Genomic DNA, 57,671 nt, shown 5'->3' on the forward strand with positions numbered 1-57,671 from the left:
ACTGGATGAATTTTCCCATCTATCTAAAAGGAGGTGAAGAGGTGAATCTTGATTTGCTGGATACGCAGGCGAAACTGAACGGCAAGAACACGAGAGAAAACAAGGCGTTGTATCTATGGGCAGATTATGCAGCCAATATCCGATTGAAATCCGTGTTTTTTAATCAGACAATGAGTACTTATGAGGATTTCTTTCCTGAATTCGAGGCTTATTTGAAGGGGTTGGATGTCGTGAAAAGCAAGTTGAAAAGCGGAAACAAGGAATTCGACCGACAATTGGCAGAACTGGTGGATTACGCCACGGACTATTATGCCGTGATTTTTCTCCATACGCCGCGGACGAAACATCCGGAAAAATCGATGCGACCGGAATATTACCGACATATCCTATCCGTAGAAAAATATACGAATGACCATGTCCTGCAATTCCCGGACGGGGCACGGATATTCGGGACATATGCCCAGTTTGCCTATTATGAAAATCGGGAAACGGCAGGAGAAACTCCGTATGCGGATATTTGTCTTTCCTATTTGCGTAATAATCGCCTGAAAGGAGAGTATGTCATACGTAATGTGTTTGCTCATTATAAATCTTATGACCAGTATTTGGACGGCATGCAAAAGTATGGGCAGTATTTTGTAACCCCTTCCTTGAAAGCGAGAGCGGAAGAGGTGGGAACCAAGTTGTATGATACGAAAGCTGGCGGAAAGGCAGCTGATTTTACTTATTCCGATACGAAGGGTAAGATGGTGTCGCTGTCGGATTTCAAGGGCAAAGTGGTGTTGGTGGATGTGTGGGCGACGTGGTGCGGCCCTTGCCGTGACGAGATTCCTCATCTGAAAAAGCTGGAGGAGGAGATGCATGGAACGGATGTGGTATTCCTGGGCGTGTCGGTGGACGAAGAGAAAAACCATCAGAAATGGCTGGATTTCATTGAAAAGGAAGGATTGAAAGGAGTGCAGTTGTTTACCAACGGTGGGAGCAAGATAACTAAGGATTATAAGATTAACGGAATTCCCCGGTTTATGGTGTTCGACAAACAGGGACGTATCGTGTCAGTGGATGCGCCTCGCCCCTCTTCGCCAGAATTGAAGAAAATGCTGGAGGCAGAACTCAACAAATAATTCTCTCCTGATTCTATTCGCAAACCAAGGGCTGTCCGCCGATCCGCAACCGGGCAGCCCTACTATTATCTGACCACCAGTACTTTTCTACCTATTCTCAAAAGACAAGATAAGTGCATCGATATGTATCTCTACTACACGATTATCGGCCTTAAAGACCAGTTTAACGCTACACAGCAGGAAGACCTTTTGGCCCTGATGAACAGCGAGGCGACCATGAGCTTACATGCAGGCTGTTTTTATCCGTTCCAGTCCATCTTCCAGAACACGACGGGGACATCCGATATTCATCCGGCGGAATCCCCTGCCTTCTTCACCGAATTCCAGGCCATCGTTCAGTCCGATTTTTCCTATTTTCACCAATCGTTCTCCACAGGCTTCATGCGACAAACCGGTACCGCGGAAATCCAGCCACAATAAAAACGAACCCTCGGGTTTCAACACTTTGATCTGTGGCAGTTCTCTCTCGAAATAATCCAAAGCGAACTGTACATTCCCTTCCAGATACCGGGTCAGTTCCTCCAACCAACCGGCCCCATACCGATAGGCCGCTTTCAAAGTAACGTGTCCGAAGATATTTCCCAAGTCCAGGTGCAAAGTCGTTAATTCACGATTGTATACCTCCAGAATCTCAGGATTGGAAGCAATAATCACCGAATTCATCATACCGGCGATATTGAAAGTCTTACTCGGAGCCATAGCGGTCAGCGTGCGGGCAGCGATCTCCTCCGACACAGAAGCCATAACCGTATGCCGATGTCCGAACAAGGCCAGATCCGCATGAATTTCATCGGATAGAATCAGGACATCGTAACGGCAGCACAATTTTCCGATCCTTGCCAATTCCTCACGGGTCCACACCCGTCCGACAGGGTTATGAGAATTACACAAAATGAGCATTTTCACTCCTTTTTGTAATCCCTGTTCGAAGCATTCCCAGTCGATCACATACTTTTCGGTATCTCTTATTAAAGGACAACATACCAATTCGCGTCCATTATCCTTTACTACGGCATGAAACGGAGGATATACCGGAGTCATAATCATCACCTTATCGCCGGACTTAGTAAAAGCCCGGACAGAAATCGCCAGTGAAGTAACAATTCCGGGGCTGGAAGACAACCATTCTTTCTTTACCTCCCAATGATACCGCTGTTTCACCCAATTACGGAAAGCATCCTTACCATCATCCGAACGGAACGTATAACCGAAAATACCCTGTTCACAACATTTACGTGCCGCCTCCTGCACCTCCGGGGGAACCCGGAAATCCATATCGGCTACCCACATCGGCAACAGATCCGTACACCCGAAAACATCCTGCAAACCGTCGTATTTCACACAATCGGTGTTCCGACGGTCAATCATTTGATCAAAATTATACCTATTCATAAAAGTTATTGAGTTACTGAGTTATTAAGTTACTGAGTTACTGAGTTGCTGAGCTGCTCTTGGGAGCTCTAATCGTTATTCCTAATCATTATTTTCTAATCTTTTTATTAACTTTGCACGTACAAATATAAATTTATAAATCTACAATGAAAAGACAAAATACGGTAATCTATATCTGTGTCATTATCACACTCTTGAATGTAGCCGGATTATTGTTTATTGCCTGCAAAAGTAATTCACCGATCGCAACGGCTTCTACTCCGGTTCAATCCTCAACTTCAGGTTATTATAGCGATGCCTATATGCCCGAGACCCTGACTTTTGCCGGAGAGACCGTACCGTTGCAACGCCTGGATGTACAGGAAGCACTTCGGAAAGAACTGATCGTCAATTCTTATTTACATTCACATACCATTCAGATTCTACAAACGGCTCCCCGGGTTTTCCAACTGATCGAACCGATTTTGGAAAAGAACGGTATCCCGGAAGATTTCAAATACCTGGCAGTCATCGAAAGCCGTCTGAATCCTCAGGCCCAATCACCTGCCGGAGCAGTCGGAGTATGGCAGTTTCTGAAAGGTACCGGGAAGGAAAACGGTTTGGAAATCAATAATGAAGTAGACGAGCGCTATCACATCGAAAAATCGACGGAAGCCGCTGCTGCCTATCTCAAAAAAGCTTATGAGAAATTCGGTTCGTGGACACTGGCTGCAGCTGCGTATAATGCAGGCGCTGCTATGGTTTCCCGGCAAATGGACCTCCAGAAAGAAACGAATTATTACAATCTCCTGTTGGGAGAGGAAACGGAACGTTATGTATTCCGGATTCTGGCCCTGAAACAGATTATGAATCATCCCGAACTGTACAATTTTAAAGTAAATACCGTTTATACTTTCGAAAAAACAGAAACAGTAGAAGTGAAAGGTCCTGTCAAAAGCTGGGCCGATTTTGCGCAAGAGCAAGGGATTACCTATAAAACCCTGAAGCGTTTCAACCCCTGGCTCCGGAAAACCGATTTAAAAAATCCACAACACAAAACTTACACGATCAGTATCCCTAAGAAAAAAGAACTGTACAAATAATAAAAATCACGTTAGATGAGGCACAGTATTTGTTTATACATTTTTTGTTATTACTTTAGCTAAGCATTAAATGTATAAATATGAGGACAGTCAATATTACTTGTGAAAATACACACCAGGAATACGAAATAGAGTTAGGCACTACACTTAGAGATGTAAAAAAGATCATCTTCCCGGAAAACCATAATCACATCCTCGGGGCTTTGGTCAATAATCAGTTACAGGACTTGCAGTTCGTTGTAATGACCCCTCTGCGGGTCAACTTCATCGATGTCACAACCCTGGACGGATACAGCGTTTATTCGCGTTCGTTGATTTTCGTACTATATCAAGCTGTAGCCCAATTATTTCCGAAGAAAACACTTCGGGCCGAATATTTTATTTCGAACGGCATTTTTTGCCGGATCGTCAACAAAGAAATCGTACTGACTCCGGCAATCATTTCCGAACTGGAAAATAAAATGAAAGAAATCATTCAAGCCGACTATCCGATTGTACGGGAAGAAATCCCTACCGACGAAGCAGTTCTTATTTTCAGAAAAAGAGGGTTGAAAGATAAAGCAGACTTAATGGAAACCCGGGGAAAACTTTTCACTTCCCTTTATTATCTGAACGATCTTCCCGATTATTTTTATGGGACCCTGGCTCCTTCGACCAGTTGTCTGAAAACATTCGGTCTGATCCCCTATAAAGAAGGTATGCTATTGCAACTTCCCGACCGGACCGATCCGACCCGGGTACTGCCTGTCATTCCACAAGATAAATTGTATCAAGTATTCAGTGAATACAAACGCTGGGGAAAAATCCTTGAAGTGACCGATATCGGGCATCTGAACAAAATCGTGGAGTTGAAATATTCAGGTCCTATGATCAAAATCAGCGAAGCACTCCACGAGAAAAAAATTTCGCTTATCGCCGATAAAATCAAGGCCCGGCATAAAAAGGTAAAAGTGATATTGGTCTCCGGTCCTTCTTCGTCCGGGAAAACCACGTTCAGCAAAAGATTGGCCATACAACTGATGGTCAATGGCATGAAACCCGTCAATCTTTCTCTGGACAATTACTTCGTCAACCGCGAATTTACTCCGAGAGACGAAAAAGGGGAATACGATTATGAGTCTATCGATGCCCTCGATATCGCCACCTTTACGGATAATATACAACGGTTACTAAAAGGGGAAGAGGTCGAAATTCCTAAATTCTCTTTCGAAACCGGACAACGTTATTATGACGGTGAAAAGCTAAAAATCGCCCGGAACAATGTGATCATCGTCGAAGGTATTCATGGGCTGAATCCCCAACTCACCCGGTTGCTGCCGCCGGAAACCCTTTTCAAGATATTCGTTTCTGCGCTGACCTCTATCGCTATCGATAATCACAACCTGATCAATCCGACAGATAATCGTCTGATCCGGCGCATGGTACGCGATTACAAATACCGGAATTATTCCGCCCTCGATACCCTGAAACGTTGGGAAAGTGTATTGCTGGGCGAACAAAAACATATCGTACCCTACCAGGAAGAAGCCGACGCGATCTTCAATTCTGCTTTGATTTATGAATTAGGAGCATTAAAAACACAGGCCGAACCTTTACTCCGGGAAGTAACCCAACAGCACCCCGAACATTCCAAGGCTTTACGCTTATTGAAATTTTTCTCTTACATCCGGGCTGTACCGACCCGTGAAATTCCACCGACCTCGATCATCCGGGAATTTTTAGGAGGAAGCAGTTTTAAATACTAAAAAACAGTAAATATATCTCTTTCCTTGCAACCAGTGAGGTGACTTTCATCGTAAAAATGAAAAAACATTTACGATTTTTACGATGAAATTTCGTTACCTGGTTTTCATATCGATACTTTCTTTTTGTCTGGCGTGTCAGGGAAAAAAGAAAGCTACTCTTTCCGATCTGCCCCGGCCGGTAAGGGTGATAAAAGTCGAAGCCTTAGGCACTTTCAACCATCAATATACCGGAACCGTAACAGCCCGGAATTTCAGTATACTGGCCTTCCGTTTGCCGGGTACCCTGACCGAAGTCAATGTCAATACCGGCCAAAAAATAAAAAAAGGGACGGTGATCGCCCGAATCGATCCCTATGATTACCAACGGCAATATCAAACCGCTTTAGCCAATTATAAAACAACCGAATCTATCTACGAACGTAATCAGCGCCTCTATGCTGCCAATGCCGTAGCCAAACAAAACCTGGAAATAGCCCAAACCGATTATATTCAGGCCACTTCAGCCCTGAATATGGCCCGGCGTACTCTGGATTACACCGTACTGACCGCACCATTCGACGGGTTTATCGAACAACGCTTCGTCGAGAATCACGAAGAAATACTTACCGGGCAATCGGTCGTCCGTCTGGTAGATCCTAAAGACATCGAAGTTAATTTCATGCTTCCCGAAACCAGTATCCAACTACTCGACATCCCGAAAAAGATCTATGTCGAATTCGATTCCCAAAAAGGAAAACTTTTCACGACAGAGGTCAAAGAGTATATCTATTCCTCGAACGGTTCGGGGATACCGGTGACTCTACTTATTACGGACAAACAGTTCGCCCCGTATCGGCAAAATGTATTTCCAGGATTTTCGTGTAAAGTGATCGTTGAAGTCGACAATATGATATCCGACAAATTCGTCCTTCCGGCCAGTGCCTTACAAGAAGCACACCATCAGGAATATGTATGGATCGTCGACCCGGTAAGCCATACAGCTCATCGTCAGCAAGTCAGGATAAAAAAATACAACGATCATATCCTTGTCGAGGCTGGCTTGAACCCGGACGATCTGATTATTATAGCCGGAATAGCTTCCATCCAGGAAGGACAAAAAGTGAGACCTGTCAAAAATCAGTAAATAAACACCCAAAATAAGACCAATATGAGCTTTTTAAAAGAATTCAAAACTTTTGCCATGCGTGGCAACGTTGTAGACATGGCTGTCGGTATCATTATCGGAGGCGCCTTCGGTAAGATCGTCTCTTCTCTGGTAAGCGATATCATTATGCCCCCGATCGGACTGCTGATCGGAGGAGTAAAGTTTGAAAGTCTGAAAATCGTCCTGAAACATGCACATACCGATGCCGTTACAGGAAAAGTCACTGAAGCCGTCAGTATCAATTACGGCAATTTTATCAATACAGCCCTGGATTTTCTGATTATCGCCTTTTCTATTTTCTTATTCGTCAAGCTGATCAACAGTATGAAAAGAAAAGAAGAAACTAAGCCCACTCCTCCACCGGCTCCAAGTAAAGAAGAACAATTGCTGACCGAAATCCGGGATCTACTGAAAGGAAAAAACAGTTGAAAGGGCTGGAAACCCAAAAAAGCTCCCGGCACATCACCGGGAGCTTTTTATATGACCGATTCATTTTATCCTAGAACAGTCCACCGAACCGATACCCAACCGACAGCTGGAATACACGGTTTTTATTGTTCCCGTCATATTTATCCTTATCGAAAACATTACTCAACCCCAGATTATAACGGGCCGAGAACATAAAATCATCCCAATTATAAGAAAGCCCGATAGCAAAATTCACGGCCAGTGTATTTATATCATTCATTTTATGTTTGACTGTCGTACCGTCGTCTTTATACTTTGCTTTAGCATTCAGGGCAAAACCGAATTCCGGTCCCAGGTCGACGCTCAACTCATCCAACACATATAACTTGGCCAATACCGGAATATTCAGGTAATTAGCCCGCAATTTAATTTTATTGCCATCGATTTTCTCCCGGGCTCCCTGTCTTGAATACACCAATTCGGGTTGAATAGCAAAATAATCGTTAAACCTGAATTCAGCGAAACCACCCACATGGAAACTCAGTTTATTTTTCAAATCGAAATTCGAAATATTGGTCATATTCAAACCGACTTTCGGTCCGACCACAATTTCCGTCTGTGCCTTTGCACCGACAACCATCAATACAACAACAACTAGTGTAAATAATTTTTTCATCTTTAAATTGTTTTTAATTATCTAACATCGCCTAACAAAAACTATGCCTTTCCATACGCAAATCTCTCCCGATTGTTAATCTATAATTTAACTTTAACCACCATTTTCTTCATTTTACCGTTCCCGATGCAAGGAGCATGAGCATCTTCCGGGAAAAAAATCACAAAGTCTCCAACCGGCAGCGTAAAATACAAAGCAGGCCGTTCCTGATAAAACAGGATATCATTTTGTACCTGATAGCCTTCTTCTTCCATCGCCAGTCGGCCCCGCTCTTCCCATCCGAAAGTTTCCTCCTGCAATAAGGGGATCTGGATATCGATAAACCGGTTATGTGCTTCCAGTTTCGCCGCTTCCCTGGATTTCCCCGTCACTTCATCCACATTCACCCAAATTTTATCTTCTTCAAGTACTATTTTCCCGGCAGTCACCTGCTGCCAATCCCCCGACCGAACATATTCGAATACCTTTTTGAAATCGGGATGCAGAATTTCAAATCGTTTCGTCTGTGTTAATGAACCTATTATCATTTTTTTTAATTTTTTTCAGTAGATAGCAAAAGTATTAAAATTCCGTATAAATCGCTATCTTTGCCGGATAAAACTATAATATCGAAACCGAATATGCATAAAGCTGGATTTGTCAATATCGTAGGAAATCCGAATGTAGGGAAATCTACTTTAATGAACCGATTGGTCGGAGAGAAAATTTCTATTATCACCTCCAAATCACAAACTACCCGTCACCGGATCAAGGGAATCGTAAATACCGACGACTATCAGATTGTATTTTCGGATACTCCGGGAGTGGTAAAGCCCAGCTATAAGATGCAGGAATATATGCTGGAATTTTCTAAATCGGCTTTAGTCGATGCCGATATCATTCTTTATGTAACCGATGTAGTCGAAAACATAGAGAAAAACCTGGATTTTATCGATAAAGTCAATAAATCGGACATCCCGGTATTGTTGGTTATCAATAAAATAGATCTTACCACTCAAGAGAAATTAGAAGCACTGTTCGATAAATGGAAAAGTCTGATTCCCCAGGCAGAAATTTTTCCTCTTTCGGCAACCGAGAATTTCAATGTCGACAATTTATACAAACGAATTGTAGAATTATTACCCGAAGGTGAACCTTTTTTCCCCAAGGACGAACTGACCGATTTACCTTCCCGGTTCTTTGTGAACGAGATTATCCGTGAAAAAATTTTGCAGTATTACGACAAAGAAGTACCCTATTCCGTAGAAGTGGAAGTGGAAGAATTTAAAGAAGACGACAAACGGATCAACATCATGGCTGTCATCTATGTAGAACGTTCTTCCCAAAAAGGGATTATCATCGGAAGCCAGGGAGAAGCCCTGAAAAAAGTCGGTACCCAGGCCCGGCTCGATATCGAAGCCTTCTTCGGTAAAAAAGTATTTCTCAATTTATACGTCAAAGTGCTGAAAGACTGGCGTAATAAAGACAGTGAGTTAAAAAATTTCGGATATGCAAACAAATAAAGTAAAAGGTTAAAAGTTAAAAGCTATAGGCCGATTGATTTTCAGCCCTAGCTTTTAGCCTTTAGCCTTTAGCTTTTTACTTTATATTTTATGAGTAACATAGTAGCAATAGTAGGAAGGCCCAATGTAGGGAAATCGACACTTTTCAACCGCCTTGTCGGAACACGGAAAGCGATTGTAAATGAAGAAAGCGGTGTGACACGTGACCGGAACTACGGTAAATCGTCCTGGAACGGGAAGGATTTTTCAGTCATCGATACCGGTGGATATGTCTCCAACAGTGACGATATTTTTGAAGAGGAGATCAATAAACAAGTCATTCTGGCTCTCGACGAGGCAGATGTCATTCTTTTTATGGTAGACGCCGAGATCGGAGTGACCGACCTGGATCAGAATTTTGCCCGTTTATTACGGAATATCGATAAACCGGTTTACCTGGTAGCCAACAAGGTCGATAATCACGAGCGGCTTTATGAAGCCCAGGATTTTTACCGATTGGGAATAAAAGGAGATTTATTTTGTATCTCTTCGGTCAGTGGCTCGGGAACAGGTGATTTGTTAGACCAGGTCGTCTCCCATTTTCAAGAGAATACGATCGAAGATACCGACCACCTTCCGCGAATCACGATCGTCGGACGTCCCAATGTCGGAAAATCTTCTACGATCAATGCCCTGATCGGAGAAGAACGGAATATCGTTACGGACATCGCCGGAACAACCCGTGATACGTTGAATACCCGTTACAACCGTTTTGGTTACGATTTTCTATTGGTCGATACGGCAGGATTACGTAAAAAGGCAAAAGTAAGCGAGGACGTCGAATTTTACTCGGTCATGCGTTCCATCCGTGCCATCGAAGAATCGGATGTGTGTATACTTCTGATCGATGCGACACGAGGAATGGAAGCCCAGGATCTCAATATCTTCCATCTGATCGAAAGAAACCGGAAAGGAGTAGTTATTGTCGTCAATAAATGGGATCTGGTAGAAAAAGACGGGAAAACACTGATCGAATACGAAAAAAGCCTGCGTGAAAAAATAGCTCCGTTCAAAGATGTCGATATCATCTTTGCTTCAGCCCTGACCAAACAACGATTATTGAAAGTATTGGAGGCTGCCCTGCAAGTATATGCAAACCGGACTCAAAAAATAAAAACATCGGAGCTCAACCGGATCATGCTTGAGGCCATCGAAAATTATCCACCTCCAAGTCTTAAAGGGAAATACGTCAAAATCAAATACATCACCCAGTTGCCGACCCATGCTCCTTCTTTTGCTTTCTATTGCAATCTGCCGCAATATGTAAAAGATCCCTACAAGCGGTATCTGGAAAATCAAATCCGGGAAAACTGGAAATTTACCGGTGTCCCGATTCAGATTTTCATGCGCAAGAAATAACTAAAAGCTGCCTTCCGGCAGCTTTTATATTTTAACTTTTAACCTTTTACTTTTCATCTTTTAATATTACCTTTGCATTTGTTTTTAAAAAGGGAATATGGGTAAAAGCAGCAGAGTACAACATGAAGGTATTGTAAAAAGCATCTCTACACAAACGTTGGAGGTGAGTATTATCAGTCACTCTGCTTGTTCGGGTTGTCATGCTAAAAGTGCCTGCGGAATTGCCGATATGAAAGAAAAAGTTATCACGGCTCAACGTCCCAGGGAAGAGCTTCGTCCGGGAGACAAAGTAATCGTATACGCATCGGTAAATAACGCCTTCTACTCGGTATTACTGGCTTATATTATGCCGTCCATATTGATTATCGCCACCATCTTTTTTTTAGAGAAATCCGGAAGTAGTGAACTATACGCAGCAATCAGCAGCCTCATCCTACTGGCCGGATATTTTATTATCCTGTATTTCTGCCGGAATAAAATTGCCCGGAAAATTAATTTTACCGTTGAAAAAATAGCCAACTATTAAATATAAAACATGAGTACACTAGTTATTACTATTATTTCGTTATGTGCTATTGGAGTTGTATCTGCGGTGATACTCTATTTCGTAGCGCAAAAATTCAAGGTGGAAGAAGATCCGCGTATCGACATTGTCGAAGGCTTACTTCCGGGGGCCAATTGTGGCGGATGTGGCTATCCGGGCTGCCGGGGATTAGCAGAAGCTGCCGTAAAATCGGAAACGATGGAAGGCATCCTGTGTCCGGTAGGAGGAGCAGAAACCATGAATAAAGTTGCAGCAGCCTTAGGCCGGGAAGTAAAAGCCCAGGCGCCTAAAATTGCTGTAGTCAGATGTAACGGAACTTGTGAAAACCGTCCCCGCACCAGCCAATACGACGGAGCCCGTTCTTGTGCCATCGAACATTCCTTATATGTCGGCGATACAGCCTGCGGATTCGGCTGTCTGGGATGTGGCGACTGTGTTGCAGCCTGCCCGTTCGATGCGATACACATGGATTCTACGACATTATTGCCTGTAGTCGACGATGACAAATGTGTAGCCTGTGGCGCCTGCGTGAAAGCCTGTCCCCGGAACATCATCGAATTGCGCAACAAAGGACCGAAAGACCGGCGGGTATTTGTTTCCTGCGTCAATAAAGACAAAGGCGGAGTAGCCCGGAAAGCTTGTAAAGCAGCTTGTATCGGTTGCGGGAAATGTGCCAAGGAATGTCCGTTCGATGCAATTACGGTGGAAAACAATCTGGCTTATATCGATTACAGTAAATGCCGTCTATGCCGGAAGTGTGTCGGCGTATGTCCTACCGGAGCGATCCACGAAGTGAACTTTCCTCCCCGGAAGACAGAAACCGAAGCTGAAAAAAACCAGCAAACCACGATCAAACCGACTAACAGTTGTGCAACCCCCGGACAAACGGCAACCGATCCGGTAGGTAAAGCACCGGTCAGTGCTTCTCCTCAGGTCGAGTCTATAGAAGCACAGAAAACACCAGAAACAGATAGTAAAAATTAAAAATCTAAAACTTATACGCTGTGTTAAAGACATTCAAAATTGGTGGTGTCCATCCACCTGAAAATAAATTATCGGCAGCTGGGAAAATACAGGTCTTACCTATTCCCGAAAAGGTGATTATTCCGCTCGGTCAGCACATCGGAGCTCCGGCAACCCCTATCGTTCAGAAAGGTGACAAAGTAAAAACCGGACAGTTGATAGCACAAGCTTCAGGTTTTGTTTCAGCTAACATACATAGTTCGGTTTCCGGCACAGTGTCGGCAATCGATAACATCATCGATGCCGCCGGATTATCGAAACCTGCCATCACCATTCAAGTGGAAGGCGACGAATGGATACCCGAAATCGACCGGTCGGAAAAGCCGGCACATAATATTACTTTATCGAAAGAAGAAATAGTCAAAGCAATCGCTGCTGCCGGTATCGTCGGTATGGGTGGAGCGACATTTCCTACTCAGGTAAAACTGACCCCTCCTCCCGGCAATAAAGCCGAAGTATTGATTATCAACGGAGTGGAATGTGAACCTTACCTGACCGCCGATCATCGGATCATGCTCGAGAAAGCCGAAGAAATTATTATCGGTGTACAAATTCTGATGAAAGCGATCGATGTTAAACGGGCTATTATCGGCATCGAGAACAATAAAAAAGATGCGATAGCTCATTTGCAGGATATAGCCGGAAAAGTACTTGGCGTAGAAATATGTCCGTTAAAAGTGAAATATCCGCAAGGAGGTGAAAAACAACTGATTCAGGCTACGGTCAACCGGGCGGTTCCTTCCGGAGCACTTCCGATCGCCGTAGGAGCCGTTGTACAGAATGTGGGAACAGCCCTGGCGGTTTACGAAGCCGTAATGAAAAACAAACCCCTGATCGAACGGGTAGTCACCGTCACCGGTAAATCGGTAAAAAATCCGGGTAATTTCCTCTGCCGTATCGGTACACCGATTTCGAAGCTGATCGAAGCAGCCGGAGGTATGCCTGAAGATACGGCTAAAGTGATCGGCGGAGGTCCTATGATGGGAAGAACGATGGTAAACATCGATTCACCGGTGATGAAAGGCACCAGTGGTGTATTGCTGATCAACGAAAAGGAAGCGGCCCGCCGACCCATGCGTAATTGTATCCGTTGCGGTAAATGTGTTTCTGCCTGCCCGATGGGGCTCGAACCGTATTTACTGATGAAATTATCGCAATTCAATCTGTTGGAACGTATGGAAGAAGAAAAAGTCATGGACTGCATCGAATGTGGATCATGCAGTTTTACCTGTCCCTCAGATCGTCCGTTGCTCGACTATATCCGTTTAGGTAAAGCCCGGACAGGTGCTATGATCCGTAGTAGAAAGAAATAAATAACGTCAATGGTGTAGATCAAATATTATGAATAAATTACTAATATCTCCTTCTCCGCACGTTCACAGTGGTGATTCTATCGAAAAGAACATGTATGGAGTACTTATAGCGCTCATTCCGGCTTTCATCTGTTCTGTGCTGTTTTTCGGCATGGGAGCTATCATCGTCACCCTGACTTCGGTGGTGGCTTGCCTCTTTTTTGAATATGTAATTCAAAAGTTTCTTCTCAAGCAGCAACCGACGATTTTCGACGGTTCAGCTTTGATTACCGGTGTATTACTGGCTTTCAACGTACCTTCGAACTTACCGGTCTGGATTATCGTTATCGGTGCCCTGGTGGCAATCGGCATCGGTAAAATGAGCTTCGGCGGCTTGGGGTGTAACATTTTCAACCCGGCTTTGGTAGGCCGTGTATTTTTGCTTATCTCTTTCCCTGTGCAAATGACCACCTGGCCGCTTGCTCAGGGATTTGCAGGATCTTATATCGATGCACAAACCGGTGCCACTCCTTTAGCTATGCTCAAAGAAGCGGTAAAAACCGGACAGTCCGTTACCGATTTATTATCGGCCGAGAGTTTTATCGGTTACAAGAACATGCTGATCGGAAACATGGGTGGTAGTTTGGGTGAAGTTGCAGCATTGGCCTTACTGATCGGTTTTGCCTATATGTTATTCCGGAAAATCATTACCTGGCATATTCCGGTAACCATTTTCGTCACTGTAATTGTATTTTCGGGTATTCTGAATCTTTGCAATCCCTCTTTATATGCAGGTCCTGTTTTCCATTTGTTATCCGGAGGTTTGATGTTAGGTGCAATCTTTATGGCTACCGATTACGTTACTTCACCGATGAGCAACAAAGGAATGATCATCTATGGAATAGGAATCGGCCTCCTCACGGTTGTGATCCGTGTGTTCGGTGCCTATCCGGAAGGAATGTCGTTCGCTATCCTGATCATGAATGCTTTCACTCCGCTGATCAACAGATATTGTAAACCAGTGAGATTTGCATAATTTATGATTTACGGTCCCGATCGACCGGTATAAATCAAAAATCTTAAATATATTAACGATGGGAAAGAAATTAGAGTCTAACTTTACAAATATGGTGGTGGTCCTGTTTAGTGTCACCCTGATTGCTTCAGCAGCCGTAGGCTATGTCAACTCACTGACAGCAGGCCCGATCGAAGCTGCCAAGCAAGCCAAACAAGTAAATGCGATCCGCGAGGTGATTCCGGGAGAGTTCGACAACGACCCGAATGCCGACGTTTGGAAAAGCCAGACCGCTGACGGCGGAGAACTGGAATTTTATCCGGCGAAGAAAAACGGAGAACTGGTAGGAACAGCAGTAAAAACCTATACCAACAACGGATTCGGAGGAAAAATATGGTTAATGGTAGGATTCAATCCGGATGGTAGCGTAGCCAATTATTCGGTGCTGGAACACAAAGAAACGCCGGGATTAGGTTCCAAAATGGATGTATGGTTCACCCAAAACGGGAAAGGAAATATTACAGGTAAAACTCCCGGCACCCAAGGGTTGAAAGTATCGAAAGACGGTGGAGACGTAGATGCGATCACAGCAGCCACCATCTCGTCACGGGCATTTCTGGACGCTGTAAACCGGGCAGCAGCCGGTTTGGCAGGCAATGCGGATGCAGCTTCCGGAGCAACACAACAAACAAAATAATTTATGATTTCAGATTTACGATGAATCTAAAATCGTAAATTCAAAACAAAAATTCCAATTCTATGAATAATTTAAAAGTCTTAACCAACGGCATATTCAAAGAAAATCCGACTTTTGCGCTTTTATTGGGTATGTGTCCGACCTTAGGGGTGACCACTTCGGCCATCAACGGCATGGGAATGGGGCTGGCTACGGCATTTGTACTGGTGATGTCCAATCTGGTGATCTCACTGGTTACCAATATCATTCCAGATAAGATCCGTATTCCTTCCTTTATCGTCATCATCGCAGCTTTCGTAACTGTGGTGGATATGTGTATGGCCGCTTATCTGCCTTCACTGCATGAATCATTGGGTTTGTTTATTCCTTTGATCGTAGTGAACTGTATCGTATTGGGACGTGCAGAAGCTTTTGCTTCTAAAAATAAAGCGATTCCTTCCATGCTCGACGGCTTGGGCATGGGACTGGGCTTTACACTGAGTCTGACGCTTTTAGGAACGATCCGTGAAATACTGGGAAGTGGTAAAGCATTCAATTTTCCGATCTTCAACGAGAATTACGGTATGCTGATCTTCGTCCTGGCTCCGGGAGCATTCCTGGCATTGGGTTATTTGATCGCTATCGTAAACCGGATCAGAAAAACAAATTAAATTTCAGATTTTAGATTTACGGCTTACGATTCCTGTTTCATTTCTATCGCAAAGCTGAAATCATAAATCAAAAACAATCGAATTATGGAATATATCTTAATATTTATCGCTGCGGTCTTTGTCAATAACATCGTACTGGCACAATTTTTAGGAATCTGTCCGTTCCTGGGCGTATCTAAAAAGGTCTCTACGGCTTTAGGGATGACCGGAGCCGTAACCTTCGTGATGATCCTGGCTACCCTGGTTACTTTTATCGTCCAAAAGACTATCCTGGATCCGTTCGGAATCGGTTTTATGCAAACCATTACTTTTATTCTGATCATTGCAGCCTTGGTACAAATGGTAGAAATCATATTGAAAAAGGTCAGTCCTTCGCTTTATCAGGCATTAGGTGTGTTCTTGCCCTTGATCACCACCAACTGTGCTGTACTGGGAGTTGCCATTATGGTGATCCAAAAAGATTTCAACTTACTCGAGTCTTTGGTATTCGCAGCCTCTACAGCGATCGGTTTCGGATTGGCCCTGACGATTTTTGCCGGTATCCGTGAACACCTCGAACTGGTAGCCATCCCCAAAGGGATGAAAGGTTCCCCTATCGCATTGATTACAGCCGGCCTGCTGGCCATGGCCTTTATGGGATTCTCCGGAATTGTATAAAGACTAACGCCCATTATCTATAAAGAATAAGCGGTATTAAATAAGTACCGCTTATTCTTTATATTTAAACCATCCTTCTTCCTGTCCGTCATAACCAGAATCCAAATTTACAGCTATGAAATTCATTTTATTATGTATCTTGCTTTTTGCCTGTAGCTTTTCGGGAAATGCGATCCATTTTTTCAACGGTACTTACGAAGAAGCCTTACAATTGGCTAAAAAAGAAAAGAAGAACCTGTTTATTAGTTTTACAGCCAGTTGGTGCGGTCCCTGCCGGATGATGAAAAAGGTAGTATTCGAAGATCCTCAGGTAGTCCGATACGCCGACCAACACTATATCTGTCTGAATGCAGATATTGAATATCCTGAATACCGATTGCTCCAATGCAGAGTAAATCCCAACAGGGCGGGCATAATCCCGCACATCTGCATTCTGACGCCGGACGGGAAAATCATCAAAGAATCCTCCTCCGTTACGACAGGCCAAATGATGAAATTTCTAAAAGCAGATCCGCAAGCGGTCCCCCTCAGAGATTTAGTACCTGCCAACTCCCCGTCTTTACAGATGGAATCCCCCCACCTATTCCAGTACCGGACCCCCTACAGTCAGGTTCTGGCCCAGGCAAAGCGTGAAAATAAAAATATGCTCCTTTGTTTTTCTTCCCATTTCTGTGGTCCCTGCAGGCAAATGGAAGAAACTATTTTTCAGAATCCCGGAATCATACAAACGGTCGGAGAACGGTGTATCCCCGGTTATTTCGAAATCGGGGATCTGAAGGATAGGGCCTTATGTTACCGTTACCACAATACCCAAACCGCAATTCCTTATCTGGTATTAGTCAGTCCGGACGAAAAGATCCTTCGTCGGCATACCGGTTATATGGATTCGACCGCTTTCATGAATTTCCTGCAACCGGCCGCTTCTGCCCTCGACAGTATTTCCCCGCAAATTTTCCATCTCCAGGAGAGCGAACCGACCTGCTTCCAAAAATTTTTATATAAACAGCTCCACCATGCCTGGAAGTTACAGATTACGGCAGCCATAAACACAACCACCCTGAAAACCTCAGGTGCGTTATCCGCAGTCGATTTTAACTACCGGATCGGTTATGAAGTCGGATTTTCCTTTGCTCATCAGAGAAAACATTGGGCGGTGATGCCGGGACTGTATTTCACCTCTAAAGGAGGTAAGAACCAAGAGGTTACTATCCGGCAAAACTATCTGGAACTTCCGGTGAAATTTACCTGGCTTTACCAGGATCGCCAGAACGGCTGGTGGAAAGGCTTGAGTGTGAGTCCTTACGGGGCTGTCCGTATCGGAGAAAAACTTAAAAACAACACCGGATACGGCAACGATTTATTTAAAACCAGTCCCTGGGATTACGGTTTACGGTTTGCCACCAACATGCGTCTCACTTCTTTTGACTTTGAATTCGGCTACCTGTTAGGTCTAGGAAATATCTCCGATGTACAGGGAGGAAAAATGTATAACCGGGGCTTTTTCCTGAATATGTCCTTATGCTTCTGAAATAGTCGGTTAAATTTCGTATTTTTGTAGGCAAAACTATTCAGACGACATGCAATTACCGTTGAAGCATCCGATTTTTAAAATACTTTCCGGGATAGCCGCCGAAAAAGGCATAGAAGCCTATGTCATCGGTGGCTATGTCCGTGACCTGTTATTACAGCGTCCTTCCCAAGATATCGACATTGTCGTTCACGGCAGTGGTATCGAGCTAGCCGAAACTGCTGCCCGGCGGTTAGGTAATCTGCGGGTATCGGTATTTAAAAACTTCGGTACTGCCATGTTCCGGTATAAAGGTATGGAGATCGAGTTTGTCGGAGCCCGCAAAGAGTCCTACCGGGCTAATTCACGTAAACCCATCGTCGAAGAAGGAACGATCGACGACGACCAAAAACGCCGCGATTTTACGATCAATGCACTGGCTATCTCCTTGAATCAGGAGAATTACGGAGTTTTGATCGATCCTTTCGGAGGCTTGCAGCATCTGGAGGAACGCCTGATCAAAACACCCCTGGACCCAGGCCTCACCTTCTCGGACGATCCCCTACGCATGATGCGAGCCATTCGTTTTGCTTCACAATTGAATTTTCAAATCGAGGAAAATACCTTCCAGGCCATAGCCGAATACCGTCACCGTCTTCCGATCGTATCGATGGAGCGGATTATGGATGAATTCAATAAAATCATGCTTTCCCCCGAACCATCCCGGGGTATCCGTTTATTGGACGAAGCCGGATTATTGGAAATCTTCTTCCCGGAACTGACCGCGCTTAAAGGTGTAGACCGTGTACAGGGAGTCAAACACAAAGATAATTTCTATCATACACTGACCGTCCTGGACACCTTATCGCTGTACAGTCAGGACTTGTGGTTACGCTGGGCCGCTCTGTTGCACGATATCGGTAAACCGGCGACTAAAAAATACATTCAGGGACAGGGGTGGACCTTTTATGGGCATAATCACGTGGGTGAACGCCTGGTCGGTAAAATATTCAACCGTTTAAAACTCCCTCAAAACGAAAAAATGAAGTATGTACAGAAACTGGTCAACCTGCACATGCGTCCTATCGTTTTGTCGGAAGAAACCGTGACCGACTCGGCGGTACGGCGGTTATTGTTCGATGCCGGCGACGATATCGACGACCTGATGACCCTGGCCGAAGCCGATATCACCTCAAAAAACGAAGAGAAAGTAAAGCGTTTTCTCGAAAATTTCAAGACGGTACGCCGCAAACTCAAAGAGGTGGAAGAAAAAGATTCGATCCGGAATTTCCAGCCCCCCATCAGCGGTGAAGAAATCATCGCCACTTTCCATCTGCCTCCCTGTAAAACTATCGGGGATATCAAAAATGCAATTAAAGAGGCGATATTGGATGGAATTATCGGTAACAATTACGAAGAAGCCCGGGAATATATGTTCAAAGTAGCGAAAGAACTTGGAATAGACTCCCAATAAATCAGTCTATTTTCTTGGGAACGACAACTTTCAGTATGCCCTTATGCATTTTCAGGTGAATCGGCGAATGCATGATATAGGCATCCCCGTCAATATGTACACGCTCGATATCGCCTTCTACGATAGCTTCCTCGCACTGAATTTCCTTATAATAGGACAATTTGTACAGTTTCGAATTGATGAAGAAAAGTAAAAACCACAGGATCTCGAAGAAAGCCGGCCGTTTCAGGATGCAGATATCCATCAAACCGTCCCGCACCGAAGCATGAGGGGCGATATAGGCATTGTTGCCGTATTGGGAACTATTGGCGAAGCTAAGGATAAAACAATTTACCTTCATGACTTTGCCGTTGCCGGTGATCTTGTATTTCTTTTCCGGATAACGGAACCATAGTTTAATAGCCGCATAAATATAAGAAAATACTCCCCTCAATTTCAAATGGTTAAATTCATGGGCCACCTCGGCATCGAATCCTACCCCACTGACATTCAGCGAATACTTGCCATTCATCTCCAACACATCGATTTGAGCGAATTGATCGGTCAGTACCTGTTTCAATGCCTTGGTCATAAAAACCGAATAACCCAAATGCCGGGCAAAACCATTGCCACTCCCCAGAGAAACGACCCCAAAAGCAACATCACTACCACACAAAGCTCCTCCCACCTCATTCACTGTACCATCTCCCCCAACCGCTACAATATGAGTATATTTTCCTTCTTGCCGGGCATCTTCGACCAATTTACGGGCATGTCCTGCATACTCGGTAAATACAATATCATAAGGAATAGAATCATACTCCGGAATCCGACGGATCTTCTCCGGCAATTCTTTCCCAAGGCCTAGCCCCGATATCGGATTTACTATAAAAAGAATATGCATATTATCGATTTTTCCCTATCCCATAATAGGTGTATCCAAATTCTCTCATTTGTTCAGGATTGTAAATATTACGTCCATCGAAGATGACTTTTTCTTTCAAGGCTTTCTCTATAAAAGTAAACTTCGGAACTTTAAATTCCTGCCATTCGGTCACGATAATCATGGCATCGGCATCCGTTAAAGCGTCGTACATATTGGCAGCGTACCCGATGCGGTCGCCCAGCCGGCGCTTGGCTTCTTCCATTGCAACCGGATCGAAAGCTTTGACGGTCGCTCCCGCTTCCAGCAATTGGCCGATCAGTACCAGAGAAGGAGCCTCCCGCATATCATCGGTTGCCGGCTTAAACGACAATCCCCAAAGTCCGAAATGCTTTCCTTTTACATTTCCTTCATAATGTTTCTGAATCTTATCGAATAAAACCGTCTTTTGCCTCTCATTCACCCGCTCTACCGCTTTCAACAATTCCATTCCATACCCATATTCGTCTCCGGTACGGATCAAGGCCTTCACATCTTTCGGGAAGCAAGACCCGCCATATCCACAACCTGCATTCAGGAATTTTTTACCGATCCGGGTATCGCTCCCGATTCCCTTCTTCACCGCCTCGATATCAGCACCGACGATCTCACACAAATTAGCGATATCGTTCATAAATGAAATACGGGTAGCCAACATCGAATTAGCAGCATATTTCGTCATCTCCGCAGAGGGAATATCCATAAAATAAATGGGAGTATTATTCAGGACAAAAGCATGATACAATCGTTCCATCACTTTTTCCGCCCGGGCCGATTCTACACCGATCACCACCCGGTCAGGCCGCATAAAATCGTTTACCGCATCCCCTTCTTTTAAAAATTCAGGATTCGAAGCGACATCGAACACTACTTCTACTCCCCGCTTATCCAGCTCTTCCTGGACAGCCAATTTCACTTTCCGGTTCGTCCCCACCGGTACAGTGGATTTGGTCACCACCACTACATATTCCTCGATCAAACACCCGATCTCATGCGCCACTCCTATAACATAAGACAAATCGGCACTACCATCCTCATCGGGGGGAGTACCTACTGCAATAAAAACAGCATCGGCATCTACCAAGGCTTCTTTTAAAGAAGTAGTAAAGAACAACCTTTCGTTGGCCCGGTTTTTGATCACCAGCTCAGCCAAACCGGGTTCGTAAATCGGAATTCCTCCCTGATTCAGCTTATCGATCTTCGAAGCATCGACGTCTACACAGGTAACGGTGACTCCGGTTTCTGCCAAACAAGTACCGGAAACAAGTCCGACATATCCGGTTCCTACAACAGCTATTCTCATATTTGCAATTTTCTTTGTTACGAAAGTTTGCTCAGATCAATTCCTATTTTTAACGACTCCTGCCCCTAAAGGTTACAATGATCTATATACTCTGAGCACTTTGATTTATTTTGACAAAAATATAAAAATAAACCCCTTCACCCAGTATCTTTGTAAGATAATTCTCTAATTTTGTTAGACAATAAATTGAAAAACGTATCCGGAACAGGCTGGAAACGTAATATTCAGATATAAAATAATCTGTTATAAACAAATACCCTTGCGCCATGATACACATGATGAACCTAGCGGCACTATTTTTTATGGCTGTTCTATTGCTGACAGGCTGTACAAACAAAGAAAAAACCGATTTCAGTAAATACATCACCGGTTATACGAGTGGAGTCATCAAGTCCTCTTCTTCCCTTTCGGTCTATCTGGGTCAACCGTCCGATAAAGGTTTCCAGGCCGGTAGTACCCTCCCGGCCGATTTATTCAGGATATCTCCGGCTATAAAAGGGGAATTGATTCTAAAAGATAACCATAGTATAGAATTCATTCCGGCAGAACGTTTCAAAAACGGTACGACATACAAAGTCACGTTCAATCTGGGAGCACTTTGTAACGTCCCCAAGCCTTATGAGAAATTCAACTTTGAATTCGATATTGTCCCGTTGGTTACGATTTTCGAACCCGGTGTTCTGATCAGCGAACCCGATCATGAAAATGAATTACAATATCAGGGGATGTTGCAAAGTTCGGATGAAACCGATCCGACAGAAATGGAACAAAAACTGACGGCCACCTATAACGGTCAATCCGTCACACCGGAATGGAATCATCAGGGTAACCGGCATTATTTCGCTATCCGCCATCTGTTAAAAGAAAAAGAAAGTAAAACACTGAATTTAAAATTCAGTAAAAACATTAAAGCAACCGACGGCACCGAGATCTCCATCCCCGGTCTGAATGATTTCACGGTGTTGAATGTCAAAGCCAGTGACAGTGAACCACCGGTAATCCGTATCTATATGTCGGAGAATATCGATCCGAACCAGGATTTAAAAGGTTTGTTCAGCCTGGAAGGAGCCTCTACCCTGAATTACAAAATATCGGATAACATCATTTACCTTTATCCGGGTAACGCTATCGAGAATAGTCAACCGAATCTGACTATCCATGCCGGGATACGCAGTGCCAACGGTAATACGTTGCATACCGAATATATCCGGTCGGTACGTCTCTCCAGCACCAAACCACAAGTACAACTCATCGGCAAGGGGATCATCGTCCCGGGCAACAATCAGGTACTCATCCCTTTTTCTGCTATCGGACTGCAAGCCGTCGACCTTGAAATCATTCAGGTGCTCGACCAAAACATGAACTTTTTCCTGCAAGAAAATTCTTATGACGACCGCAGCGAACTGACCCGTACAGCCCGACCGGTATTTATGAAAAAAATCGATCTGAAAAAAGATCATCCCCATATCGACCTCGATAAATGGAATGACTTTACCATCGACTTAAGCGATCTGGTCAATCTGGAGAAAGGTAATATTTATCGTTTCAGACTGAAATTCAAGAAATCATATACCATTCTTTCCTGTGCCGATGAAAGTCCCGACTCGGATTATGGGGATACGGACTGGGACAACCCGGGTTCCTACTACAGCGAATATTATTATCCATCCGGTTTCGACTGGGAACAGCGCGAAAATCCTTGTCATATCTCCTACTACACCGGTGATCGGTTTGCAGCCCGCAATATCATCAATACTTCACTGGGCATTATGGCCAAACAAGGAGCCGACAATCAGTATGTCGTATGCGTTTCCGATCTCAGTACCGCTGAAGCGATTCCGAACTGCAACATCAGTCTTTACAATTATCAGAATCAAAAGATCGATTCGGCAAAGACCGATAAAGAAGGATTCGCGTATTTAAAACCGGCATCTCCGGGCTTTATCGTACTGGCACAGAAGGGTAAAGACAAAGCCTGGTTGCGTTTAGCAGAAAACAGTGCTCTATCCCTCAGTAACTTCGACGTCAGCGGACAACATGTACAAATGGGGGTAAAAGGATTCATTTATGGTGAAAGGGGGGTATGGCGTCCGGGAGATGAAATCTATTTATCCCTGATCCTGGAGGACAAGCTCGGTGTCTTACCGGAAGGTCACCCGATCGTTGCACAACTGGTCGATCCCAACGGACATATTACCCAAACTTTAAAAGGAGCGATTACTCCCAATAATATCCATTGTTTTACCTTCAAAACCGAACCCGAAGACCAAACCGGTTATTGGCATGTCCTCTTCCGTATCGGTGGCCTGACTTTCAAACAGACATTACGCATCGAAACAGTGAAACCGAACCGTCTGGCTATACAAATGTTATTTCCTAACGATAAAATTATCGGTACCGGTGTTTCCCTGAAACCTGTAGAAGTGAAGACCAAATGGCTGAACGGAGCACCGACTTCCAATCAAAAAGCGATCACAGAGGTACGTTTATACCATGCCGATGCAGGTTTCTCCGAATTTCCGGATTATCGTTTTTCCGATAAATCCAGGTATTTCGAACCTTCGACAGAAACCCTATTCGACGGGCAAACCGACCAGCAGGGAAATTTTTCATTCAGCCTGAACAAGATCAAAACCGAAGATGCTCCCGGAATATTAAATGCAGTCTTCACCACCCGGGTATTTGAAAACAGTGGGGATTTCAGTATCAGCTCACAAAGTATCCGCTATTCCCCTTACGATGAATATGTAGGAATACGTCTACCTGAAAACGACGATAATTGGTACTCCACCGAGCAACCTGTTCGATTACAAGGCGTTACGGTTACCCCAACAGGAAAACAATCAGGAAATGCTACCATTCAGATTGAAGTATATAAACTCGACTGGCATTGGTGGTGGGATTCGGAAGATGAAAACCTGGGATCTTATGTCAACCGGGAATATAGTAGCAGTGTATTGAGCCAGAAAGTCAAAGCCACCGACGGTCGTTTTCAGTTGGATCTTCACATCCCGACATATGGACGTTATTTTATCCGGGCCACCGATCCTTCGGGGCATACCTCCGGTTTAATCGCCTATTTCGGTAGCTGGTCGGATAACGCCGATCAAACTGCAGCGACCACCTTACACCTGAGCAGCGACAAAAAATCTTACCGCGTCGGCGAAAAGATAAAAGTTACAATTCCTTCAGCAACAGGTAGTGTAGCCATCGTCAGCCTTGAAAACGGGAAAACCGTCAGCAACATGAAACGGATCAATACCTCTGCCGGTAACACCACCTTCGAGTTGGAGGCCACCAGCGAGATGTGTCCCAATACATACATTGCAGTCACTCTGCTTCAACCTCACAACAACCGGGACAACGACCGTCCGATCCGAATGTATGGAGTTGTCAATATCCATGTAGAAGACCCGGCTCTCCATTTGAATCCGAAGATCAAAATGGCTCAGGAACTCCGACCGGGAAAAGAGTTCAATGTGGAAGTTTCTGAAAAAGACGGCAAGGCGATGAATTACACCATTGCGATAGTCGACGAAGGACTGCTTTCGCTGACCACTTTCCGTACTCCGGATCCCTTTGCTGCTTTCTATGCACGGGAAGCCCTGGGCGTAAAAACCTGGGATTTCTACGACTATATCTACGGTGCTTATGGAGCCCGTCTGGATAAAGCTTTTGCTGTGGGTGGCGACGAAGCCTTGAAGGATTTACAGGACGAAAAGACCAACCGGTTCAAACCGGTCGTCTTATTCGACGGTCCTTTCAGTTTGAAAGCCGGAGCTACTCAAAAACACACCTTCAAAATGCCGGAATATATCGGCGAAGTACGGACGATGGTCATTGCAGCTACCAATGGACAATATGGAGCAGCCAGTGTCAACAGTACGGTAAATAAACCCCTCATGGTATCGGTTGCCCTTCCCCGTCTGTTCACACCGGGAGATGTCATCGATATTCCGGTTACCGTTTTTGTCCTGAAAGATCATATCCGGGAAGTCACCGTAAAGATGACTACCGACGACAAAATCACCCTGACAGGAGAAAAAGAACAACACATCCAATTCGATAAAAAAGGAGAACAAGTTGTCTATTTTAAGGCTCGGATCAATAGCCAAACCGGGATGTCGACACTTCGGACAGAAGCGACATCGGGCAATGAAACAGCTATTGTCACCGAGGATGTTCAGGTACGTATTCCTAATCCGAGAATGACAGAGATCGAAGAAAAAGAAGCTAAAGCAGGAGAGACTGTTTCTTTCGATACCCGCATTACAGGAACCGAACCGCTTTCTGTCCTGGAGGTATCCTCTATCCCACCGTTAAACCTGGAACAACGCCTCAGTTACTTGCTCGACTACCCTCATGGCTGTGCAGAGCAAATCACTTCACAGGCATTTCCGCAATTAGCTTTATCCTGGCTTCTGGCATTAAGTCCGGAACAACAGATCACGGCAGAAAATAACGTCAGAGAAGTCATCAACCGTCTGAGAAGTTATCAGACCCCGGAAGGAGGCTTTGCTTACTGGCCTGGAGAGCCGTATATTTCGGAATGGGCTACCTCTTATGCTGTAAATTTCCTGGCAAATGCCCAAAAACAAGGCTATGCAGTCCCGATTCAGATGTTACAGAATGCCACGAACTATATGCGTCAGGTGGCTAACAGCTGGAACCGCACAGAACCGTGGTCACAGCAAGACCAAGCCTATCGTTTGTATGTATTGGCTTTAGCCGGTAAACCCGATCTGGCAGCCATGAACCGACTGAAAGAGACCCGCTTGCAACGTCCGGTTTCACAATGGCTGCTGGCCTCCGCTTATGCTTTAAGTAATCAACAGGAAATCGCTACGAAAATGATACGCGATCTGTCCTTCGAAGTCACCCCTTACCGGGAAACGGGAGGAACGTTCGGTTCTACTACCCGGGACAATGCCCTGATTCTGCAATCGATGGTCATCCTGAACATGCAACAAGATGCTTACCGCATGTTAGAGAAGATTTCTAAAGCCATGGGATCCGGCAATTGGTACAGTACCCAGGAAACCTCTTTCGCTCTTTATGCAGCCGCCCAGTTCGTACAAAAATACCTGGGCAGCCAAAAAGGAATCGATATCACAGTAAAAACAAATTCAGGTAACGAAAACGTCAAAACCGACAAGACAATCTGGCAAAAACAACTCGTTTTGCAGGCTGACAAAGCTTCGGTTACGGTGACGAACAACGGTCAAGGTTCACTTTTTGTCCGTCAGATCAATAGTTCCGCCCCTCTGGAAGTAGTCAAGGAAAAAGTTATGTCCGGAATGTCGATGCATGTGCGTTATTATAATGACAAAGGTACTCCGCTCAACATCGAACAGCTGCAACAGGGGGAAGACATTACAACCGAAATTACAATCAAAAACACGGGCCTGACCGGTACTTATCAGGAACTGGCATTAAACTATCCGGTACCTTCCGGCTTCGAGATCATCAATGACCGTCTTACCGGAAACACCAGTGCCTGGAAAGAGGCAGAATATGTCGATATCCGGGATGACCGTTTTTATGTCTATTTCAGCTTGGAACAAAATCAGTCTAAGACTTTCCGTTTCCGTTGCAATGCAGCGTTCCGCGGAGAATATATGTTACCGGCAATTTATTGTTCAGCTATGTACGACAATAGTATACAGGCTATTTTACCGGGAGGAAAAGTGAAGATTGAATGAGTTGTAGAGTTGCTGAGTTAAAAGAGTTACTGAGTTACTAAGTTGTTGAGTTTTTGAGTTTCTGAGTTTCTGAGTTTCTGAATTATTAAGTTATTGAGTTAGAAGAGTTAGAAGAGTTACAAGGCATTAGCTTAATAATTTAAATACAAAGCAAGATCATATTTGCAACACATTGTTAAAGTAAATATATGACTACAAACATTAGCCTATGCACTCAGGGGTCACACCAATCCAATAACAAACTCTTTCAACTCAACAACTTTATAACTCAGCAACTCTTTTAACTCAGCAACTCAGCAACTCTATAACTCAGCAACTCTATACCATGAACAGTAAAGATTATATTTATAAACTGATAGAAGAAGGAGAGCACCAACAACAGGATTTCAAATTCGAGATCTCGGATGCACGGAAAATAGCCAAATCTTTATCGGCTTTTTCCAATACGGACGGAGGGCGCTTGCTTATTGGGGTGAAAGATAACGGAAAAATTGCAGGAGTGCGTTCGGAGGAGGAAATTTACATGATCGAGGCAGCAGCAAAATTGTATTGTCAACCTCAGGTAAACTGTCAAATGCAGATTCACGATATCGACGGACACACTGTGTTGGAAGTCATTGTACCTCCCGGAACAACCAAACCTTATTATGCCAAAGATCAGACAAATAAATGCTGGGCTTATATCCGTATAAAAGACGAGAATATCCTCGCTACTCCGGTACATTTAAAAGTCTGGCAACAAGAAGAGACCCCAAAAGGTTCCTTTCTTCATTATACAGAGCAAGAACGATTACTATTGGATTATCTCACGACCCATCCGGCTATAACCCTTAATCAGTATTGTCGTCTGGCCCGTATTCCCCGGATAAAAGCCGAAAATACACTGGCAAAATTCATCCGCTTCGAATTAATCGAACCCATATTTGAAAATCATCGGTTTTATTTCCGAGGCTGTACCTGATCGTTCAGGCTAATGTCTTAATAAATAAAGTAATACCGTCGAATACCATTTGAAGGCCGATCGTAGCAACGATCAATCCGATAATCCGGATCAAAGGATTCATAAAATTATATTTAATCAGAAAACTACCGATCCTTCGGGCTTTCAGCATAAAGAAAAGGTTCACAGCTAAAGCCAGTAAAATAGCAACGATCGTGACAAAACGGCTATACTGAACAGGGAAAGTAACTGCAGCAGTAATCGTAGCAGGTCCGGCAATCATCGGAATAGCAATAGGTACAGTGGTTAAATCGGCAATCTTAATATGTTCATCCACTTTCATAAAAAATCCTTTCAACAAACCGGACAAACCGTTATACATCAGCACAGCCCCGCAAGTAATCTGAAAAGAGTAAAGCTCGACCCGAAAAACATAACTAAAAGTCACCTGTCCCAGATAAAGAAAAAAAATCAGAATAAGCATTGCCGTAATCGTCGATTTAATCGAAATATACCGTAACTCGGTTGGAGAAAAACGTTCCTGCAAAGACGTGACGATCAACACCTTCTGTATCGGATTTACCAAAGCCAGAATGGCCACGAAACAACTCAATATTAAATTAAATTTCATTACTTCCCCCTATTAGATCTGCTCAACAAAGATAGTACAAAGGAATGGGGTTTCAAATTTATTTTGAGTCAGTGATAAAGAGTTACAAAGGTTACAGAAGTTACAGAGGTCGCAAGGATTTAACCGCCCCTATACAACCTCTTCCCTCCCTCATGTAACTCAGTAACTCTTTTAACTCAGCAACTCAGTAACTCTTTTAACTCAGCAACTCAGCAACTCTTTTAACTCAGCAACTCTCTAATACCCAAAAATCTGTTCGGTAGTCAGTCGCTCTACGGGACCATAAGAAGATAATTTTTTCATATCCAATTCTTTTTCATCTCCCAATACACAATAGGTATATTTGCGGTCTTTCACCCATTTTTCCTGAAAATCCTTTACATGATCCAGGGTCAGTTTCTGCAAATCGTCGAATAACATTTTCCGGCGGTCACTGTCCAATCCCAGGTCCTTTGCTTCCTGATAGGCATCGAAAATTCCGGCTCCGGTAATCCGGTCGGTCCGTAACCGGGCAATCAAAGCTTCTTTTGCCAGATTAAAGGCAGCTTCAGACTCAGGCATATGATTGATAACTTCATCGAATGCAGTCAAAGCATCTCCCATCTTATCATTCTGAGTAGCGATAAAAGTAGAATAAATATAAGGCTTGTCCAGACGGGAAGGCTCACCCAAACCGGCAGATGCCGAATAAGCCAATCCCCGGGCTTCACGCAATTCCTGGAATACGATCGAATTCATACCTCCCCCGAAATACTCGTTATATAAGGTAGCTACCGGATAAATATTCGGATCGAATTTTTCTCCCCGGTTAGAAATAGCAGCCATATATACCTGAGCAGCAGCATACGGAGCTAACAAAACCTTACTTTCTCCGGTTTCTCTGATCTTAAAAAGCGAAGCCTTATCTGCAGCGATCAGCTTTTCAGGCACCTGATGGTACCGATTCACTTCTGCCACAACTTCTTCCTGGGTCTTCGGGCCGTAATAAAGGACAGTATGTTCGGTCTTGCTCAGATCACGAAGGTGGGTCAACAGCTCTTCCGACTTTAAATTTTGTATTTCATCAGCCGAAAGCACATTGGTCGCAGGCGATTTCGGTCCGTATAAACCATATTGCATCAGCATTCTGAAATTTGCCTGCTGATTTAATTTTGTATTCGCTCTCCCTTCCAGAATATCACCTTTCATAATTTCCAGTACTTCCGGATTGGGTTGAGCATCTGCCAGCAGAGATTCGACCAATTGAATCGCCTCTCCCATATTTTCGGATAAACCCGAAATAGTGAGATAGGTACGGTCAGCTCCCGGACGAATACCAAAATCACAAGCCAAACGGTAAAACTCTTCCTTCACCTGTTCCGGACTCAATTCGGAAGTACCCAAATAATCCAGATAGCCGGCAGCAGTGGAAAGATAACGATCCTCATTATTTCCTTTCTCAAAAGCATAAGTTAAAGAGAACAGGTCGTTCGTCGGGTTTTTCTTATACCACAAAGGAATATCGGATTTGAGTTTTCCTTGAGCCATATCTTTTGAAAAATCGACAAATACCGGTTCGATGGGTTTTACCGGTGCTGTCCGGATCTCCCGCAAAAAAGCACTACTCTTATCCCGGTTGGTCACAATCGGAGTGATGGCCGGTTTAGTCATTTTCTTTACACTTTCGTCTTTCCCCTGCCGTTTATTGACCACGACATAATTATCTTTCAGATGAGTATTGGCAAAATCTATCAGCTCTTGTTTGGTAATTTTACTCATCCGGTCGAGTGAAGCCACTTCATCGGCCCAATTCGTACCGTTGACAAACGACTCGACAAACCAGGTTGCTCTGTCTTCATTGCTTTCCAATTGTTTTTGTCTGTCGCGTTTGTTATTATTGATCGTCGCAGCGATCAGGTTCTCGTCGAATTCTCCTTTTTTCAACTTTCCGATTTCTTCCAACAGCAGTGTACGTACTTCTTCGAGGGTTTGTCCGTTTTTAGGTGTTCCTTCCATTAAAAATACACTGTAGTCAGCTAATAAGAAAGGATAGGCAGCAGCTCCCAACATTTTCTGTTGTTGATTGATATCCAGGTCGATCAAACCGGCTTGTCCGTTGTACAACACCTGAGCCAGCAGATTCAAGGTTTCTACGTCCTCACTGTTTGCTCCCGGAAATCTCCACGCCAAAGTCACATTTTCAGCTTCCGGTCCCACCACTTCTTTCACTATAGGAGAGGTAATCGGCTGCTCCGGTTGAAAGTTCAGTTCAGGCAAGTTCTGACTCGGTTTCATTCCACCGAAATAACGGTTTATCGTTTCGATCATTACATCGGGATCAAAATCTCCGGAAAGACAAACCGCAATATTATTAGGCACATACCATTGAGTATAGAAATTCTTAATATTCGTAATAGACGGATTTTTCAGATTTTCCTGTGTTCCCAAAATGGTTTGAGTTCCATAAGGATGGTGGGGGAAGAGACCGGCCATCACCTGATCGATCACTTTACGGTTATCTTTGGTCAGGGACATATTTTTTTCTTCATAAACAGCTTCCAGTTCGGTATGAAATCCCCGGATAACAGGATGCTGAAACCGATCGGCCTGTATTTTAGCCCAGTTCTCTACCTGATTCGAAGGAATATCTTCCTCAAAAACAGTCTGGTCGTAAGAAGTATAGGCATTTGTCCCGGTAGCTCCGATCGCCGCCATCAATTTATCGTATTCATTGGGAATAGCGATCTTAGAGGCCTCATAAGACACACTGTCGATCTGACGATAGAGAGCAGTCCGCTGAGCCTCGTCCGTCGTTTTCCGATATACCTCGAACAAAGCTTCTATCCGGTCCAGCATCGGTTTCTCCTGTTCGTAATTCTGTGTTCCGAAACTATCCGTTCCTTTGAACATCAGGTGCTCAAAATAGTGGGCCAACCCGGTCGTCTCTGCCGGATCGTTCTTTCCACCGGCGCGGACGGCGACATAGGTCTGAATCCGGGGTTGATCTTTATTGACCGTCATATACACCTTTAAGCCATTGTCTAAAGTATAAATCCGGGCATTCAACGGATCTCCGGGCACCGACTCATACTTAAAGCGGGAATGATCCCCGCACGCAGCGATCAGGACCAGTACACCCAATAGCCACATCGTTTGAAACATTTTTTTCATCTTATCTTTTCATTAAAATTCCTTCTCTTATTTCTTATTTTTCTTCTTCTTTTTCTCCACGGACCATCCGAATTTCCCGATCTTCTTGCCCAGACCGAAATATTCCCCATGAGTATACACCAAAGGATTTGCACGGTCGAGTTCAAATTTTCCCGTTTCGGGGTTCAGATACCGGTCATCGGCCTGTACATTCACCACTTCGGCCAGAAACAGATCATGTGATCCCAGAGGGACGATCTCTTTCACCCGGCATTCGATGCATACAGGGGCTTCTTCAACAATCGGCGCCCGAACCACTCCGGCCTTTCCGGGCGTGAGTTTCATCTCTTCGAATTTCCGGTAATCGCGCCCTGAACGAACTCCACACCAATCCGTAGCAAAAGCCAGGTCTTCGGTTGTCAGGTTGATAACGAATTCGCCCTGTCGCCGAATGATCGGATAAGAATACCGCTCCGGCCTTACCGAAATATAACACATGGGCGGATTGGTACAAACCGTTCCAGTCCAAGCCACTGTAAACAAATTATATTCTTCGGGAGTCGCACCGCAACTCACCAGCACTGCCGGTAAAGGATAAATCATCGTTCCCGGTTTCCAATTGTGTTTCATACCCATTCGTTTTCCAGACCGTCGTATGAACCGATCAGCCTGCGACAAAGATACAAAAAGACGAAAGGCATTCTCTCGCCCTTCGTCTTTTATTTTAGCAGCCGGCACCTATGCTCCGGCTGTTGTCAAGCTATTCGAATTCAGCTATCGTATTTTCTATAATACCGATGGCTTCCATGAGTTCCATCTTGTTGATCACCAAAGGTGGGGCAAAACGGATAATATGCTGGTGGGTCGGTTTAGCCAATAAGCCTTTATCTCTCAATTTCAAACATACATCCCAAGCGGTTTTACCGTTCTTAGGCTTAATCACAACGGCATTCAACAATCCTTTACCACGTACCAGTTCGATCATATCCGAATGGATTTTACTGATCCGATCCCGGAACACTTGTCCCAATTTCTCCGCATTCTCGGCTAGTTTTTCGTCCCGTACCACTTCCAAAGCAGCAATGGACACTCTGGCTGCAATCGGATTCCCCCCATAGGTCGATCCATGTTCGCCGGGCTTGATACAAAGCATAATATCGTCGTTGGCCAGTACACAGGAAACCGGCATCATTCCCCCCGACATCGCTTTACCTAGCACCAGGATATCCGGATGTACTCCTTCATGGTCACAAGCCAGTAATCTACCGGTACGTGCAATTCCCGTTTGTACCTCATCGGCAATAAACAAGACATTTTTGGATTTACACAGTTCATAGGCTTTTTTCAGATATCCTTCATCCGGCACAAAAACACCGGCTTCCCCCTGAATCGGTTCCAACAGAAAACCGGCCACATCAGGATCCTGAAGTGCTTTCTCCAAAGCCGGAATATCATTATAAGGAATCTTGATGAATCCGGGAGTGAAAGGTCCGTATCCGGCATACGATTCGGGATCGTTAGAGAGCGAAACGATCGTAATGGTACGTCCATGAAAATTCCCGTCACAAACGATAATCTTGGCCTTTCCATCGGGTACCCCCTTTTTCATATAAGCCCATTTCCGACAGAGTTTCAACGCTGTTTCATCGGCCTCTGCTCCTGTATTCATCGGTAACACCTTGTCATAACCAAAGAATCGGGTCACAAATTCTTCCCATTCTCCCAGCACATCATTATAAAAAGCCCGCGAAGTCAATGCCAGTTTCTGAGCCTGATCGATCATTGCCTTCACAATCTTCGGATGACAATGTCCCTGGTTCACAGCCGAATAAGCAGAAAGAAAATCGAAATACTTTTTTCCATCTGTATCCCAGACATAAATACCTTCTCCCCGTTCGAGTACCACAGGTAGCGGGTGATAGTTGTGAGCCCCGTAACGAGCTTCTCTGTCTATAAATTCTTGTGCTGTCATAATATATAAAGTTTAAGTTCGTAATCGTTTGCAGCATGCAATTTGTAAAAAAAACAGCATATTAAAAACAATTTCCCGTTTTTTTTATAAAATCATTTTCAAACCGGAATTTATCATAACGGTGAAAACAGACAGAACACCTATCCCGCTTACTTTCTCTTTCGTAAAAAGCCGAAATATTTCCGCAACAGTTCCCGCAAAGTATCGAATGATTCCTGATAAGACACCCCTACTCCCTGAATGGTTTCCGTATTATTATATAGCAGCTTCTCGTTCGTATGGGAGTAAGCCTTCATTTTCAACGATCCTTGTTTATTTAACTTCACTTCGATATCGAAGTCTCCGGCAATATTATTTTTGCGATTCTCGTCCCCGGCAGCGTTCCGATTACCTCCGACATCCATATTTCCGTTAGCAGAAATCGTAATCCGGTCATCGAGAAGCTGAGTTGAGACAGCCAGTTCGAACTCATCCGATGTCATTTCTTTTTCCCGGTCTCCCCGACGGTAAGCAAACCCGATATCTACATTGCTGCTAAACTGTGAAAACCAACGGGATAACTGATTGGAAAACATCTCCGTCAAAGTCGTCACCCCTGCCGTCTGGGCTTGTAAACCATAATCCCCCGTATTGTCTGTCCGGTAGAATCGATTCAATACCAACAGAGAAAACATTTGTTTATTAATCTCGTCCTGGCTGGAAAAAAGACTCTGGATATAACTTTTACTCTGGGTTTCCAGTGTCGGGAAGTTTATATCGAATTTTACTACCGGATTGGTCAGGTTATCACTCAGATTCAGGATACATTCCACCGGAACCTTTCTTCCCGATTCCGTAGCGATCTTTTCATCGGGATTCGACTCATCGGAAGAGAGTTTTTCTGCCGGTAACAATTCGGTAATCGTCGTTTTCAAATTATATACCGCATTGATATTCAACATTGCCTCATAAGGCGAACCGCTCCAGGAAATCGTTCCCCCGGGAGTAAGTACAAATTTTTTATTCACCAGGTTGCTCAAAGTAAAGAGATAATCCCCTTTTGCAATCTGATATTCCCCGAACATATTCAGATTTCCGTCTTTATCGAAAGTGATCTTAATATCTCCGTTTCCCGTAGTTTTCAGAATATCTCCGACCGTCGGGTCAAAAATCACCTGTACATTCAGCTTATCGTTGACCTCCAGGTTCGCATTCAAATTAATATCCGATACTGCCGATTTAGGTTGTATCTTCTGATTCTCCGGCTGTCCGGTATGGACAAAATGCAAAAAATTATTGGACTGCTCCGTCATGCCTGCCGACAAGGGAAGATACAAACGGGAATCATTCTCCGTCCGGGCATTGATCGTGACATTATCCACCCCATTATGGTTATCCAAATCGGCCAACCCACTCAGATATACCTGACCATAAAACGATTCGTTATCTGCAAAACCGGTATTCAGCACCATAAACTTTTCAAACCGGGCATCGAGGCGGTAACGATTTTCCCAAAACTGATATTCTCCATTCAACACCGCTTGCTGCCCATGAATATCTTTCATATAAAAATTACGAAACAACAGATGATTATTTACGATATGAACGCTATCGTGAACAAAAAATTTAGTATTCAAAACATTGACTTTCATCCCTACCGAATCGAAATAGACAAAACCGGAAATATCCGGCTTATAGGTATTTCCTGAAATCCGCACATTCCCGGACAAATTCCCGGCAGTCTCCGTAACAAAATCAGAAGCATAGATTCCTAACCGCTCCAATCCCACTTTTTCCAAATGTATGCCGACATCAATCGTATCCTTCTCGGGCGTATAATACCCCTGTACCACTAAGGGCACAGCATCGTCTACTCTGTTTTCAGCTCCGACAATGACGTTTCTGTTATCCGCATCCCAATACGAACGCAGGCTCAACGATCCTAAAGTATCCCGGTTGATTCCCCAGTTATCGACATTAAAATCGGTAATCAACATAAAATTTTTATAATAATCCTGAAGAGTCAGCGAACCGGTAGCGATTCCGAACAAAAATGGCCGGTGTTTCAAAGCGATCCGGCTTACATTCTCCAGATTGAAATTCTCGAGTTTCACGAATAGCTTTTCTTCAGTAGATTCGGAGAGTTTACCGTTAACCGACAAACTCTCTTTTCCCCGCTGTATAAAAAAGTCACTTACATCAATCTCTTTACCGGCGATAAAAACCGAAGATTCCTTGACCCGCCAAACGCTATCGTTCATCACAATGACTCCCGGATGAATCCGGATTTCCGTGTTATAACCATACTTTTCATCGGGAGAGAAAACGACACAGGCAGACAATTCCCCGCTATAAGTCTTATCTCCCCAATTACACCAGCTCAATCTATTGTCCAGATGGTTATCCGCAAGCGTTAACTCATTCCTGACATTATAAAGCTGGTATCCATTGCCATAAATGAGCCGGTCGGTAGTATATTTCATATCCAGCCGTTGCATATCCCCCACAAGATCGATTTTGGAATGAAGCAGGCTGATATCCTCATAACCGATCGAATCGGTCGTCAGGCGAAGACGCAATTGTCCGGTTTCATTCCGGTAATCGGAAGTAATCAATGTACCCGAAGCTATATACAAATCAGGATAGAGAACCTGCAAAATCCGGCCGGCATCTTTTACCTGCACGGTATATTGAAAATCGAACTTTTCAGGTTCTTTCCGTTTCGGATACTTCCGGGTCTTTTTAGGCTGATGTACCGAATAAGCCGGTAAATAATTTTGCATCAATCGAAAAACAAACGGAGCAGGGCGCAATTCCCGAAAATTTCCCGAAATAAAAAGATCCACGACATCCGATTTTAAAGTAGTAGTATTATGATCTCCCTTCTGGTTATCCTCCATACTAATTTTATCTATCGTGAATGTAGCTGTATCACAGGTATATTTGAAATCCGTCAGGGATAAATTGGTAAAACTCTTATTTTCCTGCCCGGCATGAATGATCTCGAACGAAGTTTCGAGCGCCTCCTGTCCCCCTTTTATATCCAAACCGAATGCCGCCAATTCATCGATCCGTAACTGTCCCCGGGTACTCAAAAAATTCAGGGAATCACTCAAATCATAAGCCAGCAATACCCCTCCCTGCATCTGCTCGTTCTCCACGGTGGCCATCACATCCAGCTTTCCCGTCTCATAAGTCATGGCCACTTTCATATCTTTGACATTCCCTTGATGGATATTCAGACGCTCCACTTTCGAATCTATATGAAACGAAGGTCCCCGGGTATCCCAGACTCCTGCATAACTACCGGACAAACTACCGTATCCCAGCATCGACAGCCCGGACAACTTTCCACAGTCGACCTGATAAAAATGAAAATCCCCACCCATGGTATCACAATCGGGCTTTTTGTCCGGACAAGGAGCATAACGAAACGTCAGATTTCCTGCCAAAGCCGGAGTAATACTCTTCGCCTTCACCATAAAATCCGATAATGTACCTTCGAAACAAATCGACTCGAAATCGACAAAAGAAAAATGATGCAGAGGTTCCGGAACCGGAATATACCTATCGAACCAGGGCAAATAGACGGTTTCCAGATCATCGGGATTCAAATGCGCCTTATACAAATCGATATGAAACCGTGTATTCCATACATCCGGCAACCCTTCCGATTTAAAACTTCCCTGAAAAACGGTTTTATCCCCTAACTCAAAATAAAGGTCATGACCTTCCAGCTTATTGATGGTGTTATTGACAATACCGCTGCATTTCACCGTATTATCGATCCCTCTCAGCACTCCGTTAAAATATGCCAGATCGATAAAACTCACCGACGAGGGCCCTAATTCATAATATTGTTGCATCCGGGTCGTAAAATAACGCCAGTCGTGCTGATCGGGTGTCCAGCTGAATTCCAGTTTCATCAAGTCGAGACTACTCCGTTCAAGTTCTATCCGTGCATCCGTAATCGTCAAATTACTCTCCCGGATCCGAACCCGTCCATCCAATTCCTTCATCCTCAATCCCGACTTCTCGATAAAACTCAAACCGGAAACGACGATCTGTGAATATTCATCCCCAAAGTCAAAATCCGTAATATCGACATTCAAATCCCGGCATTCCACATCCGTCCAGTTAACGCCATAATCCACCGGTTCATATTCTTCTTCACGATAAGTGAAACGGGAATCCCGCAGACTGACCTTCTTCAATCCCATCAACCAACCGCTCTGTTTTTCACCGCCCTCCCCCTCTGTATCGGCAGGAGCGACCCGCTGTAAAGAATCCAGAAACATCTCTATATTTGTCGGCGATCCTTCCCCACGCGATATCCATAAATTAAAATCAGCCTGATTCAAAACAATTTCACCGATCGTGAAACTCTTGTTTACGATATTGAAAGAATCTGCCTTTACCCGCAAATCCTGGCAATATAATAAAGTATCGTTTTTAAAGTCTTTTAATAAAACTTCTTTCAGTACCAAAGATTTTACCGGACGGAAATCGACATGGCCGATCTGAATAGTAACACCGGTAGACGCTTTAACCTGCTGAGTAATATATTGAACCAACGCAGTTTGTACATACGAAGTCTGTAACAGGAGATAAAGCATCCCTGCCAGTAACACCACTCCCGTTGCACAAAACAATAATATCCGAAGAACCTTTTTTATACCCGCAGTTATTTTTAGTTTGCTCACAAAAATATTAATATTGCATCAGATTTGAAAACGATTGGAGTTCAAAGATTAGAGAATAAAGTTTAAAGAATAAATATGACTGTAATTTTAGGAATCGAGTCTTCTTGTGACGATACCTCTGCTGCAATATTGAAAGATGGCCTTGTGCTAAGTAATGTCATTGCCAGCCAGAAAGTGCATGAAGCTTATGGCGGAGTTGTCCCTGAACTGGCCTCACGGGCACACCAGCAAAATATAATTCCCGTGGTATCAGAAGCCATCAAAAGGGCCGGTATCGAAGTGAAAGACATCGATGCTGTAGCTTTTACCCGCGGACCGGGGTTATTGGGCTCGCTCCTGGTAGGAACTTCTTTTGCTAAAGGTTTTGCCCTGGCCAATCATTTACCTATGATAGAAGTAAACCACCTGCAGGCGCACATCCTGGCTAATTTTATCAAAGAACCGGGAGTGGAAAGCCGGCAGCCTTCTTTCCCTTTCCTGACCCTGCTGGTATCGGGCGGAAATTCGCAGTTGATCGTTGTACACGATTACCTGAAAATGGAAATGATCGGACAAACGATCGACGATGCTGCGGGGGAAGCCTTCGACAAATGTGCCAAAGTGATGGGATTACCCTATCCCGGCGGTCCGATTATCGACCGACTCGCGAAAGAAGGTAATCCGGAACGCTTCACTTTCAACAAACCGCAAATACCGGGGCTCGATTACAGTTTCAGCGGACTGAAAACTTCATTCCTCTATTTTCTGCGGGATGAACTGAAAAACAATCCCGATTTCATTCAGGATAACCTGAACGACTTATGTGCTTCTCTTCAAAAGACTGTTATCGATATTCTGATGTCTAAATTGAAAAAAGCAGCCAAACAAACGGGAATAAAACAAATAGCCATCGGCGGAGGTGTTTCGGCCAATTCGGCTTTACAAAAAGCAGTACATGACGAAGCAGCCCGCTCAGGCTGGGAAGTTTTTATTCCGCGTCTGGGATTTTCCCTCGATAATGCCGGGATGGTAGCCGTTACCGGTTATTACAAATACCTGGCAGGACAATTTATCGGCCTGGACGCAGCTCCCTTTGCCCGAACCACTCTCGAGTAAATCCGTATAATCCCTATAATAACGATGTTATGAAACTCCTTGTCACCTACAATATTCCCCGGGAACCCTTCCAGAATCTGCCTGCAGATTGGGAAATCACCTTTCCGGAAAAGGAAGAATTCAGTAAAACGGAATTGCTGCGCATACTACCCGATTACGATATTATGCTGGCCATATTTCATGCTCCGATCGACAGGGAAATCATCGATGCCGGAAAAAAGCTGAAGCTAATCAGCAATTATGGAGTGGGTTATAATAATATCGATATCACCTATGCCCGTGAAAAGGGTATAGCTGTGACCAATACCCCGAAAGCGGTCAATAGTCCTACGGCCGAGCTGGCACTGGCCCTGATGCTGAGTGCAGCCCGCCGGATTGCCGAATGCAATCAACGTATCCGCATAGAAAAAGAAAGTATGTGGGGCACTATGCGCAACCTGGGATTCGGATTGGAAGGAAAGACCTTGGGCATTATAGGCCTGGGCAATATCGGTAAAAATGTCGCCCGTAAAGCAGAAGCTTTCGGAATGAATATCATTTACTATAATCACCACACCGAAGTTCCCGGTTACCGACGGGTCGAACTGGATACCCTGCTCCGGGAATCCGACTTCGTCACTCTTCATACCCCCTTGACTCCCGCTACCCGGCACCTGATCGGACAGCGTGAACTGAGTTTGATGAAACCGACAGCCATTCTCGTCAATACAGCCCGGGGAGCTGTTGTCGATGAGCAAGCACTGGCCGAAGTATTGAAAAAACGTCAAATAGCAGGTGCAGCCCTGGATGTCTTCGAAGACGAACCTCACATCACAGAAACCCTCTACGCTTTGGAGAACGTCGTACTCACCCCCCACATCGGAACCGGCACCATCGATGCCCGCATCGCCATGGGTCGTGAAGCCCTCGAAAACATCCGTCATTTCCTGGCAGGTAATCCAACCAATGTCGTCAATTAATATCATAGTTACAGCGGTCAGGGTTAATTTTTCCGTTAAAACTATTCTAAATGTAGAATTATTTTGTTACTTGTTCGTCTTCGGTATTCGTGTTCGGGGACCCGGTCGCTTCTGTCGGTCGTCTACCTTTTTCTATCACTGACCGGCGGAACTCCTCGCAGGCTCGTCAGACACCACCGGTCGGGCGTTCAGAAAAAGCAAGACGACACTCGCCAGAGCTCCAATGGTCCCCGAACACGAACACCTCCGACTTACGTTATCACTACATAGGAAACGAACTGTGACCTGAAAAGTATAAATTTCTATCAAACAGCTGTTTTTCTGAACCCTTACATGAGGGATTAATTCAGCCATCGGTATTTTATAGAAATAATCCGGTCAGGTAACCCAGGTATCCGTACTCCGGTCAGGGTGGCCTGCCCTTTCATTCAATAAAACTTTCCTTCTTTGCCCTGTAGTGCTGACGGAAGATGCAGGGTTTTGTGGCGGAAGACCATTGGAGCAGGAACGAGGGTCCGGTTAGGGTTTCCGAACGCCCGACCGGTGGTGTCTGACGAGCTTGCGAGGAGTTCCGCCGGTCAGTGAAGGAAACCCTAACCGGACCGTTCCAGGCGAACCGGTCTGACGGCACAAAACCCGGAATCGGAATAGAAAGAAAAAATAAACCTACCTATAACTTGAGATTCGCAACTTCTTTTCAATAGGTCGTTGTCATATCCGTAGGGACACAAATATAAAAATCGGCTTTTCGCATGACATCCTTATCCAGTTTATCCGTCTTTTCCTGACGCACCACTTCAACGGTGGCTATTTTCAAACCGGGGCGATACCGGTTGAGATAAGTGATGATTCCGGCTTGGTTAGCAGAATGAAAGCTGCCGTTCAAGTGGACGAAGTACGATCCGATGTTCTGAGCAATCGACCATCCCATCGTTGCATCCTTCAAAGCCTGAGCTTTGGCCAGCTTCTCCGTATCCTCTTTTTTAGCTCCCGGCATTTCCATCGAACGGAAATATGTTTCAACCCCTTCATTCCGGACATAATTTAAAGGCAGCGGTGCGATATAATTTTTCGCTTCTTCCGACAATTGTTCCAAAGCCCCGAATCCTCCGCGGGATACCATAGCGGCATACCTGCGGGGTACATTCGTAGCAACGAAAGGAATCCGGTTGGTTTTAGCAAACTCTACGATCTTTTTATAGTCGGTCGGATAATTCGGCCATAGTTTTGCTTCCTTAGTGAAACGCTCGGCTGTAATCAATCCACTCAAATATTCATCCAACACCAGTTGATCGTCCCGTTCGAACATTTCAGCCCCGATCATCAACCGATCTTTATGAAGAGCATATAGATCCCGGACAATCTCATATTCCATCCAATGTGCTATCGGGCAATTGTGTATCTCTCCGATAAATACAACCTGTTGTTCACCCAAAACACTCATCATATGGGCATAGTCGGTTTCCTGCCCGTCGGCATCGAATAAAGTATAGGCTCTTTTCTCCTGAGCAACGACCAAGCCGCCAGTCAGACAGAACCAAAGTATTATTATCATTCCTATTTTCATCATCTTTCTATTATTCAGGCACATAGATAATTTCTCCGTTTTCAAGTTCATAAGCTATACCAACCCTTTTTCCTTTCGAGCCGGAGCTTTGTTCGTTCGAAGGCGTATATTTATTGATTTTATTTCCCTCTTTCATGATAATCTCCATATTGTCTTTCCCAGGATTTTTCACGATAGTAAAATCTTCCTGAGTAAAAACTTCGGTCATATTCATGTGCATCACCATTGCCACCATCAGGGCTACCGCAAAAACCATAGCCACATCGAACAGGTTGACCACCACACTCAGCGGATCGGCATCTTCCTGAACGGCAAATTTGCTCTTTCGCCTCGCTGTTCTCATGCTTCTGTATTTTTCTCGTTTAACTTCCGGGCCACATAATCCAGATTATTCACATCTTTTGCATACCAGCGTTGTTTAAATTGCAACGACACCAAACCGACGGCACTAACTACCAAACCGACAACCGTAGTTGCAAAAACCACCTGCATATTATAAGCCATACCGGCGATATCTCCGGTAGAAAGTCCTACCAAGGCAGGGCTCATAGCAATCAAGGTGCCGATCAATCCCAATACCGGTCCCATCTTAGCCAGTAACTTCGAAAGAATAACATCCTTCTCTGCATCGTTCTCAAAATTCGTGATCAGATAATCCGAATAATCCGGACTGGGAGGTGTGGTCAATAAATCACGGAGATAGCGGATATACAAAGAGTTATCCCTACCGGGTAAAGCACCTTTCAGTTCACCGATCGTATCGGGCGTCAGTTCTTTGATCAGTCTGTTCATCTGTTTGTCATTTTTCCGTTTGGTCATGTATTGATTATAAACTCCTCCGATTAGCAACAACGACCGGATAAACAGTAATAATAAAAGAATAATATCCGGTATAAGCAGGCTGTTGGCCACCCAAAAAAGCACTTGTGAAATAGTTTCCATAGATTATAGTTTAATTTAAATATTATCGATTATTTACGAGAAGTCGTTTGGTGGGTACTTCGTTTCTGTAAAAGGACCCATTTCAATTTATTCCAACCCATACCCAACAAGAAAAAGATCAGAAACAAGCCAAAAGCAAAAGCCAATGCCTTCCAATTTGTCGGTTCTTTAACTGCCTGATAGGTAACATTTCCATTCACTGTAGTCAGCAAGCCGATGATACAAACAAAAAGACTAACGAGAAAATGTACTTCCAGCCGCAATTCTTTTTCAGGTAAAAGATACCTGAAAAAGTAACACAGCAGAGGAATCATCACCACCACTCCTATAGCAAAAACATAGGACAGGATCGAAAAGGATATCCCCGGAAAACTAAAGATCAGCTCGGTCTGTAAATAAAACAGGACGGGAAAAATAAGCAGGGTCGGATACCATTTCAAAGACTTCACCCACCACTTTTCCTGTTGGCCGAACCATCCCCGCAATACAGCCACACAATACGCAAAACAAACGACAGCCTCGAGCGTAATGATCACTGCCATATTTTGCAAAGCCACTGTATTCTGAAGGTAGTCGGCCAGCTGGGTTTTGGATTGCAGGATAGCAACCGGATAAGTAGCGGTAATGAAAATACCACAGATCAATCCGAACAAAGCTGCCTGCCAGCCTTTCCAAAAACTAAGCTTCAACAGGCAATTGACCAGGATAAATAAGATAAGTATACTGATAACTAATTCCATATCGATATTTAATTCCCTTTTCTTTTTTTCTTCAAAACCAGCAACAGTATCACAAACAGAGCGAATACCCCACCAGCGATCCATACGCCGTTCAACGCATTTTTCTCTCCCCGTTCAGCCTGAGCTACCTCATCTTTTTTCAGGACCATTCCTTTTTTATCGGTAGCCACCTGAGCCGTTTTCATGGATTGAATCTGCTCTTTGTAAACAGTGGCACGTTCCGGCTGTACCCGGCTGGCGATATAATCCTGCAGTTTGGCATTTCCTCCGGCAAATCCGCTCCCGGCCGATCCGAACTCTTTCACCAGATCGGTATGCAAATTTGCCAGGGTACTGATCTGTTGTTCCGAAGCCTCCCACATCCCCTTCCGGGCAGTCTCGAGCATCACTGCTGTGATCTCCTGCAAAGCGGCCGGATTTTGTTGTTTGAAAAAATCTTCGGTTCCCAACTTGTAAGAATCCGTCACATAAACATCATAAATCTGATTCCACATAGCGTCGTCGATTACTTCAGGCTTGGTGACATTCCACCCGTAAGTGTTCGTTACCACTTCTGTAATCTGTGAAGCACTCGACGCCCCTCCTTTCATCACTTCTTTGATATATTCCGGATTGAAAATCGTCGAACGCGATTCCACTCCGATAGCCTCCTTCAAATCCTGCATTCTCACCCGGTTGCGATTCCGGTAATCGGCAAAATAAGCCTCGGGATCTTTACCGGTGACATTACGTACAGCCAAGTTCATGCCTCCCATAAACTCATATACATGATCCAGGCTCAATGCTCCCCAGGTATTGCTTTGCCGGGGTTGAACGACAACATCCGTATGGTGTAATACGGCCCGCAACAATCCGCTTTTCATTTCTCCCCATTCTTTCTCACTTCCGTAGACAGCCCCCATATTATTGATGTAGGTATCGGCTATTTCTTTTTCATCTTCCCATTTATCCCCACTGGTGATCATTCCCTGAATTCCGGTTCCGTACATGCCGTTCACACCACCGAACACTCGTTTTGCAGACATTTCGCGGGCTTCTTTAGGCGAAACTCCCTGTTCCACCAGTAACCGTTCCGTCTCTACCGTGCTTTCCGCCACCCGATTGTCGTATTTATCATTTGCAGAAGCGGCCGCCATTTCCACAGCTCTCGAGATCAACGCAAGCCGTGAAGCCGCTAAATCCCGGAATTGCCCGGAGGTCTGAACCACCACGTCGATACGGGGACGTCCCAAAGTTTCCGAAGGAATCAAACGCAGGTCCGACACCCGTCCATAAGCATCACGCACCGGCTCTACACCCAACATATAAAGCACTTGTGCTATAGTCGCTCCTTCACTTTCGATAAATTCACTGCTCCAGAAAGTATAACTCACTTTACGAGGATAATCACCGTGAGTCTTCCGGTATTGAGCAAGCGTATTTTCGACCAATTCTTTTCCTTTCGTCCAAGCCTGTTCCGATGGAGTGGCCTCGGCATTGACAGCATATAAATTACGACCGGTAGGTACTGCCTGCGGATTAGCGACTGCATCTCCTCCCGAAGTGGGAGCGATATATCCACCCGACAAAGCATTCAATACCGACTGCATTTCCTGCTCCGGACTATTTTCCAAAGCCAGCTTATAATTCACAATATTCGTAATCGTACGTTCCACTTCGGTGATCGCCCGGGCTTCCGCTTTCTGTTCATTGGTATACTGCACTACCGGTTTCGCCTTACCTTTCCCCATCATCCCCCTTTTCGGAGGAGTAAGAATCGTATGTGCTTCTTTCAATTTTTCAGGAGTGATCCCCGCGATCTGACAAACCAGTGCCTCATCGGCTTTTTTACCGTCCAGTACCTGACTGACCAACCGTTTGGCCGGATCCAGATATCGCTGAGTAAAAAACACCTTACTATTCAATTGTTTATCAGACACTTTCCCATTTTGTTTATCCAAAGCTGCCAAGCTATAAGCTATCGGATCTGTGCTCATCGCCAAAACCGATGAACGAATTTTTTCCGGGGAATAAGGAATACCGGTCGTATAAAGCTGTCCGGTCATTTTTTCATTGGCAATCTCCTCGGCAAAATTCTCGATACGCTCGATCTCCTCGGTCGAATAGGGACGGTCCAACAGGCTATCCAAACGCAGTTCCCGGTGTAATCCCATTTCCACCGCAATTTTCTTTACAGCCAAAGAGGCCTGTAATTGCCCGGATTCATCTGTTTTGTAATAAGTCTGAATCTCATTTTCCAGTTTCTTATACTGTCCCCGGGTCTTACTTTCCATAAAAGGCGGAGTCAGGTAAGAAATAGTCGTTGCATAAGAACGCCTTTTAGCCATCATACTCTCTCCCACATTTCCGATCGTATAATAATAAAAATGAGGGACAGTGCCTACCAGCCGGTCCGGCCAGTCGTAACTACTGAGTGCCACCTGTTTCTGAGGAGTAAATTCCAGACTACCGTGTGTCCCGAAATGGATCATCGCATCGGCACCGAAAGCATATCGGGCCCACAGATAAGCTCCGATATAGGTATGCGGCGGTGCGGTTTTAGCGCCGTGAACAATAGCAAAAGCATCATCCCCGACAGCCGCCATCGGCTGAGGCAATAAGACCACATTGCCCAGATCTATCCGAGCCACCGCCAGATAGGACTTTCCATTTTCTACCGTACTCATATAGTTTCCCGGAGCTTCTCCGTATATCTTCACCACATCTGCATAGAGCCCTTGCGGAAGAGCTTGTTTCACCCATGATTCATATTCCGACTTTTCCACCAGAGCGGGATGACCGTTCTTCATAAAATCGTCGAAAGCACCTTCTGCATAAGTACTCAATACAGCCCCTTGTGTCATCAGCAACTTTTCGAATTCTTTCTCGGTAGCCGGAAGGTTTTCTACTTTATACCCTTCAGCTTTCAGTCTTTTGATCAGATTATAAAGCGAAGGTACCGTCTCCAAGCCCTGTGCCGTCAGCGAAGATTGTCCTGCCCCTTTGAAATAATAGATCGCCACCCTTTTATCGGCATTCGCTTTTTGTTTCAAGCGGATAAAGTGACTGACAATCCCGGTAAAATTCTTTAAGCGTTCGGGGATCGCTTTGAACAGATACACCCCGTCTTTATCCAATTCCTGGTCATTCACCACATAGGGATAGATCGCTCCATCCAACTCCGGCACAACGACACTTTGCGACATAAATCCGCCGAACATCCCCATCGGATCTTTTTCCCATTCCTCCCGGGTTTGCAGGATCGACAGAGGTGAAAAAAGAGGGATATTCCGTTCTTTCAGCCATTCTACAGCTGCATCGGCCTGCCCCATCACCATACGCCCATGGGCAAAATGAATCACCGCATCCGGCTGGATTTCTTTCAGGAAAGCCAACCGTTTCATATAAGAGGAAATCGGATACACATTCAGGCCGGCACGCTGAAATGAAACGATCAGACTGTCGATATTATCCCGGTTGCCACTGAAAGGATCGTTCAAGCCACCGACAATAGCCACTTTGGGTTGCCCTTCCCGATAGAAACCATGTCCTTTTATATAATTCTCATAATCCGTCACTGTAGAGAAAGAAAGATTTTCATCTAAGTGGAAAAGTACATCCGAAGCACTCTCCACCGCAGTGTCGGCCGGAGTGACGAAGAAAAGCTTCCGGTCGATCTGCCGGCGTATATACCGGGCCATATTCCGGTAATTCTTTTTATTTCCATTCCCGATGTAAGAGGTTATATCAGCCTTGGTGATACTATCCAGGTTACAAATATTATTTTCCGGATTCGTAGCTGCATAAATATAAACAGGAGTTCCTTTATCGGCAGCCTTTTGAAGTTGTTCCCGTTGTCCGACTGTCATCCGTAATCCCATACCGAAACCCAATACAAAGTCATACCGGTCCAGGCGTCCCAATTCCTCCAGAGGGACTTCTTCATACTTTATAAACTGATCTTCATTCGATTTTATTAAGCTGGTCGTTTGAAAATTTTGAAAATTGACCAGTCCGATCCGGGTAGTAGAAGCCCATTTACTCCAAGCCATCCAGCCACACAACAACACCAGAAGAAGTATAACCGTTCCTATCCACTTTTTGTTTTTTGTCATCTTTTAAAATTTAAACTTTCAATTTCGCTTTTTCACACCATTTGGCCGGCAGTCCCGGGAAGTCCGGATCTGCCAGCCAAATCTGATCGCTCATGTCCTACATTATTTCAACAATGCATATTCTATTTCAGGCCGTCCGCGTTCGGTGCCATCGGTACCGGTCCCGAACTTCGTAAAACGGAGTTTATAATAGTTTCCATAACTATCTTTCAATACATAAAAACGATCTGTTTTCACGCCGGCATTCGTCACTCCCGGCATAGCAGGTGTACGCCAGGTAGTACCGATCACATTGGCTTTCTTTTCAAAATCGGCCTTCGAGGTTATATCCGTTACCTTAAAATTATCGTAGGTAGTCTGTTCATCCACCATGACCACGGCAGTCTCTACTCCTCCTACACTATTAGAAGTAACCACATCCTGTGAAAAAGAAGTCACAGGACCGGAAGCCATTTGTGAAACGGCAGCAGCATAGGCCCACATGATATCCCATTTTTTCCCTTCGGCCTGTGCATCCACTTTCTCACCGGATTCGAGTGAAAGCCCGACAAAATTATAGATCGGATTTTTCGCTATTTCCACGGTCTTCGGTGTCGTATCCCCTACTTTTCCATATTCTACCCGGTATCCTTCGCCATTACGGGTTACTTTCACTTTATACCAAAGACTTCTATTTTCTGTCCCGTCGGTATTGGTCTTGTTATCGGCAGAAGCGACAAAAAAGACTTTATTTTCAGCTGCATTTTCTGCAATCATCCCGAAAGCTGTTTTAGTCAAATCGCCTTCCACATCATCTACCCAGTCGGCGGAAAAATCTTCAGACATCGCTCCGGCCGCAATATTAGGAGCTTTTTGAGCATCTTCGAGTGTCACAGCTGCAAAGTCAGTTTTCTCCGATGCCACAGCTACCGTAGCATAAGACGAATTTAAAATAACCCTGAATTCATCCCCGCAATAAAATCCCAGATTCCAGCTTTTTCTTTTAATTTGTATCTGACTGTTATTGCTCAGATCGACATATACCATATTGGCATATTTTTCGGCCCCGTCATTTCCTTCCAATGTCAATTTTCCTCCGGTAGAAACAATCGGACTAAAGGACAAGTTCATTTCCTGAAGTGTACCGATTTTATAGCCCTCACTCAGCGACAGGGACAGAATCCGAAACTTCACGTTGCCCTCCGGAGATTTACCGTCGGCTTTAGCTACTGTAAACGAGCCGCTAGCCTGCCCCGCAGGGATATTCACCACCACCTGACCGTTAGTCAGAGCCGGGGTAACGGTAATATCCGACTCGGATACCTCCGTAGAAATCATCTGTACGGTAACATCCAAACTCTCCTTGGTTGCCCGGCTAAGCTTTATCCCCAGGTCTATACCGGTACCATCCATACCGGCATCCGATACGGCAAACTCTACGGAGATATCCTGCATTTTCAAACCATCGTCGTCATCACTACAGGAATAACATCCTAAAAATGCGACACAAGCTAAAAGATAAATTACTTTTTTCATGTTTTATTTTATTTGATTTATACTGATACTAATTGAATTTTCCGTTCAATAAGAAACTCAACCCCACCGACCAACTTCGTCCGCAGCCTAAATAGCTGACAGAAGGCGTATCGTTGGGAGATTCGGCAATTGTCTCGAGTGAAGTCAGATTAAAAAGGTTTTTAACTCCTGCATTCAGATGGAGAAATGAAGTCAGTTTTTGAGTAACTGTAAGGTCACCGGTATGATAGCTTTTCATTCCCCTCAGGTAGATTTCACTTTCTTTCTTATTATCGGCTGTCGTATATTCATGATAATAATACTCTTTTCTTTCGCCAGTGTATTTATAGAACAAGCTGATATCCGTACCGGTCTTTTCGATGTGATAACTGATGCTGGTACTCACTTCGGGAGAATACCGGAATCGGGGCATACTTTTATCCCCGGTAGCATACCGGTTGTAGCGCCCGATCAACGACACATTCAGATTTGCCCGAAGTCCTCCCCAGCTCAACGAATTCTCCAAAGATCCGCCTACCGTTTTATAACGGTCGATATTATAATAGGTATTATAATTCGGAATATCGACATTCTGAGCCAGACTGATCTTATCCCTGAAATCATTATAAAATCCGCTCAAAGTGGTTGTCAGATGTATTTTCTCGCTATGCAATACCCGGTAGGCAACAGACCCCGTAATATTGTGGGAATATTCGGCCTTCAAATCCGGATTCCCGTCTATATCATGATTATCATTGTGGAAAGAGAAATAGAGTTCCTGCAAAGTCGGAGAACGGAATCCATAGGCATAGGACAACCGTAAATCCATATGTTTGGTCAACTTGAATTTGGTCAATACCGAGGGGATAGCTATCGGAGCATCGTAATCGGCAACGATAAAGGTCCGTACTCCGGGCCGTAAACTCAGCCATTCCCAGGGTTTATATTCGGCCGAGAGAAAAAAAGCCAGGTCCGAAACTTTCGGTGTACCGTCGATACGTCCGCCTTCACCTTGCGTCCACTGATATTCTACTCCCGGCTGTACACTGAATTCAGGTGCAATATTCCACGCAACCGTAGCCCGGGCTATCCAGGCTTTGTACTGGGTAATGTCCTGACTCGCTTCGGCAGAAGAAAGCCATTTCTCTCCGGTCGACAAATCACTCTCCGTCGTCCGGGTACGTCGTTTATAATCCTGATAAGAAAGAGCTACATGGACATCCAGACGGTTATCCAGCTTCCAATCCGACTGTAACTGATGGGTATACCTTTTGGTCAGAAAATCTTTATCGGAAACTTTTTCCGGCTGAAGTTCACTCCCATTATTGGGACCGAAAATCTTCTCATCGAGGAAATCCAACCGATACCATACATTCATATTCCGGTTCTGAAATCCGAACATCCCATTCATCAAAGCCTGATCTTTCGGATGCCAGCGTTTCTCCCGACCGGTCAAATCTCCCTGCCAGCCTCCATGATTATTACGGGTATATCCCCCATTGACAAAAAGTCCGCTTTTGTGGTTAAATCCCAGATCTATACTCTCGTTATGAAGTCCCTTATCTTTAAAAAAATCATACTCTTTCCCCATAGATTCCTCTTGTACCCGGGCTCCCACTCTCCAGGTATTCTCTTCCGAATACCCATCCCCCTTTTTAGTGATGATATTGATTACCCCTGCCAAAGCATCGGTACCGTAAACCACCGACATCGGTCCCTCGACAATCTCTACCCGTTCGATACTATTCACATCTAACTGGCTCAGACTTTGTTTCGTCGCTCCCCGGTCGATCAATGGAATACCATCCAGCAATATTTTGACATTGTTTCCACTCATCCCCATCAATTCGAAATCCGTTTCACCCAAAGCCATATCGTTGGATAACCGGATTCCGATCTCTGTATTCAGCAAAGACTGTACACTGGTCGGCGCTTTCTGACGGATCTGTTCGCTATTGACTGTCCGTACTTTGTATAAAGAATTACGCATCGATTGAGGAGAAAACTGTCCCGTAACCACTACCTGTTCGAGCTGATTGATATTCTCCCGGATTTCAATATCCGCGAAATGATTCTCTTTTCCCTCTTCGATCGTAACGGGAAATTCCCGGCGATGTGCAGCTATGGATTGGACTATCATCGTATATTGTCCTGCCGGAGCCATAAATTCAAAATATCCTTTCCCATCCGAAGTACCTCCGTAAAACGTATTTTTCAATTGGATATTGATAAATTCAGCAGGAACACCATCGGTCGTTATAACATTTCCCGAAACTTTTACTTTTACACTTTTCTGCCCCCAAACACCGGATACAGAACAAATTAATAGGATTGTAATAAAGATATTTTTCAGCATCGCTTTTTAATTTATTGTGATTGCAAAATTATGGGAAGTAAGCTGGGAGGACAATCACCAAATATGGGTATTCTTCCTGTCCGGAATACCTAAGAATAAACAACGCATCACACACAACCAGCTAAAGACCGGTTTCCTTCCTCACTCCGAAAAATCCAAAAAAGAAAATAGCCGAGTTATGCCGGACGAAAGACATCGATTTATTCCCGGGAAGTACTTCTTTCTTCAGCAAAGAAAAAATAAACCCAGGTAGAATCAATACGCTATAATTTCATTTCTACAAGTTCATATTTCCGGTTACCCAGCCCGATAATCTCCGACGTATTCAAGGGTATGAATGCCGTGACACGACTCCATTCGTTCTATCAAGTACACTTTACCGGGATCTCCGGACACATACACCCAATCGACACATGCCTGATCCAGGCCCCCGGAGCAAGTGAAGCCCAAATACCGATATCTCCCGTCTGAGGAGCAGCCGGATGTGCATCACAACCACAATCCACCGACAGGTTATTCGCAATGCTGATATACAAAATACGATCTCCGCAATAGTCGGCAATAGCTTTCGCAGCCTCGGCCATCGATTCCAGGAAATCATCCTGTACCGAAAGATTTCCTCACATCTCTGCCGGCTCTTTTGTTTTTACCGACTGTTTCGATTAAAAATTAATATTCATTCCGGCCATCACCGTAGCCTTAGGCATAGGAAATCCGTCGTTGATCTCATACCGTTGTGCCAGTAAGTTCTCTCCCCGGGCCCAGATATGAATCCACGACGCAGCCCGAAACTGTCCCTGCAAATTCCACATCACAAAATCTTCTTTCATATCTCTTCCCGTATTTCCTATTTTTACACCGGTATATAATCCGGCCACATACTGCACACCGGTCCCGGCAGACCAGCGGCCTTTGGAAAAAGTGGCTCCGGCATAAGCCTTGTGCCGGGGAGAAGCCAGTACAGGCTGTTCCATATGCAGATAACTGTAATTGGCATCTACCGACCAGACAGGAGAAAAACGATAAGCAAACTGCACTTCAGCTCCGGTATTTTCGATCTTTCCGGTATTGATATTCATCTGCCTGCCATCGACCGGCATTCTCATAATCAGATTTTCCCCATCGATATAAAAAACATTTACCCCATAAAAAAGCCGCCCATTCATCGAACGCTGCGACCAGGCCAACTCATAATTCCACAGTCGCTCCGGTCTCAAATCGGGATTGGCCGGCCGAAACATATAAAGCTCCCGGATCGTCGGATAGCGGAAACCTTTCCCGGCCATCAGTTTTATCTCTGCATTCGCAGGCAAGTGGAACGACAATCCAGCCTGAGGTACCCATTCGGTCCCCACATGCGAATGATGGTCGATACGTACTCCCAGATCCAATGTCAACCAACGGTAAAGATGTTGGCGAAAATCTACATATCCGGCCATTTCGTCCTGCTTCTTATCGACTTGCGGTTGGCGTTCACCACCATTCACAGGTTGATTCCAGGACTCCCCGCCGAAATGAAAGAAATCGACTCCTGCTGTGAGACGGTTTCCTTTAAAGAGTTGTACACTCTGATACCACGACAGTCCCAGCATATCGTCCCGTGAATTAAAACGATAGTCCAGTGGTTCCCCTCCAACGGCATATCCATCGTTAATCCAATGCTTTCCCCAATTATAGAAGAAACTCAAAGCACCCGAAGTTTTTTCATAATTGTTTTCAAGTGCAAAAGAAGTCATACCTCTGGTGATCCGTTGATCATTATCTATCAATGGATCGGTAACCTTACCGGGGTTCGAAGCGTTGAAGTGGGTCAGGTTTACATCAGCCCGTACGTTCCATGCCTGCGAAATCTCATATCCTAATTTCGCATAACCTCCTGCCTGTTTGAATTCCATATCCGGCCGATGTCCGTCGCTCCGGTTATACGAAGCGCTCACCACACTCGTAAAACGTCCGGTTTTCAGTCGGTTCGTTACTTCTGTCTGCAAGGTATTGTAAGAGCCATACCCCAGATTAAAATGGGTTTTCATGCCATCTTCCTGCATTTTACGGGTAACGATATTGATCACACCTCCCATTGCATTCGAACCGTACAATACCGATGCCGGCCCACGCAGGACCTCGACCCGTTCAGCTAAAAACGACTGATAAGCATCGGAAATCGGATGGGCGAAAAGCCCCATATATTGAGGATGTCCGTCGATCAACACCAACAGCCCGGTCGTCGGCACCCCCTCCTGCGGAGCACCACCGACTCCACGCAAAGACATCTGCCCGGCAGCACCTCCCGACACCCCGTATCCCATCATCCCCCGAGAGGTAATAAAAAGCCCCGGCACCTGTTCGGTCAACAAGGGAAGCAAAGAAGATTCATTACTCTGCTCGATCTGCTGGCGCCCCACCACCGAAACCGTCATCGGCAAATGGCGAATGTCGGTCTCATTACGCGTACCTGTCACTACCACCTCATCGATCGTATACGACCTGCCCTGTGGCAGACTGTCTCTTATCTCCTGGGCCCGGATAAATCCGCCCGGTAGCAGTAAAACTACTGCAAATAAAATATCAACTACTTTCATTTTCAGATATTGGATCATTTTGAATATATTCCGTCACCACGAATTACTTCTTATTCGGTTACAAAAATAGAAAATAGGTTTCATCCGGTTTGTATCTATTTTACCTGATTTATTACCAATATTACATACCTCTTATTACTTACAACAGCTTATAATAATTCCTGAAATCCTTATCACCTTTGAAGAGAGATCACCACTCCAAAGATTTTCTTTGTTTCATTCGATAATAACACCAACCGAAAATATCTGCCAAAAACCATCCGATAGGAATAGACCACCAGATTCCCCATACACCTATACCCGGAATAGCAGCTAAGGTATAAGCCAGGGCCACCCGGACACCCAGGGATATAACGGTCAACACGACAGACATTCCGGGTTTCCTAACAGCACGATAGAAACCATATAATAAAAACAACCAACCAATGCCACAATAAAAAGCTCCTTCAATCCGTAAATATTCGACACCGATAGAAATAATTTCCGTTTCATGTGCCGGAATAAAGATAAGCATCAGTGGCCTGGCCAAAACAAAAACGAGTACAGAAATAATAAGGCAAAAAATAAGGGTAACCCTAACGGCGACCCGGATTCCTTTGCGGATACGTTCGTGTTTTCCAGCTCCGAAATTCTGAGCGATAAAAGTAGAGAAGGCATTTCCGAAATCCTGAACAGGCATATAAGCAAACGAATCGATTTTAACTGCCGCAGCAAAGCCAGCCATAACAGCCGTTCCAAAGCTATTGATCAGTCCCTGCACCATCAATATACCGAAATTCATGACAGATTGCTGGGCACAAGTCAGCGAAGAATAGGTTGCAATTTCTTTGACCGTAGCCCACTTTAGTTGCATATTCTGGCGGGAAACCCTGAAATCCGGAAACCGGTAAAGGCTATAGAAACAGAGTCCGATCCCCGATACCGCCTGAGCGATGACCGTAGCCAATGCCGCTCCGCGGACTCCCCAACCGAAATACAGAATAAAAACCAAATCGAGCACAATGTTAAGAACAACAGCTACAGCCAGAAAGACCAAGGGCAGGACAGAATTCCCGACAGCCCGGAGTAAGGAAGCATAATAGTTATAGAGAAAGGTAAATCCGATTCCCCCAAAAATAATCCACAAATAATCCCGCATAAGGATATATACTTCAGCCGGGACCTGCAGTAACCGCAAAATAGGATCGATCCAGACAAAAACCGCAATATTCAGCAATAGCGTAATCACCCCGATCAATACCAGAGAGACAAAAATACTACGTTTCAAAGCTTCATGATCCCTGGCTCCGTACTGAAGTGAAAAAACAACCCCGCTTCCCATACATAAGCCCAAGAGGACCGAAGTCAGAAAAATCATCAACGTATAGGCCGACCCCACAGCAGCCAAAGCCTTGGCTCCCAAAAACCGACCGACGATCAATGTATCGGCGATATTATAGAACTGCTGTAACAAATTTCCCAATATCATCGGAACAGCAAACCACAACATCCCCCATGTAATATTTCCGGTCACCAGACTGTGTGTTTTATTTCTCCCTTCCATCTGTACCCTCTCTATCGATAAACGCCCATCCTGCATAATACACGACTAAATTCAGACCTGCAAAAGTAGGAGAAAAAAGGCAACTCCTGCCCTTAACTGATGTCGAAATTTCAAAAGATCGCGGCCCACAACAAAAAAAAGTAAAGTATATCGAAATTTATTACAAAGGTTTAGGGAATGTGTTTGTTCTGTTTCTCAAATATTTGCTAAATTTGCCGAACGGTATAGCTGTTTTTAGTCAGGTGCATCGATAATATTGATCTGATTTGTTTTAAGTGGATTACAAAATGGAAACTTCCGAAAATATAAAAAGTTACTATCAGGATTACATCAGCATATATAAGGATGAGACCGATAGACTAAAACAATTCAAAACCTTTATCGATAAAACAGAATCGGATCAATTGTTCGACCGTAAAAATTTTGTCGGCCATATTACCGGCAGTGCGATTATTTTTGATTACAAAAATTCCAAAGTACTTTTAATCAAACACATCATACTTCAACGTTGGTTACAACCGGGAGGCCATATTGAAAAAACGGACACTTCCATTCTGGATGGTGTTTACAGGGAAATCTTCGAAGAAACGAACATAGCCAAAGACGATTTGATGTTGATTTCTCCTATCTTCGGAAAAAAATTCCCCATCGACATCGACTCGCATCCCATCCCCGAGAATCCGGCCAAACACGAAAAACAACACTTTCATCACGACCTCCGCTATTTTTTTATTTACAAAGGAGAAAAGATCACGGAAGAAAGCGAAAACTTAAAGTGGAGTGATGTATCCAGTTTATCCAGCCAGGTCACCTTCCTGAAATTAGTAAAAAAAATATGGGACCTGCTCGATATCGATTTGAATACGAGATTATTTTATGAAAATATCATCTCAAAGGCCCGGACAACCGGCGAAAATTATATTGCTGTCGTCGTTTCCCATATCATCCCCGATGCCGTTCATTACTTAAGGGCCATCGATACGATCGTCCCCATTCAAACGATCGTCCCCAAGCCCAACTCGATCGACGAAAAGACTTACACGATCGTTCGGAAGGATTTTAAAATCTCGCATGTATGCCGGGAAGACATGGCTCAGGATACAGAAAACGAAGTGATCAGAATCCTGGAAAACACGAATGAAAAAATCCTGCTTTTCGATATTGGCGGATATTTCGCCCATATCCACGAGACCTGGCCTGTAACTATCCTCGAACGGATTGCTTTAATCATCGAAGATACCGAAAACGGCTATCAAAAGTATGAACATGTGATCGGAGACTCGGAGCGCAAGAAGCAGAACTACCCGTTTAAAGTCGTATCTGTAGCCAGAAGTCCTTTAAAAGAAAACGAAGACTTTCTAGTCGGTCAGTCCGTCTTTTTTTCGGCAGATGCCCTGATGAGAGAAGACGGGAAATTGATCCAATACCTGAAATGCGGAATTTTAGGTTATGGAAAAATCGGTCGGTCGATCGCCTCCCATCTCTTGCAGAGAGGAGTAAAACCCGCAGTTTACGATACCAATCCACTGAAAAGAGTATCGGCATTCAATGAACTTAACCGGATTCCGGACCGGGACTCCATAATAAAGGAATCGGACATTCTGTTTTCTGCCACAGGCAACAAATCCCTCAAAATCGAAGATTTCAGGGAATTGAAAAACGGATGTTATATCTTTTCCGTCACGTCTTCGGATGACGAACTGGAATTGGAA

40 protein-coding genes and 1 pseudogene (1 of these 41 running past the window's edge) are annotated in these 57,671 nt (G+C 44.5%); 21 read left to right on the top strand and 20 right to left on the bottom strand.

What is annotated here, in order from left to right:
• On the top strand, positions 1–1,124 hold a 1,124-nt coding region (locus WS34_RS15435), incomplete at its 5' end, for a TlpA family protein disulfide reductase (RefSeq protein WP_286693635.1).
• 222 nt (positions 1,125–1,346) lie between these two features.
• On the opposite strand, the gene WS34_RS05135 is transcribed toward WS34_RS15435, so the two are convergent.
• Positions 1,347–2,492, bottom strand: coding sequence for a MalY/PatB family protein (locus WS34_RS05135; RefSeq protein WP_286693636.1), 1,146 nt, complete (start codon positions 2,490–2,492; stop codon positions 1,347–1,349).
• 170 nt (positions 2,493–2,662) lie between these two features.
• On the opposite strand from WS34_RS05135, the gene WS34_RS05140 reads away from it, so the two are divergent.
• The 4 genes from WS34_RS05140 (at position 2,663) to mscL (ending at position 6,916) form a co-directional block, all read left to right on the top strand.
• Positions 2,663–3,598, top strand: a complete 936-nt coding sequence (locus WS34_RS05140) for a lytic transglycosylase domain-containing protein (protein ID WP_046403557.1) — start codon at positions 2,663–2,665, stop codon at positions 3,596–3,598.
• Between the two features lie 80 nt (positions 3,599–3,678).
• Positions 3,679–5,343: a nucleoside kinase gene (locus tag WS34_RS05145; protein WP_046403559.1), complete on the top strand. Its 1,665-nt coding sequence runs from the start codon at positions 3,679–3,681 to the stop codon at positions 5,341–5,343.
• Between the two features lie 82 nt (positions 5,344–5,425).
• Positions 5,426–6,466: an efflux RND transporter periplasmic adaptor subunit gene (locus WS34_RS05150; protein ID WP_046403561.1), complete on the top strand. Its 1,041-nt coding sequence runs from the start codon at positions 5,426–5,428 to the stop codon at positions 6,464–6,466.
• Between the two features lie 24 nt (positions 6,467–6,490).
• Positions 6,491–6,916, top strand: a complete 426-nt coding sequence (mscL, locus tag WS34_RS05155) for a large-conductance mechanosensitive channel protein MscL (protein WP_013611639.1) — start codon at positions 6,491–6,493, stop codon at positions 6,914–6,916.
• A gap of 70 nt (positions 6,917–6,986) precedes the next feature.
• Here mscL and WS34_RS05160 read toward each other — a convergent pair whose 3' ends face one another.
• Positions 6,987–7,571 carry a porin family protein gene (locus WS34_RS05160; RefSeq protein WP_046403563.1) on the bottom strand — a complete coding sequence of 195 codons (585 nt, stop codon included), beginning with the start codon at positions 7,569–7,571 and terminating at the stop codon, positions 6,987–6,989.
• Between the two features lie 80 nt (positions 7,572–7,651).
• Entirely contained in the window at positions 7,652–8,098 is a 447-nt protein-coding gene (locus tag WS34_RS05165) for a NanQ anomerase/TabA/YiaL family protein (protein WP_046403564.1), read from the bottom strand.
• 93 nt (positions 8,099–8,191) lie between these two features.
• On the opposite strand from WS34_RS05165, the gene era reads away from it, so the two are divergent.
• The 11 genes from era to WS34_RS05220 all read left to right on the top strand — a co-directional run bounded on the left by era (position 8,192) and on the right by WS34_RS05220 (position 19,330).
• Positions 8,192–9,073, top strand: coding sequence for a GTPase Era (gene era / locus WS34_RS05170; protein ID WP_046403566.1), 882 nt, complete (start codon positions 8,192–8,194; stop codon positions 9,071–9,073).
• Between the two features lie 90 nt (positions 9,074–9,163).
• Positions 9,164–10,471, top strand: a complete 1,308-nt coding sequence (gene der, locus WS34_RS05175; protein ID WP_013611643.1) for a ribosome biogenesis GTPase Der — start codon at positions 9,164–9,166, stop codon at positions 10,469–10,471.
• Positions 10,472–10,568: 97 nt separating this feature from the next.
• Entirely contained in the window at positions 10,569–10,997 is a 429-nt protein-coding gene (locus WS34_RS05180; RefSeq protein ID WP_013611644.1) for a SoxR reducing system RseC family protein, read from the top strand.
• Between the two features lie 9 nt (positions 10,998–11,006).
• Positions 11,007–11,999 (top strand): Fe-S cluster domain-containing protein, encoded by a 993-nt coding sequence (locus WS34_RS05185; protein WP_046402393.1) that lies wholly within the window; start codon positions 11,007–11,009, stop codon positions 11,997–11,999.
• A 20-nt stretch (positions 12,000–12,019) separates the two neighbouring features.
• Positions 12,020–13,351 carry an electron transport complex subunit RsxC gene (rsxC, locus tag WS34_RS05190; protein WP_013611646.1) on the top strand — a complete coding sequence of 444 codons (1,332 nt, stop codon included), beginning with the start codon at positions 12,020–12,022 and terminating at the stop codon, positions 13,349–13,351.
• A 25-nt stretch (positions 13,352–13,376) separates the two neighbouring features.
• Complete coding sequence (locus WS34_RS05195; protein ID WP_046403569.1) at positions 13,377–14,366, top strand: RnfABCDGE type electron transport complex subunit D; 990 nt, start codon at positions 13,377–13,379, stop codon at positions 14,364–14,366.
• Between the two features lie 58 nt (positions 14,367–14,424).
• Positions 14,425–15,042, top strand: coding sequence for an RnfABCDGE type electron transport complex subunit G (locus WS34_RS05200; RefSeq protein WP_046403571.1), 618 nt, complete (start codon positions 14,425–14,427; stop codon positions 15,040–15,042).
• Positions 15,043–15,104: 62 nt separating this feature from the next.
• A complete protein-coding gene (locus tag WS34_RS05205) occupies positions 15,105–15,692 on the top strand; it encodes an RnfABCDGE type electron transport complex subunit E (RefSeq protein WP_013611649.1) in 588 nt (195 codons plus the stop codon).
• Between the two features lie 84 nt (positions 15,693–15,776).
• Entirely contained in the window at positions 15,777–16,349 is a 573-nt protein-coding gene (rsxA, locus tag WS34_RS05210) for an electron transport complex subunit RsxA (RefSeq protein ID WP_013611650.1), read from the top strand.
• Positions 16,350–16,464: 115 nt separating this feature from the next.
• Positions 16,465–17,877: a thioredoxin family protein gene (locus tag WS34_RS05215; protein WP_046403574.1), complete on the top strand. Its 1,413-nt coding sequence runs from the start codon at positions 16,465–16,467 to the stop codon at positions 17,875–17,877.
• A gap of 49 nt (positions 17,878–17,926) precedes the next feature.
• Entirely contained in the window at positions 17,927–19,330 is a 1,404-nt protein-coding gene (locus WS34_RS05220) for a CCA tRNA nucleotidyltransferase (RefSeq protein ID WP_022160224.1), read from the top strand.
• Between the two features lies 1 nt (position 19,331).
• Here WS34_RS05220 and WS34_RS05225 read toward each other — a convergent pair whose 3' ends face one another.
• Complete coding sequence (locus WS34_RS05225) at positions 19,332–20,213, bottom strand: diacylglycerol/lipid kinase family protein (protein ID WP_013611652.1); 882 nt, start codon at positions 20,211–20,213, stop codon at positions 19,332–19,334.
• Position 20,214: 1 nt separating this feature from the next.
• Positions 20,215–21,534 (bottom strand): UDP-glucose dehydrogenase family protein, encoded by a 1,320-nt coding sequence (locus tag WS34_RS05230; RefSeq protein ID WP_013611653.1) that lies wholly within the window; start codon positions 21,532–21,534, stop codon positions 20,215–20,217.
• A gap of 302 nt (positions 21,535–21,836) precedes the next feature.
• On the opposite strand from WS34_RS05230, the gene WS34_RS05240 reads away from it, so the two are divergent.
• Both WS34_RS05240 and WS34_RS05245 read left to right on the top strand, forming a co-directional pair.
• Entirely contained in the window at positions 21,837–27,236 is a 5,400-nt protein-coding gene (locus WS34_RS05240) for an alpha-2-macroglobulin family protein (protein WP_286693637.1), read from the top strand.
• A 325-nt stretch (positions 27,237–27,561) separates the two neighbouring features.
• Positions 27,562–28,197 carry an AlbA family DNA-binding domain-containing protein gene (locus tag WS34_RS05245; RefSeq protein ID WP_046403579.1) on the top strand — a complete coding sequence of 212 codons (636 nt, stop codon included), beginning with the start codon at positions 27,562–27,564 and terminating at the stop codon, positions 28,195–28,197.
• A 4-nt stretch (positions 28,198–28,201) separates the two neighbouring features.
• On the opposite strand, the gene WS34_RS05250 is transcribed toward WS34_RS05245, so the two are convergent.
• The 5 genes from WS34_RS05250 to WS34_RS05270 form a co-directional block, all read right to left on the bottom strand.
• Positions 28,202–28,807 carry a MarC family protein gene (locus WS34_RS05250; RefSeq protein WP_013611656.1) on the bottom strand — a complete coding sequence of 202 codons (606 nt, stop codon included), beginning with the start codon at positions 28,805–28,807 and terminating at the stop codon, positions 28,202–28,204.
• Positions 28,808–29,044: 237 nt separating this feature from the next.
• Positions 29,045–31,957 (bottom strand): M16 family metallopeptidase, encoded by a 2,913-nt coding sequence (locus tag WS34_RS05255; protein ID WP_046403581.1) that lies wholly within the window; start codon positions 31,955–31,957, stop codon positions 29,045–29,047.
• 27 nt (positions 31,958–31,984) lie between these two features.
• Positions 31,985–32,566 carry a flavin reductase family protein gene (locus tag WS34_RS05260; protein ID WP_046402438.1) on the bottom strand — a complete coding sequence of 194 codons (582 nt, stop codon included), beginning with the start codon at positions 32,564–32,566 and terminating at the stop codon, positions 31,985–31,987.
• A gap of 130 nt (positions 32,567–32,696) precedes the next feature.
• Positions 32,697–33,908: an ornithine--oxo-acid transaminase gene (gene rocD / locus WS34_RS05265; protein WP_046403584.1), complete on the bottom strand. Its 1,212-nt coding sequence runs from the start codon at positions 33,906–33,908 to the stop codon at positions 32,697–32,699.
• Positions 33,909–34,057: 149 nt separating this feature from the next.
• Positions 34,058–38,590 carry a translocation/assembly module TamB domain-containing protein gene (locus WS34_RS05270; RefSeq protein WP_286693638.1) on the bottom strand — a complete coding sequence of 1,511 codons (4,533 nt, stop codon included), beginning with the start codon at positions 38,588–38,590 and terminating at the stop codon, positions 34,058–34,060.
• 75 nt (positions 38,591–38,665) lie between these two features.
• Between WS34_RS05270 and tsaD the strand changes: the two genes are divergently transcribed.
• Together tsaD and WS34_RS05280 are read left to right on the top strand one after the other, a co-directional pair.
• Positions 38,666–39,685, top strand: a complete 1,020-nt coding sequence (gene tsaD, locus WS34_RS05275; RefSeq protein WP_022160002.1) for a tRNA (adenosine(37)-N6)-threonylcarbamoyltransferase complex transferase subunit TsaD — start codon at positions 38,666–38,668, stop codon at positions 39,683–39,685.
• A gap of 29 nt (positions 39,686–39,714) precedes the next feature.
• The gene (locus WS34_RS05280; RefSeq protein WP_046403588.1) at positions 39,715–40,644 is read left to right on the top strand and encodes an NAD(P)-dependent oxidoreductase; all 930 of its coding nucleotides are present in this window, start codon (positions 39,715–39,717) and stop codon (positions 40,642–40,644) included.
• Between the two features lie 697 nt (positions 40,645–41,341).
• Here the strand turns inward: WS34_RS05280 and WS34_RS05285 are convergent.
• The 10 genes and pseudogenes from WS34_RS05285 to WS34_RS05330 all read right to left on the bottom strand — a co-directional run bounded on the left by WS34_RS05285 (position 41,342) and on the right by WS34_RS05330 (position 55,959).
• Complete coding sequence (locus WS34_RS05285) at positions 41,342–42,211, bottom strand: ChaN family lipoprotein (protein ID WP_013611664.1); 870 nt, start codon at positions 42,209–42,211, stop codon at positions 41,342–41,344.
• Between the two features lie 10 nt (positions 42,212–42,221).
• Entirely contained in the window at positions 42,222–42,554 is a 333-nt protein-coding gene (locus tag WS34_RS05290; RefSeq protein WP_013611665.1) for a DUF2149 domain-containing protein, read from the bottom strand.
• The gene (locus WS34_RS05295) at positions 42,551–43,153 is read right to left on the bottom strand and encodes a MotA/TolQ/ExbB proton channel family protein (RefSeq protein ID WP_013611666.1); all 603 of its coding nucleotides are present in this window, start codon (positions 43,151–43,153) and stop codon (positions 42,551–42,553) included. The genes WS34_RS05290 and WS34_RS05295 overlap by 4 nt, the downstream gene beginning before the upstream one ends.
• 29 nt (positions 43,154–43,182) lie before the next feature.
• Positions 43,183–43,893 (bottom strand): HmuT family protein, encoded by a 711-nt coding sequence (gene hmuT, locus WS34_RS05300; protein ID WP_046402406.1) that lies wholly within the window; start codon positions 43,891–43,893, stop codon positions 43,183–43,185.
• A gap of 8 nt (positions 43,894–43,901) precedes the next feature.
• On the bottom strand, positions 43,902–47,987 hold the full coding sequence (locus WS34_RS05305; RefSeq protein ID WP_046403591.1) for a cobaltochelatase subunit CobN: 4,086 nt from the start codon (positions 47,985–47,987) through the stop codon (positions 43,902–43,904).
• A gap of 102 nt (positions 47,988–48,089) precedes the next feature.
• The gene (locus WS34_RS05310; protein ID WP_022160969.1) at positions 48,090–49,502 is read right to left on the bottom strand and encodes an HmuY family protein; all 1,413 of its coding nucleotides are present in this window, start codon (positions 49,500–49,502) and stop codon (positions 48,090–48,092) included.
• Between the two features lie 28 nt (positions 49,503–49,530).
• A complete protein-coding gene (locus tag WS34_RS05315) occupies positions 49,531–51,837 on the bottom strand; it encodes a TonB-dependent receptor (protein ID WP_046403594.1) in 2,307 nt (768 codons plus the stop codon).
• A gap of 263 nt (positions 51,838–52,100) precedes the next feature.
• A pseudogene (locus tag WS34_RS05320) lies at positions 52,101–52,457 on the bottom strand (DUF362 domain-containing protein); the annotation flags it as partial.
• A gap of 42 nt (positions 52,458–52,499) precedes the next feature.
• On the bottom strand, positions 52,500–54,416 hold the full coding sequence (locus WS34_RS05325) for a TonB-dependent receptor (protein WP_046403607.1): 1,917 nt from the start codon (positions 54,414–54,416) through the stop codon (positions 52,500–52,502).
• Between the two features lie 190 nt (positions 54,417–54,606).
• Entirely contained in the window at positions 54,607–55,959 is a 1,353-nt protein-coding gene (locus WS34_RS05330) for an MATE family efflux transporter (protein WP_046403610.1), read from the bottom strand.
• A gap of 287 nt (positions 55,960–56,246) precedes the next feature.
• Here WS34_RS05330 and WS34_RS05335 point away from each other — a divergent pair, with 287 nt between their 5' ends.
• Positions 56,247–57,671: the 5' portion of an NUDIX domain-containing protein gene (locus WS34_RS05335; protein WP_046403596.1), read on the top strand. It continues 270 nt past the right edge of the window; the window shows 1,425 of its 1,695 coding nt (coding positions 1–1,425); it begins with the start codon at positions 56,247–56,249; its stop codon lies off the right edge, out of view.

Source organism: Odoribacter sp. N15.MGS-14 (assembly GCF_000980245.1).
GTDB classification, from domain to species: Bacteria; Bacteroidota; Bacteroidia; order Bacteroidales; family Marinifilaceae; genus Odoribacter; species Odoribacter splanchnicus.

What these genes read in the sequence shown, in the direction of transcription:
- WS34_RS05135 (WP_286693636.1), bottom strand. Translation starts at nt 2,492, where the DNA reads ATGATTGACCGTCGGAACACCGATTGTGTGAAATACGACGGTTTGCAG.
- WS34_RS05140 (WP_046403557.1), top strand. Translation starts at nt 2,663, where the DNA reads ATGAAAAGACAAAATACGGTAATCTATATCTGTGTCATTATCACACTC.
- WS34_RS05145 (WP_046403559.1), top strand. Translation starts at nt 3,679, where the DNA reads ATGAGGACAGTCAATATTACTTGTGAAAATACACACCAGGAATACGAA.
- WS34_RS05150 (WP_046403561.1), top strand. Translation starts at nt 5,426, where the DNA reads ATGAAATTTCGTTACCTGGTTTTCATATCGATACTTTCTTTTTGTCTG.
- mscL (WP_013611639.1), top strand. Translation starts at nt 6,491, where the DNA reads ATGAGCTTTTTAAAAGAATTCAAAACTTTTGCCATGCGTGGCAACGTT.
- WS34_RS05160 (WP_046403563.1), bottom strand. Translation starts at nt 7,571, where the DNA reads ATGAAAAAATTATTTACACTAGTTGTTGTTGTATTGATGGTTGTCGGT.
- WS34_RS05165 (WP_046403564.1), bottom strand. Translation starts at nt 8,098, where the DNA reads ATGATAATAGGTTCATTAACACAGACGAAACGATTTGAAATTCTGCAT.
- era (WP_046403566.1), top strand. Translation starts at nt 8,192, where the DNA reads ATGCATAAAGCTGGATTTGTCAATATCGTAGGAAATCCGAATGTAGGG.
- der (WP_013611643.1), top strand. Translation starts at nt 9,164, where the DNA reads ATGAGTAACATAGTAGCAATAGTAGGAAGGCCCAATGTAGGGAAATCG.
- WS34_RS05180 (WP_013611644.1), top strand. Translation starts at nt 10,569, where the DNA reads ATGGGTAAAAGCAGCAGAGTACAACATGAAGGTATTGTAAAAAGCATC.
- WS34_RS05185 (WP_046402393.1), top strand. Translation starts at nt 11,007, where the DNA reads ATGAGTACACTAGTTATTACTATTATTTCGTTATGTGCTATTGGAGTT.
- WS34_RS05200 (WP_046403571.1), top strand. Translation starts at nt 14,425, where the DNA reads ATGGGAAAGAAATTAGAGTCTAACTTTACAAATATGGTGGTGGTCCTG.
- WS34_RS05205 (WP_013611649.1), top strand. Translation starts at nt 15,105, where the DNA reads ATGAATAATTTAAAAGTCTTAACCAACGGCATATTCAAAGAAAATCCG.
- rsxA (WP_013611650.1), top strand. Translation starts at nt 15,777, where the DNA reads ATGGAATATATCTTAATATTTATCGCTGCGGTCTTTGTCAATAACATC.
- WS34_RS05215 (WP_046403574.1), top strand. Translation starts at nt 16,465, where the DNA reads ATGAAATTCATTTTATTATGTATCTTGCTTTTTGCCTGTAGCTTTTCG.
- WS34_RS05220 (WP_022160224.1), top strand. Translation starts at nt 17,927, where the DNA reads ATGCAATTACCGTTGAAGCATCCGATTTTTAAAATACTTTCCGGGATA.
- WS34_RS05225 (WP_013611652.1), bottom strand. Translation starts at nt 20,213, where the DNA reads ATGCATATTCTTTTTATAGTAAATCCGATATCGGGGCTAGGCCTTGGG.
- WS34_RS05230 (WP_013611653.1), bottom strand. Translation starts at nt 21,534, where the DNA reads ATGAGAATAGCTGTTGTAGGAACCGGATATGTCGGACTTGTTTCCGGT.
- WS34_RS05240 (WP_286693637.1), top strand. Translation starts at nt 21,837, where the DNA reads ATGGCTGTTCTATTGCTGACAGGCTGTACAAACAAAGAAAAAACCGAT.
- WS34_RS05245 (WP_046403579.1), top strand. Translation starts at nt 27,562, where the DNA reads ATGAACAGTAAAGATTATATTTATAAACTGATAGAAGAAGGAGAGCAC.
- WS34_RS05250 (WP_013611656.1), bottom strand. Translation starts at nt 28,807, where the DNA reads ATGAAATTTAATTTAATATTGAGTTGTTTCGTGGCCATTCTGGCTTTG.
- WS34_RS05255 (WP_046403581.1), bottom strand. Translation starts at nt 31,957, where the DNA reads ATGAAAAAAATGTTTCAAACGATGTGGCTATTGGGTGTACTGGTCCTG.
- WS34_RS05260 (WP_046402438.1), bottom strand. Translation starts at nt 32,566, where the DNA reads ATGAAACACAATTGGAAACCGGGAACGATGATTTATCCTTTACCGGCA.
- rocD (WP_046403584.1), bottom strand. Translation starts at nt 33,908, where the DNA reads ATGACAGCACAAGAATTTATAGACAGAGAAGCTCGTTACGGGGCTCAC.
- tsaD (WP_022160002.1), top strand. Translation starts at nt 38,666, where the DNA reads ATGACTGTAATTTTAGGAATCGAGTCTTCTTGTGACGATACCTCTGCT.
- WS34_RS05280 (WP_046403588.1), top strand. Translation starts at nt 39,715, where the DNA reads ATGAAACTCCTTGTCACCTACAATATTCCCCGGGAACCCTTCCAGAAT.
- WS34_RS05285 (WP_013611664.1), bottom strand. Translation starts at nt 42,211, where the DNA reads ATGAAAATAGGAATGATAATAATACTTTGGTTCTGTCTGACTGGCGGC.
- WS34_RS05290 (WP_013611665.1), bottom strand. Translation starts at nt 42,554, where the DNA reads ATGAGAACAGCGAGGCGAAAGAGCAAATTTGCCGTTCAGGAAGATGCC.
- WS34_RS05295 (WP_013611666.1), bottom strand. Translation starts at nt 43,153, where the DNA reads ATGGAAACTATTTCACAAGTGCTTTTTTGGGTGGCCAACAGCCTGCTT.
- hmuT (WP_046402406.1), bottom strand. Translation starts at nt 43,893, where the DNA reads ATGGAATTAGTTATCAGTATACTTATCTTATTTATCCTGGTCAATTGC.
- WS34_RS05305 (WP_046403591.1), bottom strand. Translation starts at nt 47,987, where the DNA reads ATGACAAAAAACAAAAAGTGGATAGGAACGGTTATACTTCTTCTGGTG.
- WS34_RS05310 (WP_022160969.1), bottom strand. Translation starts at nt 49,502, where the DNA reads ATGAAAAAAGTAATTTATCTTTTAGCTTGTGTCGCATTTTTAGGATGT.
- WS34_RS05315 (WP_046403594.1), bottom strand. Translation starts at nt 51,837, where the DNA reads ATGCTGAAAAATATCTTTATTACAATCCTATTAATTTGTTCTGTATCC.
- WS34_RS05325 (WP_046403607.1), bottom strand. Translation starts at nt 54,416, where the DNA reads ATGAAAGTAGTTGATATTTTATTTGCAGTAGTTTTACTGCTACCGGGC.
- WS34_RS05330 (WP_046403610.1), bottom strand. Translation starts at nt 55,959, where the DNA reads ATGGAAGGGAGAAATAAAACACACAGTCTGGTGACCGGAAATATTACA.